Annotated in this window: 29 protein-coding genes and 1 tRNA gene; 16 read left to right on the top strand and 14 right to left on the bottom strand. The window is 67.9% G+C overall.

What is annotated here, in order from left to right; genetic code table 11:
• Positions 1 to 1,220 (bottom strand): hypothetical protein (locus LzC2_RS05765; RefSeq protein WP_171184704.1); only part of this gene is annotated, 1,220 nt, incomplete at its 3' end.
• 119 nt (positions 1,221 to 1,339) lie between these two features.
• On the opposite strand from LzC2_RS05765, the gene LzC2_RS05760 reads away from it, so the two are divergent.
• Positions 1,340 to 2,995, top strand: coding sequence for a hypothetical protein (locus tag LzC2_RS05760; protein WP_171184702.1), 1,656 nt, complete (start codon positions 1,340 to 1,342; stop codon positions 2,993 to 2,995).
• Between the two features lie 153 nt (positions 2,996 to 3,148).
• On the opposite strand, the gene LzC2_RS05755 is transcribed toward LzC2_RS05760, so the two are convergent.
• The 6 genes from LzC2_RS05755 to asnS form a co-directional block, all read right to left on the bottom strand.
• Positions 3,149 to 3,222: transfer RNA gene (locus LzC2_RS05755), tRNA-Met, on the bottom strand.
• A 104-nt stretch (positions 3,223 to 3,326) separates the two neighbouring features.
• Positions 3,327 to 4,109 carry a nucleotidyltransferase domain-containing protein gene (locus tag LzC2_RS05750; protein WP_315854546.1) on the bottom strand — a complete coding sequence of 261 codons (783 nt, stop codon included), beginning with the start codon at positions 4,107 to 4,109 and terminating at the stop codon, positions 3,327 to 3,329.
• Positions 4,106 to 4,795 (bottom strand): nucleotidyltransferase domain-containing protein, encoded by a 690-nt coding sequence (locus tag LzC2_RS05745; RefSeq protein ID WP_171184700.1) that lies wholly within the window; start codon positions 4,793 to 4,795, stop codon positions 4,106 to 4,108. Before LzC2_RS05745 ends, LzC2_RS05750 begins: the two co-directional genes overlap by 4 nt.
• Before the next feature lie 23 nt (positions 4,796 to 4,818).
• Positions 4,819 to 7,365: a polynucleotide kinase-phosphatase gene (locus LzC2_RS05740; RefSeq protein WP_171184698.1), complete on the bottom strand. Its 2,547-nt coding sequence runs from the start codon at positions 7,363 to 7,365 to the stop codon at positions 4,819 to 4,821.
• Positions 7,362 to 8,810 carry a 3' terminal RNA ribose 2'-O-methyltransferase Hen1 gene (locus tag LzC2_RS05735; RefSeq protein WP_171184695.1) on the bottom strand — a complete coding sequence of 483 codons (1,449 nt, stop codon included), beginning with the start codon at positions 8,808 to 8,810 and terminating at the stop codon, positions 7,362 to 7,364. The genes LzC2_RS05740 and LzC2_RS05735 overlap by 4 nt, the downstream gene beginning before the upstream one ends.
• A 41-nt stretch (positions 8,811 to 8,851) precedes the next feature.
• Positions 8,852 to 10,300, bottom strand: coding sequence for an asparagine--tRNA ligase (asnS, locus tag LzC2_RS05730; protein WP_171184692.1), 1,449 nt, complete (start codon positions 10,298 to 10,300; stop codon positions 8,852 to 8,854).
• Positions 10,301 to 10,428: 128 nt separating this feature from the next.
• On the opposite strand from asnS, the gene LzC2_RS05725 reads away from it, so the two are divergent.
• From LzC2_RS05725 to LzC2_RS05700, 6 genes are all read left to right on the top strand, one after another.
• The gene (locus tag LzC2_RS05725) at positions 10,429 to 11,664 is read left to right on the top strand and encodes an SMP-30/gluconolactonase/LRE family protein (protein ID WP_171184690.1); all 1,236 of its coding nucleotides are present in this window, start codon (positions 10,429 to 10,431) and stop codon (positions 11,662 to 11,664) included.
• Positions 11,665 to 11,855: 191 nt separating this feature from the next.
• Positions 11,856 to 12,437 (top strand): peroxiredoxin, encoded by a 582-nt coding sequence (locus LzC2_RS05720; protein WP_171184688.1) that lies wholly within the window; start codon positions 11,856 to 11,858, stop codon positions 12,435 to 12,437.
• Between the two features lie 70 nt (positions 12,438 to 12,507).
• Entirely contained in the window at positions 12,508 to 13,131 is a 624-nt protein-coding gene (locus LzC2_RS05715; protein ID WP_171184686.1) for a carboxymuconolactone decarboxylase family protein, read from the top strand.
• Positions 13,132 to 13,144: 13 nt separating this feature from the next.
• A complete protein-coding gene (locus LzC2_RS05710) occupies positions 13,145 to 13,723 on the top strand; it encodes an acetolactate synthase (RefSeq protein WP_171184684.1) in 579 nt (192 codons plus the stop codon).
• A complete protein-coding gene (locus LzC2_RS05705) occupies positions 13,720 to 14,754 on the top strand; it encodes a lysylphosphatidylglycerol synthase domain-containing protein (RefSeq protein WP_171184682.1) in 1,035 nt (344 codons plus the stop codon). Before LzC2_RS05710 ends, LzC2_RS05705 begins: the two co-directional genes overlap by 4 nt.
• Positions 14,726 to 15,760, top strand: a complete 1,035-nt coding sequence (locus tag LzC2_RS05700) for a glycosyltransferase family 2 protein (RefSeq protein ID WP_171184680.1) — start codon at positions 14,726 to 14,728, stop codon at positions 15,758 to 15,760. Before LzC2_RS05705 ends, LzC2_RS05700 begins: the two co-directional genes overlap by 29 nt.
• A 9-nt stretch (positions 15,761 to 15,769) precedes the next feature.
• On the opposite strand, the gene LzC2_RS22770 is transcribed toward LzC2_RS05700, so the two are convergent.
• Both LzC2_RS22770 and nadC read right to left on the bottom strand, forming a co-directional pair.
• Positions 15,770 to 17,797, bottom strand: a complete 2,028-nt coding sequence (locus LzC2_RS22770) for a glycosyltransferase family 39 protein (RefSeq protein ID WP_171184678.1) — start codon at positions 17,795 to 17,797, stop codon at positions 15,770 to 15,772.
• 11 nt (positions 17,798 to 17,808) lie between these two features.
• Complete coding sequence (gene nadC / locus LzC2_RS05690; protein ID WP_171184676.1) at positions 17,809 to 18,762, bottom strand: carboxylating nicotinate-nucleotide diphosphorylase; 954 nt, start codon at positions 18,760 to 18,762, stop codon at positions 17,809 to 17,811.
• Positions 18,763 to 18,860: 98 nt separating this feature from the next.
• Between nadC and ald the strand changes: the two genes are divergently transcribed.
• The 4 genes from ald (at position 18,861) to LzC2_RS05670 (ending at position 22,892) form a co-directional block, all read left to right on the top strand.
• On the top strand, positions 18,861 to 19,967 hold the full coding sequence (ald, locus tag LzC2_RS05685; RefSeq protein ID WP_171184673.1) for an alanine dehydrogenase: 1,107 nt from the start codon (positions 18,861 to 18,863) through the stop codon (positions 19,965 to 19,967).
• An 82-nt stretch (positions 19,968 to 20,049) separates the two neighbouring features.
• Positions 20,050 to 20,910, top strand: coding sequence for a sensor histidine kinase (locus tag LzC2_RS05680; RefSeq protein WP_315854544.1), 861 nt, complete (start codon positions 20,050 to 20,052; stop codon positions 20,908 to 20,910).
• Positions 20,907 to 21,719, top strand: a complete 813-nt coding sequence (locus LzC2_RS05675) for a response regulator transcription factor (protein WP_171184671.1) — start codon at positions 20,907 to 20,909, stop codon at positions 21,717 to 21,719. The genes LzC2_RS05680 and LzC2_RS05675 overlap by 4 nt, the downstream gene beginning before the upstream one ends.
• A gap of 180 nt (positions 21,720 to 21,899) precedes the next feature.
• Complete coding sequence (locus LzC2_RS05670; RefSeq protein ID WP_171184669.1) at positions 21,900 to 22,892, top strand: acyl-CoA desaturase; 993 nt, start codon at positions 21,900 to 21,902, stop codon at positions 22,890 to 22,892.
• Positions 22,893 to 22,956: 64 nt separating this feature from the next.
• Here the strand turns inward: LzC2_RS05670 and LzC2_RS05665 are convergent, their stop codons facing one another.
• Entirely contained in the window at positions 22,957 to 23,997 is a 1,041-nt protein-coding gene (locus LzC2_RS05665) for an alpha/beta fold hydrolase (protein ID WP_171184667.1), read from the bottom strand.
• A gap of 114 nt (positions 23,998 to 24,111) precedes the next feature.
• Here LzC2_RS05665 and LzC2_RS05660 point away from each other — a divergent pair, with 114 nt between their 5' ends.
• The 3 genes from LzC2_RS05660 (at position 24,112) to LzC2_RS05650 (ending at position 30,641) form a co-directional block, all read left to right on the top strand.
• Positions 24,112 to 26,265, top strand: coding sequence for a M3 family metallopeptidase (locus LzC2_RS05660; RefSeq protein WP_171184665.1), 2,154 nt, complete (start codon positions 24,112 to 24,114; stop codon positions 26,263 to 26,265).
• A gap of 236 nt (positions 26,266 to 26,501) precedes the next feature.
• Entirely contained in the window at positions 26,502 to 29,216 is a 2,715-nt protein-coding gene (locus tag LzC2_RS05655; protein WP_171184663.1) for a DUF1592 domain-containing protein, read from the top strand.
• A 69-nt stretch (positions 29,217 to 29,285) separates the two neighbouring features.
• The gene (locus tag LzC2_RS05650; RefSeq protein WP_315854543.1) at positions 29,286 to 30,641 is read left to right on the top strand and encodes a DUF1552 domain-containing protein; all 1,356 of its coding nucleotides are present in this window, start codon (positions 29,286 to 29,288) and stop codon (positions 30,639 to 30,641) included.
• 30 nt (positions 30,642 to 30,671) lie between these two features.
• On the opposite strand, the gene LzC2_RS05645 is transcribed toward LzC2_RS05650, so the two are convergent.
• The 4 genes from LzC2_RS05645 to LzC2_RS05630 all read right to left on the bottom strand — a co-directional run bounded on the left by LzC2_RS05645 (position 30,672) and on the right by LzC2_RS05630 (position 38,727).
• The gene (locus LzC2_RS05645; protein WP_171184661.1) at positions 30,672 to 31,283 is read right to left on the bottom strand and encodes a MarC family protein; all 612 of its coding nucleotides are present in this window, start codon (positions 31,281 to 31,283) and stop codon (positions 30,672 to 30,674) included.
• Positions 31,284 to 31,314: 31 nt separating this feature from the next.
• Positions 31,315 to 32,838, bottom strand: a complete 1,524-nt coding sequence (locus LzC2_RS05640) for a glutamate synthase subunit beta (RefSeq protein ID WP_171184659.1) — start codon at positions 32,836 to 32,838, stop codon at positions 31,315 to 31,317.
• An 80-nt stretch (positions 32,839 to 32,918) separates the two neighbouring features.
• Positions 32,919 to 37,634 (bottom strand): glutamate synthase large subunit, encoded by a 4,716-nt coding sequence (gene gltB / locus LzC2_RS05635; protein WP_171184657.1) that lies wholly within the window; start codon positions 37,632 to 37,634, stop codon positions 32,919 to 32,921.
• 115 nt (positions 37,635 to 37,749) lie between these two features.
• Complete coding sequence (locus tag LzC2_RS05630; RefSeq protein WP_171184655.1) at positions 37,750 to 38,727, bottom strand: LysR family transcriptional regulator; 978 nt, start codon at positions 38,725 to 38,727, stop codon at positions 37,750 to 37,752.
• A 346-nt stretch (positions 38,728 to 39,073) separates the two neighbouring features.
• On the opposite strand from LzC2_RS05630, the gene LzC2_RS05625 reads away from it, so the two are divergent.
• Positions 39,074 to 40,429 carry a hypothetical protein gene (locus tag LzC2_RS05625; RefSeq protein ID WP_171184653.1) on the top strand — a complete coding sequence of 452 codons (1,356 nt, stop codon included), beginning with the start codon at positions 39,074 to 39,076 and terminating at the stop codon, positions 40,427 to 40,429.
• Positions 40,430 to 40,541: 112 nt separating this feature from the next.
• Entirely contained in the window at positions 40,542 to 43,715 is a 3,174-nt protein-coding gene (locus LzC2_RS05620) for a PVC-type heme-binding CxxCH protein (protein ID WP_171184651.1), read from the top strand.
• The last annotated feature ends 288 nt before the right edge of the window (positions 43,716 to 44,003 follow it).

Raw genomic sequence — 44,003 nt, 5'->3', positions numbered from 1 at the left:
GTGCGACCCTCCACCGCGGCCCCGGCGAGCGCCGGCGCCTTGGCCAGCCACGCGGCGACGTCGTTCACCGGACCGACGATCACCCGCCACCCCGGACCGCCGGACCGCGGGGTCGCGCGGCTGACGGCACGGGCGGGGTCGTCGGTCGCCGCTTCGAGCAGCAACACCAGGTCCGCCACCTGTCGAGCGGTCAGCGGCTTCGTGAATTCGACCGTCACCCGCTCCCTATCCGGGACGGGGCGGGGCGGATCGGCGGCGGCCGCGAGGGCGGCGTCCGTGGCGGAACGCAACGCGGCGTCGAATGCCTCCTGCGTTTCCGCCGCGGCGGCGGCTTCGAGGTGAACGCCGGCCGCCGCGAGAACCGCTGCCGCCCCTGTTCCGCCGGCGGAGTCCGACTTCGCGGCCCAGACCGGCGCCGTCGCCTCGACCACCGCCGGCACCCACGCTCCCCCGGACGCCACGAGCGGAATCGACGCCTCCTCCCCCGCTCCGTTCACAAGCGTGACCAGGCCCACTGTTTCCTCCTCGCCCTCCTCGACCTCCGATTCTGTCTCCGATTCGATCGCGGCCACTGGGGAGCGAGGCACGTCGGTCTGCACCGTCCACTGCTCCAAACCGCGGCGAAACACGGGATCTTCGAGGAGCACGGCGACGGTGCCGTCGATCAAGGCGGCGTCAGTCAGAGCCGCCGGGTCTTCTGACGAGGCCGGTCCGGCGGCGACCGCTCTCAGCAGCGGAGCCACCCATCCCGGTAAATCCACGCCCGGCGTGTCCCCCTGTTTGACCGCCTCCGTTTCGAGGAGAAAGGCCCGTTGACCGTCGATCACTCTGCCGAGCGTGCCCACCGCCTTCACCGCCGCGGCCCGTTGTTCCGGGTCGGCTTTCACCAAGGCTCGGCGGAGCGCCCCGACCGCCGCGATTGCCCCGGGCGGCAGCGATTCCCGCACGACGGTCGCATCTCCGGCGAGCAGCTCCGTCCGAATGTGCTCGGCGTAGCCGGCCTCCTCGGACGACGCGCGTTCGATCGGCGGCGGGGGAACATCGTTTCCACCCGTCGCACTCCCGGGATCGGGGGCGCCGGTTTTCGGCTCGGTCGTCGTGATCGGCGCCGGGGCCGCGGCGGGCGCCGGCTTCGGTTGCGGTTCGTTCCCTCCGCACCCGACGGCGCCGATCGCCAAGAGGGCTGAAAAAAAAAGCGTGGCGTGGGCGAATCTACGCATGGCGGGCGGCGGGGCCGCGGCCGTTGAGCGCGCGGTTCGGGGAGCGACGAGGCCGTCTTGTCGGGTTCGCCGGGCATGGTCTAGAACCCGACGACCTCCCGCAACGCGAAGGCCGCCGCGTGCGCAAGCACAGCCCCCGTTCCCGCTACTCCGCCCTCTGTCCGCTTCTCGCGGCGGGGGTCCTCATTGGCTGGACGACCGGGTGCGCGGGGCTCTCCGGCGTCCTTCCCCCCTTTGGTTCGTCTGCGGAGGCCGTCGCAGCGGCCGAAGACGCCGAACAGGACGGGCTGAAGGAAGGCTCGCCGGCGCCTCCCATCGCTCCGCCCGCGGAGTCGTTCCGTGAATCCAGCGCCTCGTCGACCGCGCAAACGATGCGCACGCCGGAGACCGAGGCGCTGATCGTCGAAGAATTGTCCCTCGCCCCCGCGGACGAACGCACCCAGCTGGCTGCGGAATGGTCCAAGCTGGATGAGGCGATGGTCGAGCAGGTGATCCGCATTCGCCGCATGGTACGCCAGTTGGATCAGAACGCGGCACGGCCTGAGTTCGCCGCCTCCGCGACGGGGGCGCCGCTCTCCGGTTCGTCGGATCGCTTGGCGCCTGCGCCGGTGGACACGCCGTTCGCGGCCTCGGAGCACGGCCGCGTATTCGCGGGCGGTCCCGAACAGTTGCCGGTCGAAATCTCCCAGCCGGCCCGCTTGACTGATTCGCAAGTTCGCCCCGCCGCCTACATGGCGCCGGCCCCGCCGATCGATCGCGCCGATGCCCCGCGTCCTCGCGGTAGCTCGCTGTTCCCCGGCCTGCCGCCCGGGGCGGAGTCGGCGGCGGCGCAAGAGCCGACCCCGCTGGTTCCGCCGCCGCGTCGCGAAGGACAGCCGACTCGCGTGGCGGAGGCGTTGCCCTCGTCCGCGGCGCTGATGTCGCCCTCCGCGATGGGGCGGGATCAGAACTCCGCGAGTCCTCTCTACGACCCCGGCCCGACCGGGTTCGGCGGCGAGCAGATGCTTCCGGACTCCCCTGTCGACGACTTCGACGGTCGCCTCGATGCGCTCGAACAGACGGCTCGCCGTCGCGCCAGCCGCGCCGCGGAGGCCGTTCGCAACGCCGTCACTTCCGAAGAGAAACGCATCGCGGAGCGGCAGCGGGCCGAGGCGGAGATTCACCTCCGTCTGCTGCATCTCATCGCCGGCGAGCATGGCCGAGCGTTGGAAGCGGTGCCCGGTCTGCCGCCGGCCGAGCAGGAATTCTGGCAGAACGCCATCTGGGCGCTGTCCACGGAGATGGATATCGACTCGATTCCCGACCCGGCCGATCGAGCGACCCACGCCGTCGCCGCCCTCCGCGTCGCGGCGTTGAAGCTCTCCGAGAAGGCGAATCTATCTCTGAAAGACGTGAACTTCTGCCACCGCGTCGACAGCTTCGGCAACGTCCAGACGTTCGAGCGGGACGAGTTCACCCCGAACGAACCAGTCCTGATCTACGCCGCGGTCGAGAACTTCACGAGCGAACGCACGTTGGAAGGCCGCTTCCGCACGGTGCTTCGCAGCAAGGTGGAGATCTTCCGTGCCGGCGGGACGGAACTGGTGGAGACCCTGCCGCTGGACAAACCGATGACGGAAGACCTCTGCGACAATCACCGTCAGGACTACTTCCTGATCTACGAGCTGAAGATCCCCGCCCGCATCGGCCTCGGACCGCACGTCCTGAAACTGACCGTCGAGGACACCCTCGGCAACGCCACCGCCGAGACGGAATTGAACTTCACGGTGCGGTGACCATTCGCTGAAGGCGAGCGGAGGGCGTCAGCCCTCTGAGATCAGGGGTCGACATGGACTCCGCTGCAAACCCTCAGCAGGCTGACGCCTGCCGCTCGCCACGCAGGTACGAAAAACGCCCCCGGAGCGAACTCCGGGGGCGTCTTCGATTGATGGCGGGGACAGGATTCGAACCTGCGACCTCGAGGTTATGAGCCTCGCGAGCTACCTGGCTGCTCCACCCCGCGTCATTGGGTGCCGCGAGTGAGTCGGTCGGGACCGGTCTCTCGCGGAAACACATCCTACCCCTCGGACGCGGTTCGGCAACCGAGGTTCGCGCGGAAATCGTCAATCAGCAAACTTTGTCCCGCAGGCGGGCCAGGAGGTCGCGGAGACCGGCCTCCGCGGCCGGCTTCTCCGGCAGCGTGGAGCGATCGCGGGCCGCTTCCAGCTCCTCCGTCAGACGGTCGAGCGTCGCCGACCGCTCCTGCACCTCCGCTGTGGAGAGCAACTCCTTCTCCGCCCCGGCTCGTTTGCGGGCGATCAGGTCCGCCACGCCGGGCAGCGGGTGATCTTCCAAGAGCGTCGGCAGGTTGGCTTCGACCCTCCCGGTTTCCATCAGATGGATGCCGGTCAGCAGGACGCGGTACAGGTACAGCAGCGGTTTGAGCCGCGGCGGGTCGTGCTTGCCGAGCAGATTCCGCTGCGTCCGGGCGAAGCCGAGGTAGTGCCGGGCGTGCCCGCGGGTGACGCAGTCCTCGGCCAGCGACCGCAGTTCGGCCAGCGCCGGCGTCTCCAGCACGACCAGCGGCGAGCACACCTGTTCGAGGACGTACCCGTTCGGCCGCAGCATCAGGACGAAGAACTTCGCCGCGTCGTGCGTGACGAGATCGATCTCCAACCCGTCGATGACCGCGGTCGAATCGACCGTGTCCCGCGGCTTCCCGCGACGACGGGGCGTGCGTTCGCCGGGCGGCAAGAGATGAACGCCGCGGAGGTCGACGTCGCTGTCGGCCGAGGGGAAGCCGTACAGATGCGCCCCGCTGACGGTCGCGAACGCCAGCGGATACGGGTGATTCTCCACCGCGGCCTGCACCGCGGGGAGACTGCTCAGATCGTGGGGGTGCGGATTCACGGCAGATCCTTCGACTTCGCGGCGAGCCGACGGGCGTGAATGAGGAACGCATCGACCTCTTCCACGTCTGGCGTTGCCGGGAGAGGACTGTTCCGCAGCGCCAGATCGAGGCCGGACGACCACTCCGCCCGCAACTCGTCCACCTCTTCCAACGACTTCTCCCCACGGCGAACGCCCAGCAGCACGTCGCGGTGTGGGCCGACATGCACCGGGAATCCGTCGCCGGCAAGCGCCTTCGCCCCGGTCGCCAGCAGCCGCAGGCAATGGGCGGCGTGCTTCCAGTTGATGGGCTTCCTCGCCTCGGTCCGGCGACGCAGCTTGGCGAACTGCTGCTCGGCGTAGCCTCCGCAGGTGGCGTGCAATCGCTTCGAGAGGAACACGGTTCGCAGTTCCAGCAACTCTCGGCCGAGCGGCGTGGCCTGTTCGACCAGCGGCGTGAACAGGCATTCCAGCACGGTGGGATTCGCCTTGAGGGCGAGCCGCAGGAACTTTTGCAGCTCCCACGCCATCCACTCGATCGGGTCCTCCTTCAGCACCTCCGGTACGCCGTCGAGCGACCAGTGCTGATCGGCCGTCGGCAGGAAGACGCCGCGGCGGTCCGTATCGCTGTCCGTTCCGTCCAACCCGTAGGCCCGCGAGCCGATCACGACCCGCAGGATCTGACGATCGAACATCGGATGGAGCACGGCGGAGGGCATTGGAAGGAGGGTCAGAGTCGAGGATCGACCGGCTCGCTTTCCAGCGCCAGCACGGCGAATGCCGGCGGGTGGACCCGGCAGAGCGGCTCCCGGTTCACGAATCGCGTCAGCGATTCGATCCCGAGGGCGAACTCCCGCAGGGCCAGCCCGCGTTTCCGGCCCAGCGAGCGGTCCCGCAGCCGTTTGAGGTTCCGCGGTGCCAGGTAGTGCGGGCCATAGATGAGCCGCAGATACTCCCGGCCCCGCACCTTGACCCCCGGTTGGAGCAGCGTGCGACCGTCGCGTTGGGTGAAGCCGGCGGGCTTCACCACCATCCCCTCCCCGCCCGCCGCGGTGGCCGCTTCCCACCAATCGGTCGCCTCCGCGATCGCGGTCGGGTCGGCGGGATCGAGGAACCGTCGGCTCGTCCGCAGGAACAAATCCCCGCCCGCCTCGCACAGTCGGTCCAGCCGGTCGAGGTGCCAGCGGTGGGGGCGCTCGTGGTTCACGCGGCCCTCATGGGCGAGCAGGTGGAAGGGGGCCAGCCGCACGCCCTCCAGGCCGTTCAAGTCTCGGACGTACTCCCGCAAGGCGACGCGGTATTGCAGAAGATCCTGGTGGCGGTCACGGAGGCGGTCCGCGTCCTCGGCGAGATCGACGCCGCGCTCGATCGCCCGGGCTAGTGCGTCCGCGGCGGCCCCGGTCGCGGCGAGGCCCGCGGCGGCGGTCGGGGCGAATTGGCCGCGGATCAGCGAGTCCGCTTTCAGGTTCCACGGCAGCAGTTCGGCGTCGAGGCAGAGCCAATCGCTGTTCAACTCGTCCCACAGCCCGGCGGTCGTGACGGCGTCGCGGACGCGATTGAGGAATTCGGAGTGCTGTTCCGCGTCGTTGAAGAAGCGACGGCCGGTTCGCGTCCAGCACTCGCCGATCGACCCGTCGGTGACGTTGAAGCGTGCCGCGGCGGCGTCCGCGTCGCGGCAGACCACCAGCAAGGCCCGGCTGCCCATGTGCTTCTCCTCGCAGACGACCTCTTTCACCCCGGCGGAGGCGTACAGCGAGAACGCCTCCGCCGGATGCTCGAGGAATGCATCGAGCTGGGAGGCGGCGCAGGGACTCATCGTCGGCGGAAGGTGAATGAGCCAGCGCGGGTCGACGCCGTGACGGGCCATTACTTCCAGCGCCGCGGCGGATTGCTCCGCCCGCACGGTGATGCGGCCCATCAGTTCGGTTTCGACGCCGTTCTTCCCAAGCAAATCCGCTGCGTCCGGCAGGGCCCCGCCGGCGGGGTCGTCGGGGAACGGCGAGGGAAGCGGGCCGCCGCGGTCGTAGTGCGTCTTCGCCGCGGGGATTTGGACGATCTCCCGCTCCGGCCAGCGGAGCGCGGACAGCTCCCCGCCGAAGACGCAGCCGGTGTCGAGGTTCAGCACATTGTTCCGCCAGACCGCGGCGCTCACCGCGACGTGCCCGTGCACGACCGCCGCGCCGCCGGCGTAGTTCGCCGCCCAATCGAGCCGCTCGGGAAACCCTTCCTCCGTCACCCGCCCGGTGGTTTGGCCGTACAAGCAGAACTCCCGTACCGCACCACTGCCCCGGCCGTGCATCGCCTCGGGGAGGCCTGCATGAGCGACGACCAAGCCGCCGCCGTCCAGCACGAGGTGGGAGACCAGCCCGTCGAGGAAACGCGTGGCGGACTCCCGGAACGGCTCCCGCCGGGAGTCCGGCAGGGAGTCGATTTGAGTCAATGTCTCATCCAGGCCGTGCGAGCGGCGCACGTTCCTCCCGCGCAAGGCCCGCACGAGCTTCGCGTCGTGGTTGCCGGGCACGGCATACGCCTGCCCGGCGTCGCACATTGCCATGGCGGTCTCGATCACGCCGACGCTATCCGGGCCGCGATCGCCGAGGTCGCCCAGGAAGATCGCTTTGCGGCCCTTCGGGTGGACGAAGCCGGCGGTCGCGTGCGGCTCGTAACCCAGCGTCGCCAGCAAAGCTCGCAGTTCGTCCATGCAACCGTGCACGTCGCCGATGATGTCGAACGGGCCCGCGTCGGCCTGATGGCGACGGCAGTACAGCGGCACGCGGGCGATGGTCGCCGCGTCGATCGTCTCCGGCTCCTTCAGCACCCAGGTGTGGCGGAACCCTTCGCGGCGGAGGTGCTTGAGGCTGCGCAGCACGTCGCGATGCTGGTTCCGCACGACGCGGGTCGAGAAGCGGCGATCCTCGCGGCCGGCGTGGCGTTCGAGGCAGACGTCCGCCGGCGGGGCCAGCACGATCGCGACGGGGATCGCGTGATGGGCGCGAGCCAAGGCGACTGCTTTGGCGCGATCCTCGCGCCGAGTATGGGTGGCGTCGATGACTGTTAGCCGTCCGCGTTTCAGCCGTACGCCGGCGAGGTGGAATAGAGCTTCGAAAGCGTCCTCAGTGGCGGATTGGTCGGCTTCGTCGTCCGCCACCCAGCCGCGGAAGGCGTCGCTGCTGAGGACTTCCGTCGAGCGAAAATACTTCGCCGCGAAGGTCGATTTGCCGGAGCCGCTGGCCCCGACCAGACAGACCAGCGACAGGTCGGGCAGTTCGATCTTCATCCGTCCTCCCCCGTCTCCGCCGCTCGAGTCGATGTCTTGGTGAAGATCGCCATCTGCGACGGCGGGCCGTGGTCCGGGTGTTCCTCGCCGACGGGGCGTCGCTCGACGGCGTAGCGGTGCCGGGCGGCGACCGCGTCGGTCCACGCGGCGAACTCCGCACGATCCCATTCGAAGCGGTGATCGGCATGCCGAAACGTGCCGGCGGGGAGCGCTTCCCAGACGGCGTTGTACTCCCGGTTCGGCGTGGTCAGAACCACCACCTTCGGGGCCGCACAACCGAAGACGCTGGCCGCCACGAGGTCCAGCCGATGCGGGTCGAGGTGTTCGATCACCTCGCAGAGCGCCGCGGCGTCGAAGCCAGACAGCCGATCGTCGCGGAGCGTCAGCGAGCCTTGGATCAAGGTCACGCGCTCCCGGCGATCGCTCCGGTCGAGCTTCAGCCGCTCTTCCGTGCGGGCGAGCTGCGGCGCCGAAACGTCCATCCCGAGGATCCGGGTGAACCGCGGCTCCGCGATCAATTTGCGGAGCAGCTTCCCCTCTCCGCAGCCGAGATCGACGACGGAACTGATCCCGCGGGCCGGTTCGGCCAGCACGTCGCGGATCGCGTCGAGCCGCAATGTGTGGAGCTTGGGAAGGCGGACGCGCGGCTGCTTGGCGGGCGCGACCTCGCCCCCCTCCTCATTGGAAGCGTCCGGTTCCTCTTCCGTCGACTCGTCGGCGAACGCGGCGTCCAGCCGTTCGAGGGCTTCGGCGATCAGGGAGGGCTTTCGCTTCAGACTGAAGGCGACGAGTTTGTCACGCAACGGATGCTCCGCGAGCCATTCCCCGCCGCGGCGGACCAACTGTTCAACCTCCGCATCGCCGATGAAGTGATGCCGATCGCCCTCCAACGCCGGCAGCAGCACGGCGAGGTGATTGAGGACGGCGGGGATCGGCTGCCGGCCGGTCAGCGTGACCTGGTGCACCGCGGAGTCGCCCCATTCCGGCCGCTCGGGATCGAGCGGTGGTGCCGCGAAGTCACAGGAGTAGCCGAGCGGCTCGAACGCGGCGCGTACCGCGTCTGGCCCGCCGCGGCAGGGCAGCGCCGGGACTGAGACGGTCACCGGCCAGTCTTCCGTCAGGCGTTCGGTCTTCTCCTTCGCTCGCCCGCCCAACGCGGAGTTGAAGCAGCGCCCGATCGCGACGGACAGCAAGCTCCCCGCGAGGTACGGCTTCGCATCGGCGTAGCCTCCCCCGTTCCCGTGCTTCATCGCGTCGCGGGCCAGTTTGACCGAGTCCGGTTCCAGCAGCAGGCAGACCTCGCAGCGGTCGTCGGTCGCCTCCGGGTAGAAGACTGTCGCTTCGCCGACGGAGAGCGACTTCCGAAACACCCGCTCCGGGTGTTTTTGCAGCAGGTAGCCGAGGTCGGCGGCCTGCGGCGCGGTCGTAGCGAGGGAGAAGAACACGGGGCGGCGGACACCGGGGGACGGAGCGACGTTCGGGCGGCTCAGAACTCCGCGTGGCCGGGGGTGCGGGGGAAGGGGATGACGTCGCGAACGTTCTGCATGCCGGTGACGAGTTGCACCAGCCGTTCCAGCCCCAGCCCGAACCCGGCATGCGGGACGCTGCCGTACGTCCGCAGTTCGACGTACCACCACAGGCTCGCCGGATCGATGCCCTGAGCCTTCATGCGGGCGACCAGCACGTCTTCCCGCTCCTCCCGCTGGCTGCCGCCGACGATTTCGCCGACGCGCGGGACCAGCACGTCCATCGCCCGGACAGTCTCGCGGCCCTGCTCGTCTGGTTCGTTCACCCGCATGTAAAACGGTTTGATGCCGACCGGGTAGTCGTGCACGATCACCGGGCGTTTGAAATGCGTCTCCGTGAGGAAGCGTTCATGCTCCGTTTGGAGATCGTGGCCCCACTCGACCGGGTACTCAAACGATTCTCCGCTGCTCTTCAGGAGGTCGATCGCCTCCGTGTACGGCAGGCGGACGAAGGCGTGGTCAGCGATCGCGTCGAGGGTCTGCGGCAGCGTTTTGTCGATTCGCTGGGCGAAGAAGGCCATGTCCTCTTCGCAGCGCGCTCGCACTTCGGCGACGGTCGTTTTGACGAACGCCTCGGCGAGGTCCATGTCCCCTTCGAGATCGCAGAACGGCACTTCCGGTTCGATCATCCAGAACTCCGCGAGATGCCGCGGGGTGTTGCTGTTCTCCGCTCGAAAGGTCGGGCCGAAGGTGTACGTTGGGCCAAGGCTCGTGGCGTACACTTCCGCTTCCAACTGCCCGCTGACGGTCAACCCAGCGTGCTTGCCGAAGAAATCCCTCACAAAATCGCCCCCCGCGGCGGCCTCTGCCAGCTTCGCGGCTTGCAGGGCCGTCACGGTGAAAACCTCCCCGGCGCCCTCGCAGTCGTTGGTGGTGATGATCGGCGTGTGTGCCCAGAGGAAGCCGCGGTCCTGGAAAAACTCATGGATCGCGTGGCTCAAGCGGTTCCGCACCCGGGCGACGGCGCCGAACGTGTTCGACCGCGGCCGCAGGTGGGCGATCTCACGCAGATACTCGAAGGAGTGCCGCTTCTTCTGTAGCGGATAGCGGTCCGGGTCGGCGCCGCCGGGGACGGCAAAGTCGCTCACCCGCAATTCGACGCGCTGGTTTTTTCCCTGCGAAGCGACGATTTCGCCGGTCGCGACGAGGCTCGCACCGGTGGTGATCGGGGTCGCCCGCTCGGCGAAGTCCGGCAGGTCGTGCGGCAGGACGAGTTGCAGGTTCGACAGGCAGCTCCCGTCGTTCAGTTCGACGAACGACAGCCCCGCTTTGCTATCCCGCCGGGTCCGAACCCAGCCGCGGACGACCGCAGAATCGCCCGGCTGGGCATCGGCCAACAGGGCGGCGACGGTCGGCCCCGGCGAGAGCGGGCTGACGGTGGCGGGGGGAGCGGTTGAGGGAGCGGACATCGAACGGTTCTGCGGTCTCGGCGATTCGGGCGTGGGAGCGAGTGTAGCGGGCGGTTGGTTGTCGGCCCGCGCGAGCCGCACTAGAACGGGACGATCCGTTCGATTCCGCTCGCAGACCCGTTCCGCCGATGTCACGCCCGCCGCTTCTGGTTTTGACCCTCGCGCTGCTGTGGGCGTTCGCTCCCGCCGTGCCGGCGCTCGGACAGGACGAACCCGCCGCCGAGCCGACTCCGGACACCCCCGCCGGCAGTCCCGAGGCCGACGCTCCACAGCAGGAAGTCACCCCCGACGAAAAGACCGACGACGAACAGCCGCCGGCCGAGGAACCCGCTGCCGACAAGCCCGCGACGGACGCTTCCGAGAAGCCCGCGGCGGACGAGCCGGACGCGGAGGCTGAGTCGAAGATCACGCCGGAATTGCTGGTCGAGAACCTCGAAACTCCGACCGGCCTGGCCATCGCTCCGCAGAGCGGCGATGTGATGATCGCCACCCGGTGGGGCGTGTATCGCTACGTCCCGCAAACGCACGCGATCTTCATCGAGGTCGAGGGCTACGACGTGCCGGACACGATCGGCGAGGACGGCGAAATTGAGATCGGCCCGCTGTCGCTGGCGTTCTACGGCGACAGCGAACTGGTCGTCGGCGGCGGCAGCGCCCCGGAGGGGGAGGAACTGGTGCAGACGTTCGAGATCGGCCTCGAACCCCGCGGCGACGACGCTCAGATTCAGGATACCGATACCGTGCAGACCGCCGGCCCGGTCGACGCCGCGACCGCCGGCGGCGAAGGCGCCGGGAACTTCACCGGCGTGCTGGTCGGCGAGAAAGGCGTGTACGTCTCCACCTCCGGCACGACCCCCAAGGGCTGGATCCTGAAGGTGCCGACGGAAGAAGGGAAGTTCGGCGAGATCGAACCCTTCATCGCCACGTCGGACGTCGCCAAGGTCGGCGGTCCCGGCCCGATGGCGTGGGACGGCGACGGCAACCTCGTCGTCGGTCTGTGGGGCGGCGCCATGCCCGGCGACGACGCGATCGGCGTGTTCAACGACGCCGGCGAACTGCGGGCCGTCTACAAAGGCGACATCGGCGAATTCGGCGGCATGGCCTACAGCCCCAAGACGAACGCCCTGTACGTCACCGACATGGGCCTCTCCACCGATCGCGGCGGGCTCTATAAGGTCACGCTGGCCGATGAGAAGATCCAGGCGGAGAAAATCCTCGCGCTCGACAAGCCGGCTGGCCTCGCGTTCTCGAACGACGGCAAGCTGTACCTCACGACGCTCGGCACGCCCGAAGAGGGCAAGACCACGCCGGACGGCGAAGAGTTCAGCCCCGGCGCCCTGCATCTCATCGACGCCGGCCTCTGAGCCGCCCTCTGGGCCGCTCTTTGCCCCGTCGACAGAAGTGACGCGTCCCGGATCTTCCGCAGGTCCGGGACGCGTTCGTTTGCGCTTCGCGCGATTGCGGCCGTGGAAGTGCCGGCCGTTCGCTTCTACGATGCGACCCACGGGTCCATCCACCCGCTTGTTCGCACATCGAACCGCTTTCCATACGCTCAATGACCGCCGTCGCCGAACCGACCTCGTCCGCCCCCGCTTTCCTCCGGGTGGGTAAGCCCGCTCCCGAGTTTGAAGTCACCGCCTACGATCGCCGGAAAGACGGCGACGAGGACGCGCAGTTCCCCACGATCAAACTGTCCGACTATCGCGGCAAGTGGGTCTGCCTGTTCTTCTACCCGCGGGACTTCACCTTCGTCTGTCCGACGGAGATCGTCAGCTTCAACACCGCCTTGGACGAGTTCGAAGACCGGGACTGCGAAGTCCTCACCGGCTCGACCGACAGCGAGTTCACCCACAAGGGCTGGTGCGACTCGCACGAGGATCTCGGCAAGTTGAAGTTCCCGATGCTGGCGGACACGAACCAGAACGTCGCCCGCAGCTACGGCATCCTCGACGAAGACGCCGGTTTGGCGAACCGCGGGATCTATCTGATCGACCCGAACGGCGTGATCCGCTGGATGGCGGTGCACGATCTGTCCGTCGGCCGGAACGTGGAGGAAGTGCTGCGTGTGCTGGACGCGCTGCAGACCGATAAGCTCTGCCCCTGCAACTGGAAGGCCGGCGAAGGCACGCTGAACTGAGCCTCGTTCCTGACGCGGAGGCCCGGCCGGGCCTCCGCGTTTCACGGCTGCATTCCTTTCGATTCACCGCATGCGCATTCCCCCCCTCCCCGAAAGCGAAGCCACCGATAAGGCGGCGCAAACCTACGAGCGTCTCCGCGAGATGCTCGGCGTCGATTCGGTCCCGGAGGCGTTCCTCTCGCTGGGCCGCGCGGAGGCGTTGCTCGGCGACTTCTATATGAACTTCAAGAAGTTCATCTGGAAGGACGGCAAGCTCGATCGCCGGACGAAACTTTTGATCGCCCTCGCCGTCGCGTTGAAAGAGGGGAACGGCGTTTGGGCGGATTGCTACACGGAGTTGGCGTCCGCGGAAGGCGTGACCGAGGCGGAGGTGACCGACGTCGCCGCGCTGGTCGCCACGAACGCGACGTACAACACGTTCTTTAAGTTTCGCACGCTCTCCGGCACCGACCTGTTCGACGGTCTGCCGGTCGGTCTGCGTGCTCATGCCTTCCAGACGACGGCATTCGACGACAAGACGGTCGAATTAATTAATACCGCCGTCTCCGATCTCAACGCCTGCGAACCCTGCGTCGCCGGTCATGTGAAGAAGGCTCGGGCACTGGGGTTGGAGCCGGAGGCGATCCTCGAAGCGATCCAGGTGACGTCCGTGGCGTACAGCGGCGTTCAGTTCACCAAGTCCGCGAAGTCCTGATCGAGTCGGCGCGATGAGCCTCGAACGCGACGACGAGAGCCCCCCCGGCGGCTCCACGAAATTCCCCCCGCCCGGGGACGTTGAAGACGGTTCCGCGGAGGGCGGCGGCGTCGGCACGGTCGCGCCGCCTCGTACGGCTCGCGGGCGGGATTGGGCCGCGCTCCGGCAGTTCAGCGTGTTCTTGGAGAACCGCGTCGGCAAACTCGCCGACCTAACTCGCACCGTCGAGAACGCCGGTCTGCGGATCGTCGGTCTGTCGATTCAGGACAACAGCGACTCCGCCGTCGCCCGCTTGATCGTGGACGACTACGAACGGGCCCACGAGCTGTTCGATCTGTCCGAGTTCTGCACGTTCGAGTCCGACGTGATCGCGGTCGAATTGCCGGATGTCCGAAGTCCCGTCACCGATGCCTGCCGCACGCTGCTGCGGGCGGAACTCGACGTCCATTACGCCTACACCATCGCCCTGCCCGACACCCCCCGCGGCGGACTAGCGATCTACGTCGATGATGTGGACCTCGCCTTGGACGTCCTCGGGAACAGTCGGTTGACGGTGGTGACCGAGGGCGACCTGAAGTCTCGCTTCGAGTGACCGGCGCCGCGCAGGCCGCCCCGCGGAACTCCCGGAGCTGGTGGGTTCGTCCATTGAAATGGGCGCTGACGGCGGCCGTGCTGGCGTTCGTTTGCTGGCGAGCCATGGGGCTGTGGGAAGACGCGGCGCGGCGCCCGTTCGATCTTCGACCCGGCTGGCTGCTTCCGGCCGGGCTGGCCTATCTCGCGGGCTGGCTGCCCAGCGTGTGGGTCTTTCGCTTGCTGCTGTCCCGGTCCGGCCAGCGCGTCGGTCCGCTCGATACAGCGAGAGCCTACTACTGCGGGCACCTCGGCAAGTACGTCCCCGGCAAGGCGCTGGCGCTGGTGATCCGCGGCCGGTTGATCGTCGGCCGGGGCGGGACGCTCGGCGTGGGCGTGCTCGCGGCGGGGCTGGAAACGCTGATTTCGATGGGCGCCGGTGCCGCGGTCGGGGTGGCGTTGTTGCCCTGGTGCCTGGCGGGGACGGAGGTCAGCGACGAACTCGATCAGCTGCCGGCGGTCGGCTTCCTGTTGGCTCGTCCTTGGATCGCCGTCCTCCTCGTCGCGGTCGGAACGGCGGCCGCCCTGCCCGTGCTCGCGGCGCTCTTCACGCGGCTCGCGGCGAAGCTGGCGCCTCCCGAAGCGCGCGCCTCCGTGCGGTTTTCGCCCGCCGTTCTGGCCGCGGGACTGGCCGCCTGTTCGCTCGGCTGGGTCGGCCACGGCGTCAGCCTTTGGTGCTGCGTGCGGGCGGTCGGCGGGGCCGCGACGCTCGTCGATCTCCCCGCCTGCATCGGAGCGGCGGGCCTGGCGACGGCTGCTGGGTTTGCCGCGGTGTTCGCACCCGGCGGCGTCGGCGTGCGGGAGGCGATTCTAATCGAAACGCTCTCGCCGCGACCCGGCGTGGGGGCGGCGGCGGTCGCGGCGGCGGTCGTGCTGCGACTGGTCTGGCTGGCAAGCGAGTTGTGCGCGGCCGCAGCCCTGTACTACGTTCGTGGGGTTCCGCCCCCCAATTCTCCCACCGCCGATGCTGTCGATCCTCGTTCCGGTCTATAACGAGCGGGACAGTCTTGTCGAATTACATCGACAGGTAACGGAGGTCTGCGAGGAGAACGATCTTCGCTTTGAACTGATCTTCATTGACGACGGCTCCCGCGACGGATCCTGGGAGATCATCGACGGGCTGGCCGCGTCGGACAAACGCATCAGCGGCGTGCGGTTCCGTCGAAACTTCGGCAAGGCCGCCGCACTCACCGCCGGCATGCGGGCCGCCAGCGGCCGGCTGCTGATGATGATGGACGCCGATCTCCAGGACGACCCCGCGGAGATCCCCGCTCTGCTGGCCAAGCACGAGGAAGGCTACGACGTGGTCAACGGCTGGAAGGAACGCCGGCTCGACCCGTTCGGCAAGACGTTCCCCAGCAAGGTCTTCAACGGTCTCGTCGGACTGCTGACGGGACTCAAACTGCACGACCACAACTGCGGCCTGAAGCTGTTCACCGCGGACGTGGCCAGCGAAATTCGCATCTACGGCGAACTGCACCGGTTCATCGCCGTGCTGGCCCATGCCCGCGGGTTTTCGGTCGCGGAGCAGAGCGTCAACCATCGGGAACGAGTCCACGGCCATAGCAAGTACGGCCTCCGCCGCTTCCTGCGGGGGCTGCTCGATCTCCTGACGGTCACGTTTCTCACCGGCTACGGCCAACGTCCTCAGCACCTGTTGGGGGCGATCGGCCTGGGAGCCTTCGGCGTCGGGTTCGTGGGCCTCTTTTACCTCGCCGTCACTTGGGTGCTGATGCGGTTCGGGGTCGGCGACCTCACGCCCATCGGCGACCGGCCGCTATTGCTCTATTCGATTGCCGCCCTGCTGCTCGGGGCACAGGCGTTGAGCCTCGGTCTGCTGGCTGAACTGGTCGTCAGTTACGTCACCCGCGACCGCGACGCTTACAGCGTCAAGGAACGGACGCGGGACCGGGACGAGATCGCTGACACGTCGCATCCGGAAGGGGCGGTCATCCGCGAGTCGCTCCAACGCGGTCCGGCGGTGGAGAGCCGTCCCTGAAGCTCGGCGCTACTCGCTCGGGATGAGGAACAGCTCGCCGAGGACGAGGTCGCCCGCGATCAGCGATTCGCCCGGTCGCAGCTCCCCCGCGGCGACGCGCTCCTCCAGAAAGCCCGGCGTCACCCGCCGATCGAAGCCGTAGCTGTCTCGGTAGCGGGCGATTTCCGCCCAATTCACCGCGACGGCCGTGACGTTCTGCGGCAGGGCTGCATTCGGGTCGGCCAGCGGCGCCTCGTTCCAGACGGTCGCATAGATCGGGGTGAACTCCGCCCCGAAGACTTGCGCCTCGCCGATCAGGATCACCGTGTCCTCCGGGCCGAATCGCTCGTTGAGGGCGGCGATGAGCGGGGCCGATCGATGCTCGATCACGATGCTGGCGACTTCGGGGTCAGAGGCGAACGGCACCTGTCCCGCCGCTCCGCCGACGCACAAAGCCAGGTTGAACAACGCCCCGCCGCCCGCGGCGGCCCAAGCGGTGACTCGCACCGGGCGATCCTCCCGCGTCGTGGCCCACCGCAGCCCGGCTCCGGCCAGCACGCACCCGGCCGGCAAGAGCGGCGCCCAGAAGCGATCAATGCGGTGCGTGAGCAGATACCAAACGACAACCAGCCCCCCCAACGCCGCCGCGAGCCACGCGGCCCGCCCGGAACGAATGAATCCGGCGAGCGGGGCGAACGCGATGACCAGCGAGGTGTGATAGGTGTCCAGCCCCAGTGGCTGCCCCAGCCAAAGCGGCCAGCGTGCCGGCGACCAATCCGGCGGGGCGTGGGCGGAGACCCAGCGGGCGTTCGTCGCGGCGTCCCAGCCGCTTCCGCCGAATAGGTTCCACAGCAGCGGGAAGACCGGATTGCCGGTCTCGATCAGGTTCTTGAGGAGCCACGGACCGGCGAAGAGGGCGAAACCGCCGGCAAATGTGGCCAGCTTCGTCCATCGTCGGTCCGCGACGATCAGCGCCGTAGCCGCCGGCGCCGCGATCAGCAGCAGGGCTGGATACTTGCAGCCGAACGCCGCCCCGGCGAGCAATCCGGCCAGCAGCGCCGGCCGCCACGATCGCTGACGCCGCCGTCGCACCGCGATCGTCACCGCGAGCAGCGTGAGCGCGGCGTACGCGCACAACGCTCCCTCCGCGTAAGGGTGCAGGGTCAATCGCACGGCCCAAGGACTGGTGAGGAACGCCGCCGCGGCGAACCATCCACACCCGCGGCCGAACAGTCGTCGCGCGACGCACCCCGCCGCCAACGCTGCCAGCGGCACGAACCCGGCGAGCGTCGCCTGCCCCGCCAAGGCCCCGATCCGCCAGTCTCCGCACAGGTGCATGCAGAGCAGCGTGAGCATCTCCGTCCCCGCCGGCATCTGCGTGTAGACGTTGTGCGGCAGCCGTTCGATCTCGCCCGCCTCAAACCACTCCTTCGGCCCTTGGAGGTGATATTCGCGTGCGTCGAACTCCGTGGTGGGCACCGTGGAGCCGAGGGCGATCAGCAGGAGAAATGGGGCGACGGCGAGGGCGGCGATCCAGAACGGCTGGGTGTTCTGCGGCAGGTGCAGCCAATAGGACGGGTGAAGCTTGCCCCAGAATCGTCCTGGCAGCTCCGATCTAAGCAGCATGAAGAATGGCACGCCGATACCGAGACCGAAGACTACTCCGCTTAGGAAGCGACCTCCGCCGTAGACTCCCGCGATGAAGGTCAGCAGCGATATCCAAGCCGAGCCGAGCCCAAATTTGAAACCCGTCCGCTCCGCCGTGCTCGCTCTCCGGAAACGCAAATTCGCGAACGCGATTTCGCCAAGCAACCACGCCGCCGCCCAGACCGCGGCTGCCGTCCCCCACGCCTTCCACCGCCACGGGTGGAAAACCCCGCCAAAACTCGACGGCAACTCCTCATCGCCCTCCAAAAACTGTTCCGGCACGAGGAGCATGCCGCCAGCGACGCTCGCGCGGGTGCCGGCAGGGTCGGGCAGGTCGCGGGTGAAGAACCAGAGGCTCGCCGCGAGGGTCCACGCCGCGGCGACCCACGGAACCCACGGGCGGTTCCTCACGCTCTGAATCATCAAGACGGAAGCGTCGGCGGGCCGGCGTCATGCCAGTCGAAGCCGAGGTCCAGCGCGACGGCGGAGTGCGTCAGCGCCCCGATGCTGATCCGGTCCACGCCGCTCTCGGCGATCGCCCGTACGGTGTCGAGGTTCACCCCGCCGCTGGCCTCCAGCTTCACCGTCGAGTCGGCGGCGTCCCGCTCGCTCACGGCCTGCGCTAGCTCGGCGGGCGGGAGGTTGTCGAGGAGAATCACGTCCGGCTCCGCCGGCAGCACGGCGGCGAACTGGTCGTGCCGGTCCACCTCTACGATCAGCAGCGCCCCGGCGGGCAGTTCGCCCTTCACCCGCCGCACGAGATCGCCGAGGTCGCCGCTCTCCCCGGTCCGCTCTCGCCACGCGGCAAGGTGGTTGTCCTTCACGAGACAGGCGTCGTGCAGGCCCATCCGATGGTTCGCCCCGCCGCCGCAGCGGACGGCGTACTTTTCGAGCTGTCGGTAACCGGGGTGCGTCTTCCGCGTGTCGAGGATCGCGGCGTGCGTGCCTTCCACCGCCTCCACGAACTGTCGCGTCAGCGTGGCGACGCCGGAGAGGTGCGTGAGGAAATTGAGAATCGTCCGCTCCGCCGTTAGCAGATCGCGGACCGGGCCGAACAGGCTGGCCACGACGCTGCCGGGGTGCAGCGCCTCCCCGTCCCGGGCGATCGGCAGCAGTTCCAGCGGGGCGTGGCCCGTCCGCTCGGCGACGGCGGGCAGGATGCGCTCGACGATCGGCAGCCCGGCCAGCACGCCTGTGGCGCGGCTCTTCACGTCGCACCCGCCGACGGCGTCGGCCGGAACGAGCAGCCGACTGGTCAGGTCGTCGCCGTTCGGTCCGAGGTCTTCCTCCAAAGCCAGCGCAATCAGCGCGTCGGCGGCGCGGGCGTCGCTTTCTTCGAAGACGGGGGCGGCGTAAGCGGGAGTCTCAGCGTTCACCCCCGCATCCCATCGACAATGCGTCAGGATGGCAATGCCTGCGGTCCGTCGGGCCGCGATACACTCCGCGCCCCGCCCCCCGCTTATGAAATGAACCAATGATCGTCGGCGTGCCCGCGGAGACCAAGTCGGATGAGTACCGCGTTGCGATGCTGCCCAGCGGCGTGGAAGACCTGACCGCCGCCGGCCACCGCGTACTAATCGAAGCGGGGGCGGGGGTCGGCAGCGGGATCGAGGATGCGGAGTACGCCGCCTGCGGAGCCGAACTCGTCGCGTCGGCCACGGACGTCTGGGGCGAAGCGGATCTGATCGTGAAGGTGAAGGAACCGCTGCCGGCGGAGTGGCCGCTGATGCGGCCCGGCCAGATCGTCTTCACCTACTACCACCTTGCCGCGAGCCGCGAGCTGACGGAGGCCGTCCGCGACAGCGGGGCGACGGCGGTGGCCTACGAGACGCTCCGCGGTCGAGCCGGCGATCTGCCGCTGCTCACCCCCATGAGCGAGGTCGCCGGACGCATGAGCATTCAGCAGGGGGCGAAGTTCCTCGAACGTCCGCAGGAAGGCCGCGGCATCCTGTTGGGGGGCGTGCCGGGGGTGCCGCCGGCGTACATCGTGATTCTCGGCGGCGGGGTGGTGGGCAAGAACGCCGCGAAGATCGCGGCTGGTTTCGGAGCCGAGGTGCGGGTGCTGGACGTCAACCCGGACACGATGCGGCACCTGGGCGACGTGATGCCGGCGAACGTCATCACGGTGCATTCCGACCGCCACAACGTGCGTGCGGAAGTCTTGAAGGCGGATCTGGTGATCGGCGGGGTGCTGATCCCCGGGGCGAAGGCGCCGAAGCTGGTCACCGCCGACGACGTGAAGGCGATGAAGCCGGGGTCGGTGGTGGTCGACGTGTGCATCGATCAGGGCGGGTGCTTCGAAACGAGCCGTCCGACGACCCATGCGGAGCCGACCTACATCGTCGACGGGGTCGTCCATTACTGCGTGGCGAACATGCCGGGCGCCGTGGGACGCACCAGCACGTTCGCCCTGTGCAACGTGACGTTTCCGTACGTCCGCCGGATCGTCTCGCAGGGACTGGCGGCCGCTTGCGCCGCCGACCCGGGTTTGCGGGAGGCGGTGAACTGCCACGGCGGAGCGATCACTCACCGGCCGGTCGCGGAGACATTCGGCCTGCCGTGCGAGGAGTTCGCTGCGTGATGGGTCGGCGAGCGGCTACCCTGTCCGCATCGCCGCTCCGATTCGCCGCCGCCGCACGCTGCATCTGCCGGTCACGCTCAGCGTGGTCCTGCTGGCGCTGAACGTCGCGCTGATGATCGCCTGGATCATCGTGCTCTCGCGCACGCTGTACATCACGGCGCTCACGGTCGGCACCGTGCTGTTCGCGTTAGTGCTGGTCGGCTCGACGGCCTATCTGGTCCTCAGCATCAAAGCGGTGCGGCTGCACGCTCGGCAGGTGAACTTTGTCGACAGCGTGACGCACGAGCTGAAAACGCCCTTGGCGGCGGCCAAGCTGTACCTGGAGACGATGCAGCTTCGCCCGGACATGCCCGCGGAGAAGCGAACGGAGTGTCTGGAGGTGATGGCGTCGGAGCTCAACCGGCTGGAAGACCTCATCACGCAGATTTTGGAGGTCGGCCGCTTGGAGCGGTTGGGGATGGGTGTGGAGGTGGAGGACGTGGACGTCGCCCCCCTACTCCGCCGGGCGATGACCACGGCGGCCGCCCATCACAAGTACGACCCGGACGAGATTTTTACGGCCGACCTGTCGCCGGTGATCGTGCCGGCCCGGCGGATGGTGCTCGAAACGATTTTCGGCAACCTGCTGGACAACGCCGTCAAATACGGAGGCCAGGACGGGGCGCCGCCGCGCGTGACGGTGGAGGTGCTGGAACGACGCGGCCGGGTCGTCACGCGGATCGCCGACGACGGCGCCGGCGTGCCCGCGGAGTTCCGCAAGAAGATCTTCGACCTGTTCTATCGGGGCGGAAACGAGTTGGAGCGCACTCGCCGAGGGACGGGGCTGGGCCTATACATCGTGCGTACGTTAGTCACGCTGCTGCACGGCAAGGTGCGAGTGTTCGACCGGGCCGACGGCCCCGGCAGCGTGTTTGAAGTCGATCTGCCGGGGATTCGTCGATGAGTTCATTCACCCTCCCTTCCCGCGGCGCCCTCTCGGGCGACTTGCGGGGCAACGGCGATCGAACGCCGCGACTGCTGGTCGTGGAGGACGAACGCGCGATCGCCGAGGGGCTGCGATTCAACTTCGAGGCCGACGGCTTCGCCGTCACCGTCGCCGGCGACGGCCCGACGGCCCTCGCCGCGTTTGAGGCGGCCAAGGGCGATGGACGAAACGGAAACGGATTCGACGGGATCATCCTCGACCTGATGCTGCCGGGGATGAGCGGCTACGAGATTTGCCGCACGATTCGCAGGACGGACCCCGCGGTCCCGATTCTGATGCTCACGGCCCGCACCCTCACCGAAGACAAAATCGGCGGGTTCGAGGCGGGGGCGGATCAGTATCTCACCAAACCGTTCGTGTTGCCCGAACTGCTCGCTCGGGTGCGAGCGATGCTCTCCCGGCCGCGCCCGACGCAGCCCGTGGAGGAACCTTCGGGGCGAGAACCCGTGCAGTCCTTCGGCGCGGTGACGATCGACTTCGACGCCTTCCGCCTGACCGTCGCCCGCGGCGAGAAATCGCGGACCCACGATCTCACGACGCAGGAGGCGGCGTTGCTGCGATTGTTCGCGGAGAACCCCGGTCGCGTCCTTTCGCGGCAGGAGATCCTGCGGAAAGCCTGGCCGTCGGACGCGGACGTGACGGCTCGCACGATCGACAACTTCGTCCTTCGCCTGCGGCGGATGCTGGAGCCGGATCCGGCCAACCCGAAATACTTGGTCAGCGTGCGGGGGACCGGCTACCGGTTCGAGCCCGGAGAGGCGACGTAAGTCCCTATTCGGTCTACGTTTGCGGAGTGACGGAAAGGTGACGGAGGCGTGACGGGTTGCTGACGGCGGAATCGAGGCGTTTGCCTACTGTATTAGCCGAAGTGACACCGGGATCGCGGCCCACCTCGTGGAAGCCACAGCCGTCCCGGTCCGCCGCCGAACCCAAGAGTTGACCGCCCAATGCCCGCCGCCCTCGCCCCGAAGACTTCGTCTCCCCGCCCCTCCGTCCAGCACGCCCCACAGGCGGTCGTTCGACCGAAAAATGCGGATGCGAAGTTGCAGGCCGCGGCGAAGCGGGAACGGGCCGAAGCCGATCGTGAGCGGATCTACGATTCGTTCAACAGCAAGCATCTGTGGCGGCGAATCAGCTGGCCGGTGCTGATTTGGATCACGGCGATGCACGTCGGCGCCGTCGCCGCGTTCTTCTTCATCACCTGGCAGGCCGTCGCGGTCGCGGTCGGCCTGCACTGGCTGACGCTGTCGATCGGCATCTGTCTCGGCTACCACCGCTTCCTCTCCCACAAGAGCATGAAATTGCGGACGCCCGCGGAGTTCTTCGTGCTGCTGTGCGGCGTGCTCAGCGGCGAAGGTTCCCCCCTCACCTGGGCCGCCACCCACCGCCTGCACCACCACCGCAGCGACCAGCCCGGCGATCCGCACTCCCCGCACACCGACCACGACGACGGCTGGTGGGCCCACATCTACTGGCTGTTCCTCGACCGCAGTAGTCGCGACACCCAGCTACTGTACGAGAAGTACACGCCGGAGTTGAAGGATCGCCCGATGCTTCAGTTCTTCGAGAAGACCTACGGTCTGTGGATGGTGCTGCCCGGCGTGGTCCTCTACGCCGTCGGCGGCATGCCGATGCTGCTGTGGGGGCTGTGCGCCCGGATGACCTACGCCTATCACAGCACGTGGTTCGTGAACTCCGCCACGCACCTGTGGGGCTACCGGAACTACGAGACCCGCGACGAGAGCAAGAACCTCTGGTGGGTCGCCGTCCTCAGCTACGGCGAGGGCTGGCACAACAACCACCACGCCCACCCGTCCAACGCCCGGGCCGGCCACAAGTGGTACGAACTGGACCCGACGTTCTGGGTCATCAAGGCCCTGAAGGCCACCGGCATCGCCTACGACGTGAAAGACAAAGTGCCCGCCCCCGCGAAGGCGTAATCGGTTCGCGGCATCGCCCACTTTCACGCCCAAGCCGGAGGCATGCCTCCGGCTTGGGCGTGCTTCATTCCGGGGCTTGCAGCGTTCCGCCCCGCAGGAACCGCACCGTCGCTGCGCGGATCGTGGCGTTCATCATCAGGAACGAGTGCCCCGCCCCGCGGACGCTGAGGTGCTCCGCTTCGCCGTCGAGGTGGGCCTCCGCGACGGCGACGGTGCCGTCGTCGTCGCCGGGCACCAGGGGGTTGTAGCCGTCGTCGCTGCCGCGGCAGCCGGCGATCGTGGCGAACGTGCCGGGCGGTTTGGGGAGCGCCGACAAGGTCTCCGTCGCGCCCTTCGAGATCTCTGCCGCGGCGGACCCCCAGACGAAGTCCAGCGAATTGCCGACCACCGGCATCCCCCGCACGGCGTCGGCCATCGCCGCCCCGCCGTTCGGCACGCCGAGCAGCACGCTGCGTCCGACGGGCGCCTGATCGTCCTGCATCTCGCTCCAGGCCCGCAGCACCAGTCCGCCGGCGCTGTGGCAGACGAAGTGCAGACGAACCGGATCCTCCGGGTCTTCGTCGTGGACCAGGCGGTCGGTGATCTCCTGCAGCATTGCCGCGGAGGCCCGGAGCGACTGACGGGTGCTGGGGTAATCGACGGCGACCACGTCGAACCCCGAGGCCCGCAGATCGGCGGCCATCCGGGCGAAGCACTTCCCGCTGCGAATCATTCCGTGCAGCAGCACGACGGTGTCCCCCGAGGGACGCGGCAGATCGCGGGCGACGATCTCCGCATTGAGGGCCGTCTCGCACGCCGCCCGATCGCCCCATGCTCTGCGGAGGTCCCAGTCGTCGAGAAGGCGATGGTGGCCGGTCACGACGTGCCGCTGAATCCGCCAGCCCGCCCGGTGGGTCACGTCGCCCCAGAATTGCATCCCGCCCAGCGTGGGGAGCAGCAGGTTCGGCAGGGCGAAACCGGGCGCCACGGCGGGCGTCCCGGGCGCCGCGACGGGCACTTGAGGCGTTGCGACGGGCGGCGGCGGATCGACCGTTACGGCGGGCGGCGTGGCGGCAGCAGCGGGCGGGGCGAGCGACATGGCGCTGATCAGGAGCGGGGCGAACATCGGGGAAGCGTCCGGGCGGTCCGTCGCGGGGGGCCGCGGCGACTTCGGTGAAGAAGTCGCCGCGAGGCGTGCGGTTCTATTTCAATCCCGCTCCCCGGCAGAGACCATCCTCGCATGACTGAACCGCTCCCCCCCGCCGAATCGTTCGATCCCTCCACGGAGACCCCGTGGGATCTTCCCCGGTTCGACCAGTTCACGGTCGCGCAGGTCGAACCGGACGTCACCGCGCTGCTCGAGACCGCCTCCGCGGGGTTCGAGTCGATCGAAGCGGACGCGAACCCCACCTACGGCGCGACCGTCGGCGCGACCGATCGGCTGTTCGAGCCGTTCGAGAAGGTGTGGGGACCGGTGGGCCATTTGATGGGGGTGAAGAACTCGCCGGAACTCCGCGAGGCGCACGCCGCCGTCCAGCCGGCGATCGTGCGGTTCGGATTGAAGACCGCCCAGAGTCGACCGCTGTACGACGCCCTCGTCGCCCTCCGCGACGGGGCGGACTGGTCCAGCCTGACCGGGGTGCAGCAGCGAATCGTCTCGCAGAAGATCCTGTCCGCGGAGTTGGCCGGCGTGGCCTTGGAGGGCGAGGCGAAAGAGCGGTTCAACGCCCTGTCCGAGGAAGCGTCGAAGCTGTCCACGGAGTTCGCGAACCACGTCCTCGATGCGACCAAGGCGTTTTCGCTGACGTTGACTGACCCGGCGGAGGTCGACGGCCTTCCCAAGACGGCTCGCCGCCTGTTCGCCGCAGCCCACAACGAGCACGTGAAAGCGGAGGCGAAGGACGATGCGGAGACGAACAGAGACGACCAACCGATCGCCACGCCCGAAAACGGTCCCTGGCGGGTGACGCTCGACGGACCGGCGTTGGTGCAGTTCCTTCAGCACGCGACCCGCCGCGACTTGCGGGAGACGCTCTATCGAGCGCACGTGACCAAAGCCAGCGGCGCGGGAGACTCCCCCTCCGAGGATAATAATGCGCCCCTCATCGGCCGGATCTTGGGGATCCGGCAGGAGATGGCGGAGTTGCTCGGCTATCCCCACTTCGCCGCCGTCAGCCTCGCGGAGAAAATGGCCCCGTCGGTCGAAGCGGTCGCGAAACTGCACGCAGATCTGCTCGGCGCCGCGAAGGACGGGGCCGCCGAGGACATGGACGATTTGAAGCCGCTCGCGGAGCGGTACGGTCTCGACGAGATCCGGCATTGGGACGTCGGCTTCCTCGCGGAACGCCTGCGGGAAGAGCGATTCGAGTTCACCGATGAGGAGCTTCGGCCGTACTTCGCCCTGCCAAACGTCTTGGACGGCCTGTTTGAACTCTGTGGGAAACTGTTCGGGATCACGGTCGAGGCCGCGGACGGCGAGGCGCCGGTGTGGCACAAGGACGTGCGGTTCTTTCGCGTGCGGAATGAAGCCGGCGAGGCGATCGCCGGCTTCTATCTCGACCCCTACAGCCGCCCGGCGGACAAGCGCGGCGGCGCCTGGATGGGCGATTGTTTGGGGCGTCGCCGGAACGCGGACGGCTCGCTGCAATTGCCGGTCGCCTATCTGATTTGCAACGGCACCCCGCCGACCGGCGACACGCCGTCGCTGATGAGCTTCCGCGAGGTCGAAACGCTGTTTCACGAGTTCGGTCACGGTCTGCAACACATGCTGACGACCGTCGAGGAACCCGGCGCCGCGGGGATCAGCGGAGTGGAGTGGGACGCCGTCGAACTGCCCAGTCAGTTCATGGAGAACTGGTGCTACCACCGCCCGACGCTGATGGGCTTCGCCAAACACCACGAAACCGGCGAGCCGCTGCCGGAAGAACTGTTCGAGAAGATCGTCAAGGCCCGCACCTTCCGGGCCGGGTCGCAGATGTGTCGGCAGATTGGGTTCGGTTCGTCCGACATGACGCTGCACAGTACGCCGTCGCTGGCCGGCGACGCCGACGCGGCGCTGGCCTCCCACCGGCAAACGCTGATCGACACCTCCGTGATGCCGCCGCTGGAGGAAGATCGCACGTTGTGCAGCTTCTCGCACATCTTCGCCGGCGGCTATGCGGCCGGTTATTACAGCTACAAATGGGCCGAGGTGCTGAGCGCCGACGCGTTCGCTGCCTTCGAGGAAGCGGGCTTGGACGACGAAGCCGCGGTGCAGGAAACCGGCCGCCGATTCCGCGACACCGTGCTGAGCCTCGGCGGCGGAGAGGATCCGATGACGGTCTTTGAACGCTTCCGCGGTCGCCCGCCTGAACCGGACGCCCTGCTCCGGCATAGCGGCCTGGCGGATGCGTGATTGGGGCCGCCTGACGGGGCGTGCCGCCGCCCGGGCCCAGACCTGGGGCGATTCCAATGGATATGCACGCCTCGAGGGCGTATAATGGAGAACGTCGATGCGAGCTTTCGCAAGGCGAAGGCTCCCCCACAGCCCGACGTTCGCGTCCCCCCCGGGACGTCCCGCCACACGTCCTCCCCAACCTGACCAAGCCTGCCCCGCTCATGCGGATTCGCGTGTTCTGTCCGAACTGCGGCGTGGCGTTTACCGCCTCGGAGCGCCATGCGGGGAAGATCGGCCGCTGCCCGAGCGCCAACTGTGGTCGCAAGCTGCGGGTGCCGGAGGCCCGCCCGCAGGTCGTCTTCGAGCCGGTCCCTGCAGAGCGTAAGAGCAAGAAGCGAAAACGGTCTGCGGAGACCGCCAAGGCCGGCGCTGCAGTCTGGGTGAAAGGGGCCGTGGCCGCCGGAGCGGTGTTGGCGCTTGCGGTGGGGTTTTTCGCGCTCCAATCCGGGGAGGAGGCCGCGGACCTCGCGGCGCCGAGCGAACTGCGCGTCGCCGCTCGCCCCGCTCCGGTCCAGCCGCCCGCGACTCCGATCACCTCGGCAGCCGCCGGTTTGCAGCCGTCGCTGAACGTCGGCGCTGCCGCCCCGCAGATGGTGCTCGCGGCGATGGTCGAGCCGAAACTGACGTTTGAAGAAGGGGTCGGCGCGTTCCTCAAAACGCATTGCATCGACTGCCACGGTCCCGATTACGCGGAGGCCGATATCAATCTTGGGACGGTGAATTCCGCCGACGACCTCCGGGCGGAACGAGACAAGTGGGAACGCATTCTCGCGATCGTGCGGGTCGGGGCGATGCCGCCTTCGGAGATGGATCAACCGACCGCGGAGGAGCGGGCCGCCGCGGTCGATTGGATCGACCGGGCTCTCCACGAAGTGAACTGCGAGATCGTCAACGACCCCGGTCGCGTGACGGTTCGTCGGCTCAATCGGTCCGAATACGACAACACCGTTCGCGATCTGCTGGGAGTCGAACTCACCCTCAGCGACGACTTCCCCGCAGACGACGTCGGCAACGGCTTTGATAATCAGGGCGACGTCCTCACGCTCCCCCCGCTGCTGTTGGAGAAGTATCTGCACGCCGCGGAGAAGATCGCGGGCCAGGCGATCGTCGGCGATCCGAACTCGCTGCTGAAGACGTCGAAGGAGTACGGCAATCGCTCCATCCAGTCGATGGAGGAGAAGTTTAAGTTTCCGGCGCACGGCGATTACACGATCCGGATCCTCGCCAACGCCCAGCAGGCGGGGCCGGAGAAGGCTAAATACGAGGCGACGCTGGCCGGCATTCCCTTCGCCAAGGTGACGCTGTCCGGGGATCGAACGCAGGAAGTCTTCGAGCGAACGGTGCCCGTCAAGCCCGGCGAGCACACGCTCAAAATCAAGTTTACGAACGACTTCTACAAGCCGGACGCCAAGCTGGACCGCAACCTGTACATCGAGGCGATCGAAGTGATCGGCCCGCTGGGAACGCGGCCGGAAAATCTGCCGGAGACGCACGAAGCGATCGTCACGGCCGTCCCGGAGACCGCCGGCGGCGTGAAGAATGCGGCGGCGGAGGTTTTTCGTCCGCTGGTCTCTCGCGCCTATCGTCGCCCCGCGACGGACTTGGAAATCGCGAGACTGGCCTCGCTGGTCGAATCGGTGGTGCGTGACGGGCGGACGTTTGAGGAGGGCGTGCAACTCGGGTTGCAGGCGGTGCTGAGTTCGCCGCACTTCCTGTTTCGCATCGAACGCGACCCGACCGACGCCCGTCCCGGGGAGCCGGTGGGCGTGAACGACTACGAACTTGCCAGCCGCCTGAGCTATTTCCTCTGGTCGAGCATGCCGGACGAGGAGCTGTTCCAGCTCGCGGAGGAGGGGCGTCTGGGCGATGACGCGGTCCTTGCGCAGCAGGTCGATCGCATGTTGAACGACCCGAAATCCGAGGCGCTCGTCGAGGGATTCTTCGCCCAATGGCTGAATTTGCAGCTGCTCGACGAATTCCAGCCGGACGGTCGGATGTTCGGCCCCTATTGGACCTCCGCGACGAAAGCGGCGATGCGACGGGAGACGGAGCTGTTCTGCCGGGAGATCGTTCGGGAGGATCTGCCGGTGAAGACCTTCCTCGACGCAGACTTCACCTTCGTGAACCCGCGACTGGCCGAGTACTACGGCGTGCCGTGGGACGGCAAAACCGGCGACGCGATGGAAAAATATTACGCGGAGAACCTGCCGGGCTTTATCAAGAAGGACGGCGATCGGCTGAAGCGGGAGCGGAGACGCCGGGCCTATGCGTTCCGCAACGAGGACGTCTTCAAGCGGGTTTCGCTCCCCGACAACCGTCGGGGCATTCTGACGCACGGCAGTATCCTGGCCCTGACGAGCAATCCCGTCGGCACCAGTCCGGTGAAGCGCGGGAAATGGATCCTCGACAACATCCTCGGAACGCCCCCGCCGCCCGCTCCGCCGAACGTCCCGGCGCTGGAGGAGACCCAGGAGGCGAACAAAGATCTCTCGTTGCGAGACGCCCTCGCGAAGCACCGGGAAGACCCGGGCTGTGCAAGCTGTCACGCGGTGATGGACCCGTTGGGTTTCGCGTTCGAGCACTTCGACGCCGTCGGTCAGTGGCGCGAGAAAGACGGCCGATTCGAGATCGACGCCTCCGGCGAACTGCCGGACGGAACGACGTTCGAGGGCGCCACGGAGCTGGTCGCGGTGCTGGACGGCCGCTCCGACGAGTTCGTCACGCACTTTACGCGTCAACTGATGACCTACGGCCTCGGCCGTGGGATGGAGTGGTTCGATCGGTGCAGCGTCGACGAAGTCGTCGAGGCGACGCGGCCGAACGGCCACCGCTTCCGGGATCTCGTCCGCGGCATCGTGCTGAGCGACCCGTTCCGCAAACGCTCCGCAGAGTCGATCGCCGCGAATTGAAGGGCCGCGACGCTGCTCCGGCTCGATTCGCTATCATTCCTTTCCCCGCCCCCCCACGCAGGCTCCGCCGTGTTCAACCTGAACCGCCACGCCCCGCTGTCGTCGCTGTCCCGGCGGACGCTCCTTCGTGGAGCCGGGGCCGCCCTGGCGCTGCCGCTGCTCGACGCGATGCCCCTCGCCGGAACGGCGGAGGCGGCGGACGGCGCCGCGAAGGGACCGATCCGTCTGGGATTCACCTTCTTCCCGAACGGATGTAACACCGACCGCTGGTTCCCGAAAACGGAGGGCGCCGGCTGGGAACTGACGCCGACGCTCGAACCGTTGAAGGCGCTCCGCGGCGACGTGACCGTCCTGAGCGGACTGGATCAGCACAACGCGCAGAGCCTCGGCGACGGCGGCGGCGACCACGCCCGCAACGCCGCGACCTATCTGACCGGCGTGCACCCGCTGAAGTCCAGCTCGGACATCCGCGCCGGGCGGAGCGTCGACCAGGTCGCCGCCGATCGGATTGGATCGCAGACGCGCCTGCCAAGTCTGGAGCTGGGCATCGATCGCGGCCGAAACGCGGGCTCGTGCGACTCCGGGTATTCGTGTGCCTACTCGAACAACATCAGTTGGCGCAGCCCCTCCCAACCGACCTCCAAGGAGATCAACCCGAAGCTCGCGTTCCAACGCCTGTTCGGCTCCGGCGGGGATGCGGTGGAACGCCGGTTGGCTGATCGTAAGAGCGTGCTGGATCTCGTCGCCGACGACGCGGCCTCCCTGACGAAGCGGGTCGGGACGACCGACCGTCGCAAGCTGGACGAGTACTTCACCAGCGTCCGCGACGTCGAACGGCGGATCGAGCGGACACTCTCCGCGCCGCCGATCGAAGCGCCGGAGATCGAATTGCCCAGCGGCGTGCCGAACGAGCTGAACGAGCATCTTCGCCTGATGTACGACCTCCAGGCGCTCGCCTTCCAGGCGGACGTGACCCGCGTGACCACGTTTATGGTGGCCAGTGCCGGCAGCAACCGGAATTACCCGGAAGTCGATGTGAAGGACGGCCATCACCATCTGTCTCACCATCAGTCGAATGAGCGTAAGCTGGAACAGATCGCCCGGATCGACCGCTTCCTGATGGAGCACTTCGCCCGCTTCGTGCAGAAGCTCAAAGAGACCCCGGACGGCGAGGGGAATCTGCTGGACAACAGCTTAATCCTGTACGGCTCCGCGATTCGCGACGGCAACCGCCACAGTCACGCTGATCTCCCGTTGATCCTCGCCGGCCGCGGCGGCGGGGCCGTCAAACCGGGGCAGCATCGCCGCTTCGGGGACGGCACGCCCCTCAACAATCTGTTCCTGACGATGCTGGACGCCGCCGGCGCCACCGGCGTCGAGGAGTTCGGCGACAGCACCGGCCGGGTGACGGGGCTGGACGCTTAGAGCGGTCTCCCTGCTCCGCGGTCCCGCGGCTTAGAGCCCGCGGGCATCGAGGAATGCGCTCAAACCGGCTAGGAATTGCTCCACGGCGACGGCGGTCAGCAGGAGGCCCATGAGCTTTTGCAGGGCGAGCGTCGCGCGGGGACCGATCTTCGCCGTGAACAGGTCTGCCAGCAGGAGGACAGCCGCGTTTGCGGCCCATGCGAGCAGGAGAGCGAGCAGCCACGTCGGCCACCGATCCGGGTTGCGGGCGTTGACCAGGAGCAGCGTCGCCAGCACGCTCGGACCGGCGATGAACGGGACCGCCATCGGGACGAAGTACGGCTCCTCCGGCGACTGCCCCTTTCCCCCGGGGCCGGGCGCCGTGGCGTCCGGCTTTTCAAACGTCATTTGCAGCGCGATGAGGAACAGCACCACGCCGCCCGCGATGGCCAGCGCCGGTTCGCCGATCTGCAACGCGGCCAGCACGGGGCCGCCGCCGAACAGAAACGCCACCATCACCCCGAGGGCGAACAACAGTTCGCGGATCAGCACCCACCGGCGGCGGGACGGCTCCAGGTGACCGGTGATCGCCGGAAACACGATCGCGTTCCCCGGCGGGTCCATCACCAAAAACAGCAGGGCGGCGGCGGAGAGCAGCGTCATCCGGGCAGTGTCGCCCGGAGGGTGCGGTTCGTCATGGCAGTCGCGTGCTGCCCAACAGGTGGCGGTCGCACTCGCGGGCGGCTTCGCGGCCTTCGGCGATCGCCCAGACGACGAGGCTTTGGCCGCGGCGGCAGTCGCCGGAGGCGAACACGCCGGGGACGTTCGTCGTGTACTTCCCGTGCTCGGCTTTGAAGTTGCCGCGGGCGTCGAACTCCACGCCGAGTTGTTCCGCGGGCGTCGGCTCCGGGCCGCCGAAGCCGAGCGCCATCAGGGCGAGATCGCATTCGATAGTGAACTCGCTGCCGTCCACCACGCTGAACGGCGCCCCGCCCGGCTGCGGCTTCGACCAGTCGACCCGACAGGCCCGCACGCCCGTCAGGGCGCCGCTCTTGTCCTTGAGGAACTCCAGCGTCTGGATCTCGTATTCGCGGGGATCGTTGGCGTTCTTCTTGAAGCTGAACCTCGCGTCGTTCGCGTAGTCCATCTTCGCCGCGGCTTCTTCGTGGCCGTAGTCGGTGCGATAAACCATCGGCCACTGCGGCCAGGGGTTGTTCGCCGGGCGCTCCTGCGGGGGCGTGCGGACGATCTCGAAAGTGACGACGCTCTCGCACTCCTGCCGCAGGCTGGTGCCGATGCAGTCGGTGCCGGTGTCGCCGCCGCCGATCACCAAAACCTTCTTCCCCTTCGCGGAGATGAAGTCCGGCGGGTTCCCGCCGAGCACCTTTTGGGTGCTCGGACGCAGGAAGTCCATCGCGAAGTGAATGCCTTTCGCGTCGCGGCCGGGGGTCTTGGAGAAGAAGTCGTTCGGCTTGGTGGCGCCGGTGCAGAGCACGACGGCGTCGAAGTCCTTCTTCAGCTCATCGGCGGAGATGTCCTTGCCGATCGTGCAGTTCACGACGAACTCCACGCCCTCGGCCTTCAGCTGATTCACGCGGCGTTCCACGATGCCCTTGTCGAGCTTCATATTGGGAATGCCGTAGGTGAGCAGCCCGCCGACGCGGTCGTCCCGCTCGTAGACGGTCACCTTGTGGCCCACGCTGTTGAGTTGCTGGGCCGCGGCCATTCCGGCGGGGCCGCTGCCGACCACCGCGACGGTCTTGCCGGTGCGGGCCTCCGGCGGATCGGCCTTCACCCAGCCCTCTTCCCAACCGCGGTCGGCGATCGAGACCTCGATGTTTTTGATGGTCACCGGCGGGGAGGTGATCCCCAGCACGCAGGATCCCTCGCACGGCGCGGGGCAGACGCGGCCGGTGAACTCCGGGAAGTTGTTCGTCTTGTGGAGCCGGTGGAGGGCTTCCTTCCAGCGACCGCGATAGACGAGGTCGTTCCACTCCGGGATGAGGTTGTGCAGCGGACAGCCCGCGGCCATCCGGTTCATCACGTCGCCGGTGTGGCAGAACGGGACGCCGCAATCCATGCAGCGGGCGCCCTGCTGCTTGAGTTCCTCCTCCGGCATGTGCTCGTGGAACTCATTCCAGTCGAGAATGCGGAGCAGCGGATCGCGGTCCGAGGGGACGGCCCGGGAGATCGTCTTGAAGCCGGTGGGGTTGCCCATGAGAGCGTGGGGAAAGGCAGTATGCGGGAGCGTAACGCTGAGGCCCCGCGGGGCCTCAGCGTTCGGTGAAATGAGCGAACTCAGGCGGAGAGGACCGGGGTGACGGTCTCGCCCGCGGCGGCGCCGGACATGCCGCCCTCGTCGCCTTCGGCGGCGAGTTCGGCGAGCGCCCGGCGGTAGTCGACCGGCATCACCTTGCGGAAGTTGGCACGCTCCGCGTCCCAGTTCTTCAGCAGGCGGGCGCCCTTGTCGCTGTCGGTCAGTTTGACGTGGCGTTCGATGAGGGCTTTGAGTTCCTGCTCGTCAGCCCCTTCGACCGGCTCGAACTCGACCGTGGCGAGGTTCGTCTTCGCCAGCAGGGTCTCGTTCGGGTCGTAGACGTAGGCGATGCCGCCGCTCATCCCGGCGGCGAAGTTGCGGCCGGTTTCTCCGAGAATCACCGCGCGACCGCCGGTCATGTATTCGCAGCCGTGGTCGCCGCAGCCTTCGACGACGGCGTTGGCGCCGCTGTTGCGAACGCAGAACCGCTCCGCCGCGACGCCGCGGGCGAACAGTTCGCCCAGCGTCGCTCCGTACAGGGCGACGTTGCCCAGGATCATGTTCTCGGAAGGATCGAAGCCGGGGTTCGCGGGCGGCTTGATGACGATCCGGCCGCCGGACAAGCCCTTGCCGACGTAGTCGTTGGCGTCGCCGGTGACCTCGATCGTGACCCCCTTCGCCAACCAGCCGCCGAGCGTTTGCCCGGCGGACCCGGTGCAGCGAATCATGATCGTGTCGTCCGGCAACCCGTTCGCGCCGTGGGCCTTGGAGACCTCATGCGAGAGCATCGTGCCGAAGGCGCGGTCGATGTTTTCGATCTCGTAGTCGAGTTCGACCGGCTTGCCGTCGCGGAGGGCCGGGGCGGCCTCCTTGATCAGCCGGTTGTCCTTCACCACGTCCAATTCGTGGTTCTGGTCGACGGTGCAGAACGTGCCGGCCTTTTCGTAGTCGCTGGTCGCCTTCCGCAGGATCGGGGAGAGATCCAGGTGAGCCGCCTTGGGATGGCCCTTCGGCAGATCCGCGGCGAGCAGGTCGGCCCGACCGCACATTTCGTCGATCGTGCGGAAGCCGAGCGACGCCATGATCTCCCGGCACTCCTCAGCGACGGCGAACAGGTAGTTGACCACGTGCTCCGGCTGCCCGCGGAACATTTTTCGAAGGGCGGGATCCTGCGTGGCGATACCGACCGGACACGTGTTGAGGTGGCACTTTCGCATCATGATGCAGCCCAGCGTGATCAGCGGAGCGGTGCTGAAACCGAACTCCTCCGCCCCCAGCAGGCAAGCGACGGCGACGTCCCGACCGGTCTTCAATTGACCGTCAGTTTGCAGCCGCACGCGATCGCGGAGGCCGTTCATCACGAGCGTCTGGTGGGTCTCCGCGATGCCCAGTTCCCACGGCAAACCGGCATGCTTGATGCTGGTGAGCGGGCTGGCGCCCGTTCCGCCGGACGAACCCGAGATCAGGATGTTGTCCGCGTGCCCCTTGGCGACGCCCGCGGCGATCGTGCCGACGCCGACCTCGCTGACCAGCTTCACGCTGATGCGGGCGGACGGGTTGGCGTTCTTCAGGTCGAAGATGAGCTGCGAGAGATCCTCGATCGAATAGATGTCGTGGTGCGGCGGCGGGGAGATCAGCCCCACGCCCGGCGTGCTGTGCCGGACGGACGCGATGATCTTGTCCACCTTGTGGCCGGGCAGCTCCCCGCCCTCGCCGGGCTTGGCGCCCTGCGAGATCTTGATCTGAATCTCGTCGGCGTTGGTCAGGTACCAACTGGTCACGCCGAACCGGCCGCTGGCGACCTGCTTGATCGCGCTGCGACGGGTGTCTCCGTTGGGCAGCGGGTCGAACCGTTCCGGGTTCTCGCCGCCCTCGCCGGTATTCGACTTTCCGCCGAGGCGGTTCATCGCCACGGCGAGCGTTTCATGCGCCTCGGCGGAGATGCTGCCGTAGCTCATGGCGCCGGTGCAGAACCGCTTGACGATCTCGCTGGCCGGTTCGACCCATTCCAAGTCGATCGGTTGCCGCTCCTCGGTGCGGAACCGGACGAGGCCGCGGAGATTGCAGTCGCGGGCCACGCGCTCGTTCACCATCGCGGCGAACTGCTTGTAGGCGTCCTTGTCGCCGGTGCGGGCGGCGTTCTGAACGGCGGCGATCGTTTGCGGCGTCCAGGCGTGCTTTTCGCCCTCGGCCCGCCAGGCGTAGGTGCCGGGGTTGGGCAGATCGACCGGTTCGTACTCGTCGCCGCGGGTGGCCGTGGCGGACGGATAGCCCAAGTCGTGCCGCAGGACGGCGTCCTCGGCCAGACGATCGAACCCGATGCCCTTGATGCGGCTGGGCGTGCCGGTGAAGCAGCGGTCGATGACCTCCTGCCCCAGCCCCAACGCTTCGAAGATCTGAGCACCCTTGTAGCTCTGCAGGGTGCTGATGCCCATCTTCGCGAACACCTTGAGCATCCCCTTCCCCACGCCCTTGCGATAGGCGTTGACGATCTCCTCATCGGTCCACGGCTTGCGGCTCTTCTCGTGCACGGCGAGCGTGCCGGCGTCGCGGGCCTGACGAATCGCGGCGAAGGCGAGGTACGGGTTCACCGCATCGGCGCCGTAGCCGACCAGCGTGCAGAAGTGGTGCACCTCGCGGGTCTCCCCGCTTTCCAGGATCAGCCCCAGCTTCGTGCGGCTTTCGGTCCGAATCAGGTGCTGATGCACCGCTCCCGCAGCCATCAGGGCCGGGACCGCGATGCGGTCCGGGCCGGCGGCGCGATCGGACAGAATCAACAACGCCTCCCCGGCTTCGATGGCCGCATCGGCCTCGGCGCAGAGCGCGTCGAGCGTTTCCCTCAGCAGGCGTTCGGCCTCCGCGGGGTTCTCGGGCTTGGCGAAGGTGAAGTCCGCGACGCGCGAGGACCAACCCCGATGGGGCTCGTCGGCGAGGCTCTTGAGCGACGCGATCTGCCCGTCCGTCAACACCGGGTGCGGCAACCGCAGCCGATGGCACTGCTCCGGCTCGGTGTTGAGCAGGTTGCCCTCCGGCCCGACGAAGCACTCCAGGCTCATCACGATCTCCTCCCGGATGGAGTCGATCGCGGGGTTCGTCACCTGCGCGAACAGCTGCTTGAAGTAGTCCGGCACCACGCGGGGCTGCTCGGACAGACAGGCCAACGCGGCGTCGTCGCCCATCGAGCCGATCGGATCCTTCTTCGCGCGGATCAGCGGGAGCAGCATGAACCGCAGCGTTTCCTCGCTGTAGCCGAAGCTGCGCAGACGCTTGAGCAGGTCGTCCCCTTCCGGGGTCTCGCCGGCGGAGGCCTTCGGCAGATCCGCGAGGTCCAGCCGCTGTTCCCGCAGCCATTCGCCGTAGGGACGCTTCTCGGCGGCCTTCTGCTTCAACTCCTTGTCCGGGACGATGCGGCCTTCGTCGAAATTCACCAGGAACATCCGGCCCGGCTTCAGGCGGCCCTTCTCCTTGACGTTCTCCGGGGCGATGTCGAGCACGCCCACCTCCGACGCCATCACGACGCGATCGTCGTGGGTGACGTAATAGCGGCTGGGCCGCAGACCGTTGCGGTCGAGCACGGCGCCGATGACGTGGCCGTCGGTGAACGACACGCTCGCCGGGCCGTCCCACGGCTCCATCAGGGCGCTGTGGTACTCGTAAAACGCCCGCTTGTCCTCGGGCATCTGCTCGTGGTTCTGCCACGCTTCGGGGATCATCAGCATGATCGCCTCCTGCGGACTGCGACCGCTGCGGAGCAGCAATTCGAGGCAGTTGTCGAAGTTCCCGCTGTCGGAGAGGTGCTCCTCGCAGATCGGATAGGCGTCGGACAGCCGGCCGTCGAAGTGCTCGCTGCGCAGCTGCCCCTGACGGGCGGCCATCCAGTTCCGGTTCCCGCGGAGAGTGTTGATCTCCCCGTTGTGGGCGATGTTCCGCAGCGGCTGGGCGCGGTCCCAACTGGGGAACGTGTTCGTGCTGAACCGGCTGTGCACCATCGCCAGATGCGTCGTGTAATCGCCGGCCGAGAGGTCCGGGTACATCGGCATGACCTGCTCCGGCGTCAGCATGCCCTTATAGACGATCGTGCGGGCGTTCAGGCTGCACACGTAGAACAGCAGCCCCTCGGGCATGCGGCTTTCTTCCCGAACGATGCGGGAGGCGCTCTTGCGAATCAGGAACAGCGCCCGGTCGAAGGCATCTTCCTTCAACGCCCCGTCCTTCAGGACGTTCTCGCCGGCTCCCACAAATACCTGTTCGATCCGCGGCATGCAGGCGCGGGCGGACGGCCCGACGTCGGCGCCGTCCACGTCGGTCGGGACTTTCCGCCAACCGAGCAGAGTCTGCCCGTACTCCTTGATGCGATCCTCCAGCACGCCCTTGGCGCGATGGTACTGGCGGGGATCGCGGGGCAGGAAGACGTTGCCGGCGGCGTAACGGCCGGGTTCCGGCAGCGTGATCCCCTCTTCCCCGGCCACGCGGGCAAGGAACTCATGCGGCAACGCGGTGAGCATCCCGGCGCCGTCGCCGGTGTTCTGTTCGCAGCCGCAGGCGCCGCGGTGCGTCATGTGCCGGAGGATGCGATCGGCGTCCGTCACGATGCCGTGCGACCGCTTCCCCTTGATGTTCGCGACGAACCCCACGCCGCAGCTGTCGTGCTCCAGCGACGGATCGTACAGCCCTTGACGCTCCGGGAAGCGGCCTTCCCGGTGACGACTCGGGAATTCGGTCCGGGCGGGAGACGTGTTGTTCGAGTCGACGGTCATGAGGGGGACCCGGTGGGCGCTGCGTAAGGTGATCGGAAGTGCGGGGCGCCGACGGTCCGGTTCTCTGAGCAGAGAAACCGGCGCTGTCGGCGGAAATCTGGGGGGAAGCTCGGAGCTATCCGGCGACGGCGACGTCCGCGTCGCGGGCTGCCGTGCGTTTGGAGCGGCCGTCCGAGAGCGGGCCGGGATCTGCCGGCGCCGGCCCGGTCGCCTGGGACGGCGTTTCGAGCAACAGGTCGCAGAAGGCTTTGGCCGCGGCGCTCAACGGCCGTCGGCGGCGTCGCACGATGCCGAGGGGGCGGATCCAATCGACCCCCTCCAGCTTCGCCGTCGCCAGCGTCCCGAGGCTGACCTCGCGGCGGACGGACGGCTCGGGCAGCAACGCCACGCCGGCGCCGGCCTCCACGGCCCGTTTGACCGTTTCGAGGTTATCGAATTCGTAGCTGATCTCCGGGTCCACCCCGACGCTTTTCAGCCAACGATCCGATTGGCGCCGCAGTTTGAGACGCATCTGCAACGCGACCCATGGTTCGCCCGCCAACCGGGACGGCTTCACGGAACCGCCCGCGGCCAACGGATGACCGGGACGCAGAGCGAGAACCATCGGTTCCTTCTGCCACGGCAGGCACTCGAACGTGCCGCCGTCGCGCGGGAACGAGACCAGCCCCAACTCCGCTTCGTCGCTGCCGACCGCGTCGTACACGTCCTCCGGGTGGCCGTACTCCAGCCGCATGGCGACGTCCGGGTACAGGCGGGCGAATTCCTCCACCGTCGGCGCCTGCAACAGGCCGACGGAGTAGATGCTCGAAACGCACAATCGTCCGCTGACCTGCCCCGCGATCCCCTTGACGCGATCTTCAAGTTCGCGGAACCCGTCCAACAGGTCGCGGCAGCCTTCCAGCAACACGCGACCCGGTTCCGTCAGATGACACGGCCGCGTCGACCGGTCCAGCAGCTTCACGCCGAGCCGTCGTTCGAGGTTCCCCACGGTCTGCGAGACCGCCGGCTGGGACATGCTCAATACCTCCGCCGCCCGGGAGAAACTCCGCCGGGAGGCGACTTCGCGAAAGATCTCGGCCTCTCGGATGAGCAAGGAGGTCTGGCGGCGGGAGGGGAAAGATTGACGTTCGGTTATATCGGAGGCGGCACAGTATCGTGACGGCCAGCGCGAAGCGTACGACCGCGGCGCATCGTGATCAAGCCGCCCGGAGGGGACCGGCGTTCATCCGCCGCACCCGTCGATCCAAGGCGACCGCATCACCCGCCTCATCCCCCGGATCGCCGCAATGGGGGCGTCACATCGGCGGCCACGGAGCGCCGGGGCGTCGGGTCGCTTCAGCGAAGAACCACGCTGCTTCTTCCCCGGGGCGAAGTAGGGTCGGCCCCGTCGGTCGGCGTCGCCCTGTTCGCGCGACGCGGTTCCGGCGACGCTACCGCCGATGCCGCCGCCTCCCGCTCGCTTCGCCGCCCGACTTGCAGCCCGGGCGGAGTTCGATTCGACCGTCGCCTGGGCGCTGGGCGTGCGGTTCTGGCAGATCCTGGCCGGCCCGGTCACGGCCTTGCTGATCGCTTCCCGCTTCTCCGAGACGGAGCAGGACTACTTCTACACCCTCACCGGGTTGCTGGGACTCGATGCGCTCTGCCGCTTGGGGCTGAGCGAGGTACTGGTCGCCCTCACGTCGCACGCCTTCGCCGAGGAAGGGCATACGGCGAAGCGTCGGCTCGCCGGGCTGGTGCGGTTCGCGGGGCGTTGGGCGGTTGGAAGCGCCGCGGCCTTTGCGGTCGGCGTGGGGGTCTTCGGTGCGTGGAGCCTGTCTGAATCGGCCGTGCCGGGGGCTGAAGCGTCGACCGCGATTCCTTGGCGCGGCGCTTGGTGGACGGCGGCGGCTTGCACCGCGGGATCGGTCGCCGTCGCGCCGGCGCTCGCGGTGCTGACCGGGTGCGGGCGGATTGGCCCCGTCACCCGTGCTCAAACGGTCGCGGCGGTCGTCGCAAACCTGACGGCGTGGACCGTGATGCTGGCCGGCGGTTCCCTCTGGGCGGCCGCGGCGGCCTGCGCGGGGCGGCTGGCGATCGAGGGCGTCCTGCTTTCTCGTTCTTGGGCGTTCCTGCGGGACCTTGCAGCGATCGGCGGAACGGCGTTTCGCTGGAGCGTCGATGTCTGGCCGATGCAGTGGCGGGCGGCGATTCAGAGTTCTGCGGCCGCGGCCGCCGCGGCGGGACTGACGCTGGTCCTCTTTCGCCATCGAGACACGCTCGGCGCCGGGGAGGCGGGGCGGTTGGGAATGAGTTGGTCCGCCGCCGTCGCCCTGCAATACGGGGGCGTCGCATGGCTCGGCACTCGCGCCCCGAGGTTGGGAGCACTGGCGGCGGCGAAAGATCGAGCCGGGTTCGATCGGCTGTTCGCCCGGACGTTCGTCGCCAGTTGGGCGGCCGTCATCGTCGGGGCCGTCGTGGGCACGTCGCTCGTTTGGGCGTTGGAGGAGGGGCTGCTCGGCGAGTGGGGCGCGTCGCTCGCGGACCGGCTCCTTCCCCCCCTGCCCTTCGCGGCGCTGACCGGGGGGAGCGTCGCCCTGCACGTGCCGTTGGGGCTGGCGGCCTACGCCAGGGCGTGGCGAGCCGAGGCGTTCGTCTGGCCGGCGGTCGCCATGTGGGCGGCGGTCGGGCTTACGACATGGACGTTCGGTCCGACGTACGGCGCTGCGGGGGTGGCGTGGGGCTTCGGGGCCGCGGTGTTGTGCGTCGGCGTCCCACTGTACGTCGTCCGGTGGGGGCTCTGGCGCCGGCGACGTTGAAGCGACGAATCACACCGCCGCATCGGATTCGTGGGGCCCGATGGGTTGGACGACGGCGGGGCGGACCGGTTTAGAATGTCTGTCGGACGCTTTGCGTCGCCGCCGCTCCCCCGTGCCCCGCCCCGTCATGCTCCGTCGGTTCCGACCGCTCGCCGCCCTCCTTCTCTCCTCCGGCGCCTTTCCCGCGTGGGCTGAACCAGTCGCCGACCCGGCGGGGGCGGAAGACCAGCACGCCCCCGTCACGGAGTTGAAGAACCTCACGGTGGCCGACGGCTTTAAGGTCGATCTGTTCGCCGCGGAGCCGATGCTGCTCTCGCCCAGCAATATCGACATCGACGCCCGCGGACGGGTCTGGGTCTGCGAAATCGTTAACTACCGTCAGTTTCGAAACGCGGACACGCCCCCGCGGGAGGAGGGCGACCGCATCCTCGTGCTGGAGGATACGGACGGGGACGGCGAGCTCGACAAGAAGACGGTCTTTTATCAATCGCGGGAGATCGATTCCCCGCACGGCGTCTGCGTGCTGGGAGAGACGGTGATCGTCTCCGCCGGGGAGAACATTCTGAAGTTCACCGACGCGAACGGCGATCTCGTCGCGGACGCGGGGAGCAAAGAGGTGATGTTCACCGGCATCAGCGGCGTCCAGCACGACCACGGCGTGCACAGCGTGCTGTTCGGCCCGGATGGCAAGTTGTATTTCAACTTCGGCAACGAGGGCGGCCAGCTGAAGCATGCGGACGGCTCCCCGGTCGTCGATCTGGCCGGCAACGTCGTCGATTCCAGCCGGCAGCCGTACCAGCAGGGCATGATCTTTCGGTGCGATCTGGACGGATCGAACGTCGAAACGCTGGGCTGGAACTTTCGCAATAATTGGGAGCTTGCCGTCGACAGCTTCGGCCGGATCTGGCAGTCCGACAACGACGACGACGGCAATCGCGCGACCCGCCTGAACTTCGTCATTCCCTACGGCAACTACGGCTATCGGGACGAACTCACCGGCGCCGGCTGGCGGGAACCGCGGGTCGGAATGTCAGACGAAATCCCTCTGCGGCACTGGCATCTGAACGATCCCGGCGTGATGCCGAACCTGATTCAGACCGGCGCCGGCAGCCCGACCGGCATCGCCGTTTACGAAGGCGATCTGCTGCCGGAACGGTATCGCGGCGCCCTGCTGCACTGCGATCCCGGTCCGAACGCCGTGCGGGCCTTCTTTCCCGAACCGGACGGCGCCGGCTTCCAGGCGGAGCAGCAAGACCTGCTGACCGGGGAAAACGACCGCTGGTTCCGCCCCTCCGATGTCGCCGTGGCCCCGGACGGCAGTCTGCTCGTCGCCGACTGGTACGACCCCGGCGTCGGCGGCCATCGCATGGAAGACATCACCCGCGGCCGTGTGTTCCGGCTGCGGCCGTTCTATTCGCCGAAGCGTTACGTCGCCCCGGCCCTCGACCTCTCCACATCGGAGGGGGCGCTCGCCGCGTTGAACAGCCCGAATCTCGACGCTCGATTCCAAGGCTATCAGGCGTTGGCGAATCGCGCGGGCGGTTCCGGCGAGGTTCTTCTGAAGCAGTTCGAGAATCCGGCGACGCCCCCGCACCTCCGCGCCCGGGCGATGTGGGCGCTGGCGGCGATCCGAAACCATCTGTACGTCGCCGACTTGGCGTTGGCGGACGAAGATCCCGACATCCGTGCGGCCGGTCTGCGGCTGCTCCGTCAGTCCACCGATCCCCGAACGGCCCGCGGCGCTTCGGCCCGGCTGGAGCGGATTGCGGAGGGCATCTACGGCGAGAACCGCTTCGACACCCCGGCTCTGCGGCGGGAAGCCGCCGTCGCCCTCCGCGGCCTGCCGGCCGACGCCGAGGGCGGCGGGCTGACCGCGGCAGACGCCTGGGCAGCGTTGGCTTGGGAACATCTGCCCGGCGATCGCTGGATGCTCGAAACGCTGGGTCTGGCCGCCGACGGGAACTGGGACGCTTTCCTCGAAGCCTACCTGGCGCCGTCGTACGGCCGGCTGAATGAGGATGGAACTCGCAAGCTCGGCAAACGGTTCCATGAAGACGCGCAAGCGCGGGAGATCGTGTGGCGGAGTCGGGCGGAACGGACGCCGACGTTGCTGGCCGATCTCGCCGTGAACGCCAAACACGTGCCTCTGGACGAAGTTCCCCGCTACCTCCGGGCGTTCGACTTCCAGCCTGACTCTGAATTGAAGCGTCGCCGGCTCGGGCAGATCGCGTTCTCAAGCGACCTGCCGGAGGACCGGGCGACCCTCGTGCGGCTGGAGGCGTTGACCCGTCTGAAGGACTCCGGCGGGGACGACCCGCGCGTCAAACAAGCCATTGAACAGGTGCTGGACGAAGCGCGGGGAACGGAGCAGTTCGTCTCGCTGATGAAGCAATTCAAGATCGGCGGCCGCACCGACGACCTGCTGGAACTCGCCCGGACCAAACCTGAGGAGAGCGCGGGCGTGGCCGCCGCGACGCTGCTGATCGAACGAGGCAAATGGGACGAGTTGGGCAAAGCCGCCTGGGGTAAGGATCGCGAAGCCGCCGAAGCGATTCTCGCAGCGCTCGGTCGCACCGGAGACAATCGCATTCTCGGGTTCCTCACCGCGGTGTTGGATGACGAGAACCTGGACGCCGCTCGCCGGAAAGCGGCCGTCGCGGCCCTCGCCCGCATCAAACCGGGGGCGGAGTTGCTGCTGACGCGCGTCGAGGAGGGAACCCTCGCGGAGGAGCTGCGACAGAGCGCCGCGGCCGCCCTGCACGCGACGTCCCACGGGGGGCTTGGGAAACGAATCGATGCGGCCTTCCCCCCGCCCCCGGGGCGTGAGAAGCCGCTACCGAGCCTCGCCGAACTGACCGCCGCACGCGGCGACGTGACCAACGGCAAGCTGATTTACATGAATACGGGCACCTGTGCGAAGTGCCACGTCATTAAAGGCATCGGACGGGAGGTCGGCCCGGATCTGACCGAGATCGGCGACAAGTTGGGCCGGCAAGCCCTTTACAGTTCAATTCTCTATCCCTCCGCGGGCGTCAGTCACAACTACGAAACTCATACCGTGCTGACGGATGAGGGCGGCGTGTTCAACGGGCTGCTCGTCAGCGAAACCGACGAGGAAATTCGCATTAAGGATCAGGAAGGGATCGAACGCAGCTTCCAGAAATCCTCCCTCCTGGAGCACGGCGTGCAAGACGTCTCCCTAATGCCGGCGGACATTCAAAAGCTGATGACGGAGAAGGAGCTGGTCGACCTCGTCGAGTTCCTCACGACCCTGAAAAAGAAGTGATCTCCCAGCTAATACCCTCACGGCTTCGGCCCTGAGGGGATTGGTCGGTAATGGCCGGTCGCCGGCGTCGAATCAGGTGTGGGATAGACGGATTGCACGCTCCCCGACGGCTGCGGCAACGAATCTTTCGTGAGCGACGGATCGGTGCTTTCGGTCGAACCGGCCCGTTCCGCTTAGAACCGCTTCAAGGGGGGCGAACGGCGCCGCCGATGCATCCGTCACCCCGACCCGCATTCGGGCGGCGTGGCGATCGGATCGCCCCGCACATCCTCACCCCCGCACCACCAC

Origin of the sequence: Alienimonas chondri (genome assembly GCF_013036045.1) — a bacterium.
GTDB lineage: Bacteria > Planctomycetota > Planctomycetia > Planctomycetales > Planctomycetaceae > Alienimonas > Alienimonas chondri.
Note: the sequence above shows the minus strand (reverse complement) of the source record. Positions and strands in the feature narration are given on the sequence as shown.

Bases quoted from the DNA above. Each gene is read 5' to 3' on its own strand.
- LzC2_RS05740 (WP_171184698.1), bottom strand. From the start codon at position 7,365: ATGAAGATCGAACTGCCCGACCTGTCGCTGGTCTGTCTGGTCGGGGCC.
- asnS (WP_171184692.1), bottom strand. From the start codon at position 10,300: ATGTCCGCTCCCTCAACCGCTCCCCCCGCCACCGTCAGCCCGCTCTCG.
- LzC2_RS05725 (WP_171184690.1), top strand. From the start codon at position 10,429: ATGTCACGCCCGCCGCTTCTGGTTTTGACCCTCGCGCTGCTGTGGGCG.
- LzC2_RS05720 (WP_171184688.1), top strand. From the start codon at position 11,856: ATGACCGCCGTCGCCGAACCGACCTCGTCCGCCCCCGCTTTCCTCCGG.
- LzC2_RS05715 (WP_171184686.1), top strand. From the start codon at position 12,508: ATGCGCATTCCCCCCCTCCCCGAAAGCGAAGCCACCGATAAGGCGGCG.
- LzC2_RS05710 (WP_171184684.1), top strand. From the start codon at position 13,145: ATGAGCCTCGAACGCGACGACGAGAGCCCCCCCGGCGGCTCCACGAAA.
- LzC2_RS05700 (WP_171184680.1), top strand. From the start codon at position 14,726: ATGCTGTCGATCCTCGTTCCGGTCTATAACGAGCGGGACAGTCTTGTC.
- ald (WP_171184673.1), top strand. From the start codon at position 18,861: ATGATCGTCGGCGTGCCCGCGGAGACCAAGTCGGATGAGTACCGCGTT.
- LzC2_RS05675 (WP_171184671.1), top strand. From the start codon at position 20,907: ATGAGTTCATTCACCCTCCCTTCCCGCGGCGCCCTCTCGGGCGACTTG.
- LzC2_RS05670 (WP_171184669.1), top strand. From the start codon at position 21,900: ATGCCCGCCGCCCTCGCCCCGAAGACTTCGTCTCCCCGCCCCTCCGTC.
- LzC2_RS05665 (WP_171184667.1), bottom strand. From the start codon at position 23,997: ATGTTCGCCCCGCTCCTGATCAGCGCCATGTCGCTCGCCCCGCCCGCT.
- LzC2_RS05660 (WP_171184665.1), top strand. From the start codon at position 24,112: ATGACTGAACCGCTCCCCCCCGCCGAATCGTTCGATCCCTCCACGGAG.
- LzC2_RS05645 (WP_171184661.1), bottom strand. From the start codon at position 31,283: ATGACGCTGCTCTCCGCCGCCGCCCTGCTGTTTTTGGTGATGGACCCG.
- LzC2_RS05640 (WP_171184659.1), bottom strand. From the start codon at position 32,838: ATGGGCAACCCCACCGGCTTCAAGACGATCTCCCGGGCCGTCCCCTCG.
- gltB (WP_171184657.1), bottom strand. From the start codon at position 37,634: ATGACCGTCGACTCGAACAACACGTCTCCCGCCCGGACCGAATTCCCG.
- LzC2_RS05625 (WP_171184653.1), top strand. From the start codon at position 39,074: ATGCCGCCGCCTCCCGCTCGCTTCGCCGCCCGACTTGCAGCCCGGGCG.